Origin of the sequence: Rhizobium chutanense, from assembly GCF_002531935.1 — a bacterium.
GTDB lineage: Bacteria > Pseudomonadota > Alphaproteobacteria > Rhizobiales > Rhizobiaceae > Rhizobium > Rhizobium chutanense.
Genome location: NZ_NWSV01000031.1, coordinates 1 through 55,095, shown reverse-complemented (window position 1 = coordinate 55,095; position 55,095 = coordinate 1). Strand labels below are relative to the sequence as shown.

The window sequence follows — 55,095 nt, the reverse complement described above, 5'->3', positions numbered from 1 at the left end:
AAGGTTGGCGCTTTGCCAACGGCACTCAACTACCTTGCCGGCTGCATGAAGGACGGCAACGCCTACGTGGGAGTCGTGACGGCTTCAGGCCTGCATCCGATTCCATATGTCTCCGCCGACTTCACGGCTCAATAACCATGGGGGAAGGCAACCCACTCCTACTTGTTGGCGAAATCATAGTCGATTTCACGACCGCTAAACCTGGTGTCGAGTGCAAGCTCCGGCTTGGCGGCGTCGTCCACGCTGCTCGCGGTCTTTGGGCCTGCGACCTGCCGTATGCAGTCGCCGCGGTTTGCCCGAGCTATTTGGTTGATCAAGCCCGGGATTTCCTTACAGTTCACGGGTGCAAGGATTTCGTGTGGCTGGGGGAAATTATTGGCTCCCCGAACGTCATGGTTATCGGCGATGCAACTGAAGTCTCCGATCAGGGCTACGAAGACCTTTTACGAGATGAAAAATCCGTCAAATTCTTCGACGTGGGAACCGCGCTTTCCGCTTATAGCGAAGTCCTCATTTTCCCGGGACGCTACTCCCTCGCGGAAATAAAGCGCTTCGTTGCGACCGACGCGCGCTTCAGCTTCGATATCGCCTACGATGTTGATGACTTTTCGTTGCTCGATGCCTTCTCAGGCCATCTGAGTGCTGTCATCACCTCGACGTCGTCGCCGCTCTTTGCGCGCATCGGGTCGGAAGATATCACTCCGATGCTCGACGCCGTCAAAAGCCTCGGCGCTGAAGTCTTCCTTCTCAAGGAGAACCGTGGCGGAAGTCGTATGTTCAACTTAGGCGCGGGCAAGACTGAACTGATCCCCGCGATCTTGTCTACAACAATCAATTCTGTTGGCGTTGGTGATGTTTACTCCGCTGTGATGCTTGGCTTTCGGCACAAAGGATGGGAAGACGCTGCCTGGCGCGGTGCGAGGGCGGCCACGGCCTACTCGCAGACCACCTATCCCGATGACTTCCGGAGGGATGTGAAAAGGGAACTGAAGCTTTCGCTGGATGAGCTCCGTGACCTCGGCGGCACAAACCTGCCGTGGCATGATCGCCCGCGGTTCCATATCTATTTGGCGGCGCCGGACTTTACGTATGTGCACAAGCCCGAGGTGGATCGTGCTGTCGAGGCGCTCCGGTATCATAACTTTCGTCTGCGCCGTCCGGTCCAGGAGAATGGGGAGCTGCCGTTGGGAAGCTCAGATGCCGTTCTTCATCAGACATTCGCGGCAGATGTCGCACTACTTGAGAAGTGCGATGTGGTCTTCGCGATTCCGTTGGAACGCGATCCGGGGACGCTCGTGGAGCTGGGAATGGCATTGGCTCGAAACAAACCGGTGATTGCCTTCGACCCGCGTAGAGAGAACAATAACACGATGGTTACTGGGGGAAGCGCGAGCTACTCTGATGATCTCGATGCGAGTTTGAACGCCTTGTTTGTCACGATTTCGAAACTATGGATGGGAACACCGTGAGAAGCGTCATCTTATTGGCCTCGGGTGGGCTTGACTCCACTACCGTCGCCTATTCTCTCGAGGGGCTGGACGTTTTCCCCGTCTTCTTCGATTACGGCCAGCATTGCGTCGAGATGGAATGGAATCGGGTGAACGAGGTCCTTCCAGCGAGAATGCGCAGACCGGAGCGTTTCGATATCTCTGACATCTTCCGAGGTTCGTCCTCTCGCCTGATTAAAGAAGCCGATCTTTGGCACGATAAGGTCGCTGACGACGACCTCTACGTTCCGTATCGGACCATGCTGTTCTTTGCCGCGGCCGCAGCCCGTGCCCAAACCATGGGCGTATTGGAGGTCTATACCGGGTTCATCAACAGCAACCACGCCAAGGAAATCGACTGCACGGCTGAATTCATGAATAAGCTCGAAGGCCTCGTAGAAAAGATAGGGCCGGTTCGGTTCACCTCCCCGTTCCGCTACTCATCGAAGGCCGAAGTGGCGCAAACGGCCATTCGCCTGGGCGTTCCAATCGGCCGAACATACTCGTGCCAGGCAGCTAGCATCTTTCCGTGTGGTGCATGTCCGAATTGTGTTGAGCGCCTTCATGCGCTAGAGAGCGCCGGTCTCGCGTATCCCACGGCAAAGGTCGAATAACGATGCAATCTTCGACGGTACAAATGCTGGTCGCCGCTCGGCGTGTCGCAGACTATGCGAAAGAATTAGGAGCGGACATTGAGCGGGAGGAAATTCGGCCGGCTTATGATCACATGGGAGCGCTCCTCGCCGACTCGGTCCTGCAGGCCGGACTGAATTACAATTCAGTCGTCCGACCCCGCATTACCGCAATTCTAGCTAATTATCGCGATCAGAGTCGCATTTCGTTCCTCCTTGACCTCGTTCGTCGCGGAGAGACGATGACCTTCCTGAATTGGACACACACAGAAAAGGTCAGCCGTTTTGACGCGCTGGTGACGTTTTTGAGCGATGCTTCCATTGAGCATGTCGACGATCTCAAAGAACGCCTTTTGGACAGGGCTTTCGTGGTTTCTCTCCGAGATGTGAGGGGTATCGGCCCGAAAACCGTTGACTACATGGGATGCTTGGTTGGGATGGACTCGGTCGCCGTGGACCGGCATGTGAGAACCTTTGCCAAGAGGGTCGGCGTGATGGAAGACGACTACGATTTCCTCAAAACTGTTTTCTGCTACGCCGCCGACCTGTTGTCTGTCTCCCGCAGGGAGTTCGATGCATGGGTATGGCGTCGGGAATCGTCGCTGTCTGCGCGGCAGATGGCTTTTGCCTTCTGAGCTGACGACGGCTCCCTGACAGCTGGTCGTGGTTAATCCCACCTCCATCCTGATTTCCTATCGGTTGGGACCAACTTCGATATCGTTTCCCCCGTTGTGCAAGGTTCGAACAACCTGAAGCTGACCCTTGGTATACTTCTCAGCGATCCGGATCGCCTCGTTGCACACGCCCAACCTCACTCCTCCAACTCCACAATCGCACACCCATACCCCTCCAACTCCAGCCTCCCCGCCACCATCTTCTCCCCATCCAGCAGATCCCGCCCGGCGGGCACGCCACCCACCGTCACCGGCTGATCCATATAATTCTGCACAAACAGCAGCCGCCGCTCATCATTCATCCGCATCGTCACCTCCACGCCCTCGGGCAGCCCGCCGACCAGCGGTTCGATACCGGCGGGGGTGAGCAGGCGTTCGGTCAGCGCCTCGGTCAGATCAGGCGTGAGATAGGTGCCGAGATAGACCACCTGGCCCTTGCCCACCTTGCGGGAGGTCGCCATCGGCTGGCCTTCGGCGTAGCGGTTGGACCAGGCGGCGATCACTTCGACTTCGGGGTCGATCACGAGGTTTTCGTAGAAATGGCCGGCGGTCATTTCGCGGTTGCCGATCTTGAAGCGGCGCTGGCGGCGGTGGCTTTCGGCCGGCTTGTTCGGCGGGATGACGAGGCCGCCGGAGCGCTCCATCACGTCGAAGAGGCCGTTGGCGCCGGGGGCGGCGAGACGGCCGAAATCTTCGACGCGTACGCCCGTCAGTTTCGAAAGCGCGGTGCCCGGAGCCGTCTCGCGGATGACGTGGTTGTCTTCGTTGCGGGTGCCGGTGCGCGCGCCGATGACGACGGTGCCGCCTGCTTCAGCGAAGGCTTCGAGCCTCGCCGTCCATTCGTCATTCCACATCACCCAGTGGGGGACATAGAAGAGCTTCAGCTTGGAGAGATCGTCCTCCGGGTGGATGAAGCCGCAGGCGATGCCGCGGTCGTAGCAGTGCTGGTGCAGCAGGATCGCGTCGTCCTGCGGGCTCGGCAGGCCGATCGGATAGGTCTTGTGAGCTTCCTGATTATCGAAATCGGAGCCGGCGATGCCGACATCCATGCGCACATAGGTGCCGAGGATCTTGGGCGCCAGCGCCGTCATCTCGCCCGCGAAGCGCTTGGCCTCCTCATAACGGTGGCGGCCGATATCGTCATGGTCGATGATGCCCATCCAATAGATCTCGGCGCCGAAATGGGCGGGCCGCCAGCGGAAGAACATCAGGCCATCGGCACCATGGGCGACGGAGGAGAGCGCCATGCGGCGGAGTTCCCCCGGCTCCGGCGTCAGCGTGCAGAAGCCCGGCTGGCTGCCGAAGCCCGATTGCTGCTCGGGCACGATGTAATTGCCGGAAAAGCCGCGGCAGATATCGAGATGCAGCGCCTGCACCTTGGCGTGGTTGCCGAGCCGCATGAACTCGTCATAGAGCATGGGATAGATGTCGTAGCCGACGAAATCGAGATCCTTGCTGAACTGGCCGCGGAAATCGATATCCCTCAAGCCCCCGAGATTGTGGAAGACGAACCAGGAAGGCTTCACCTCCCGCAGGATCTCGACCTGATCGTGCTGGAAGCGCGCCGTGGAGAAGGCGAGGAAGCGGTGGTAATCCTGCAGATGGCCGGGGCTCGGGAAGGTCGGGCCGAATTCGATCGGCAGCACCACCTGGTCGAAACTGTCATAGGCCGTTGCCCAGAAATCGCCGCCCCAGGCGGCGTTGAGCCTTGATATCTCGCGGTATTTGCCGGCGAGGAAGGCCTGGAATTCGCTGAGCGTCGCCTGGGAAAAGCTCTCCGGCATGCTGGTGTTGAGCTCATTGTCGGTCTGCCATCCCACAACATGGGAGTTGCCGCGATAATGCTCGGCCATTGCCCTGGTGATGCGCTTGCTGTGCTCGCGGAACACGGGGCTTGCCGTGTCGCAGTGCTGGCGCGAGCCGTGGCTCATCGGTCGGCCCTTGCCGTCGACCCTTAAAATTTCAGGGTGCGCCGCCGTCAGCCAGCGCGGCGGTGTGGCCGTCGGCGTGCATAGGATCGTGTCAATGCCGTAGCGCCCGAGGATCGCGATGGCACGGTCGAAGAGATCGAAATTGTAGGTGCCGAGCTTCGGCTCCAGAATGTGCCAGGCGAATTCCGCCATGCGCACGACATTGAAGCCGGCTTTCGCCATGCGCTCGGCATCGCGCTCCCAATAGCTTTCGTCGACATGTTCGGGATAATGCGGCACGCCGACGAGGAAGCGGTCTGTCTTGACGGTGTTCCATACGGAGAGGGTCTTGTCGGACACGATGGGGTTTCCTGTGATTATCTGTCGAGGATGGTTTTGCGGGCGCTGAGCGTGCGGCCGCCATCGGATGAAAAGAGATAGAGTTCCCGGGCGTCGAGCTTCAGCGCGACGTTCTGCTCGGGGCCAAAGGGCGCGACGTAGCTGAGCTGCACGGTGATGTTGCCGGTGCCGCTCTCCGAGGCGATGGTTCTGAGATTGCCGGCGTCGACATAGAGGATGGTTTCGCGGCCGAGATGCTCGACCAGCCTGACCTGGCCGTGGATCGCCCCGCCCTCGCCGCCATCGGCGACCATCGATATGTTCTCCGGCCGGACGCCGAGCGTCAGGCCGGCGCCTTTCGGCAGCGCCGCCGCCTCCGCCAGTTCCACCGTCACGGGCACGAGGCCCGGCGCGGAGACGGTGACATTGCGGCCGGAGACGGCATCGACGGTGACGCCGAGGAAATTCATCCGCGGCGCGCCGAGGAAACCGGCGACGAAGAGATTGTCGGGGTTGCGGTAGAGCTCCAGCGGCGAGCCGACCTGCTCGATCACCCCCTGGTTCAGGACGACGATGCGGCTGGCCATGGTCATCGCCTCCACCTGGTCGTGGGTGACATAGACCATGGTGGCGCCGAGCTCGGCATGCAGGCTGCTGAGTTCGACGCGCATCTGGGTGCGGAGCGCCGCATCGAGGTTGGACAGCGGCTCGTCGAACAGGAAGACTTCGGGCGAGCGGGTGATCGCCCGGCCGATCGCCACGCGCTGCCGCTGGCCACCGGACAGCTGCTTCGGCCGCTTGTCGAGCTGGTCGGTGATCCTGAGGATTTTCGCGGCGCGCGCCACGGCCGCCTCGATCTCGGCCTTCGGGCGTTTGGCCATCCTGAGCCCGAAGCCCATATTCTCCGCCACCGTCATATGCGGATAGAGCGCATAGGACTGGAAGACCATGGCAATGCCGCGATCGCCCGGCTCCTGCCGGCTGACGTCGCGGCCGTTGATCAGGATCTGGCCGGAGGAAATTTGCTCCAGGCCGGCGATCGATTTCAAAAGCGTGGACTTGCCGCAGCCCGACGGCCCGACCATGACGATAAACTCGCCTTGCGCGACCGACAGGTCGATGCCGCGCAGCGCATGATAGGCGCCGTAATTCTTGTTGATCTCACGGAGTTCGAGACTGGTCATGTCCTGGCCCTCTCTTGTTGAAACGGAAGATGCTGGCTCATCCCTTCACCGCCCCCATGGTCAGGCCGGCGATGAAATGGCGCTGCATCAGGAAGAACATCACGACGGGCGGCACGGCGACGACGATGGTGCCGGCGGAAATCAGGTTCCAGGCCGAGACCCACTCGCCGCGCAGATTGGCAAGGCCTGCCGTGACCGGCTTGACGCTGTCGCTGACGGTCAGCACCACCGCCCAGAAATAATCGTTCCAGATGAAGGTGAAGATCAGGATGGCAAGGGCGGCGAGTGCCGGCCGCACCAGCGGGATCGCCACATGCACCAGCGTCTGAAAGGGAGAGGCGCCTTCGGCCCGCGCCGCCTGGAACAATTCATCCGGCAGTGCGGCGATGAAATTGCGCATGAACAGCGTGGCAAAACCGGTCTGGAAGGCGACGTGGAAGATGATCAGCGCCGCCGTCGTGTCGATCAGGTCGAGCTGCACCATCAGATCGCGAACCGGGATCATCATGATCTGGTGCGGCAGGAAATTGCCGCCGACGAAGAGTGCGAAGATCAGCATGTTGCCGCGAAAGCGGTAGCGCGACAGCACGTAGCCGGCGAGTGTCGACATGACAAGCACGCCGATGACAGAGGGAATGGTGATGATCAGGCTGTTGAGGAAGTAGCGGGCCATCGGCGTCTGGGTGAAGACATCGGTATAATTGTCGATCACGCCGATGCCGGTCGGCCAGCCCCACAGATTGCCGCCCATGACATCCTCGGTCGTGCGGAAGGAGGTGAGGATGATCGCAAACAGCGGGCAGAGCCAGAGGATGAGCACGACGACGACGGCAAGCAGATAGATGCGGCGCTGCCAGACGGCGGTTTCGGGAATGGGACGAGGATACATCAGCCTCCCCTCTCTTCGGTTCGGATGATGCGGCTGAGATACCAGACGATGAAGACGGCCATGATCACGAACAGCACCGAGGCGATCGCCGCGCCGTAGCCGAAGCGATAGGAGAAGATCGACTGCTCGAACATCTGGTAGGCGAGAACCGAGGACGAGCCGAACGGGCCGCCCGATGTCATCACCGAGACCATGTCGAAGGAGCGCAGCGCGCCGACGACGGTGACGGCAATGGCGATGAAGGTGACCTGGGTCAGCTGCGGCAGCACGATGTGCCAGAGCATGTTCCAGCCCCTCGCCCCGTCGACGCGGCCGGCGCCGATCAGCTCTTCGCTCAGATTGTTGAGGCCGGCGAGATAGAGCACCATGCAGAAGGTGACCTGCGGCCAGAGTGCGGCGATGACGATGGCGAAGGTGACGAAATGTTCGTCGGAAAGCACCGCCGGCGCCGTCGCCCCGAAGGCCCGGAAGATCAGCGCCAGCAGCCCGAACTCCGGCGTATAGACCCAGGTGAAGACGACGCCCACCGTCACCGAGGCGAGCACCAGCGGGATGAAGAACAGCGACTTTAAAAAGCGCATGCCCGCGATTTTCTGGTTGACCAAGAGCGCGATGGCGAGGCCGATCGGCGGTGCCGCCATGAACATGACGAGCCAGATCAGGTTGTTCTTTAGCGACACGTAGAATTGCGGATCGCTGTAGAGCTCGACGTAATTGCCGAGCCCGACCCACACCATCGGCCCGAAGCCGTCCCACTCGTGCAGGCTGATCCAGACGCTGCGCACCGCCGACAGCAGGATGACGACAGAGAATAGCAGGATCGCCGGCGCGATGAGCAAGGTCGGGGTCAGCCACCACCGCTGGCGGCGCCATAATGTCTGCATGTCAGGAGCCTCGTTTATTTCGGGAGCGAGCGGCGCATGCCCCTCATCCGGCTGCCGCCACCCCACCGGGGTCGAGCCGCAGGTCTCGACCCGTCCTTCGGACCCCCGCTTGCGGGGCGAAGGGACCGGGCCGCAACCTCTCTGTCCCCCGCCCAGCTATCGCAGGGCACGTCCCCTCTCCCCGTTTTTACGGGGAGAGGGTTAGGGTGAGGGGCAGCTTCAGGGTGCGTTCGCCAATGATCAGATCTTATAAATCCGCTTCCGGGTCCCCTCGAGCCGCGTCAGGATGGCCTTGCGCCGGTCGGGCTTGGCCATGAACTCCTGGAAGCCGACGAGGCCGGCCTGGGCCATGTCGGGGTCGCTGTCGCGGTCGTAATATTGCGAGGTGCCCTGCACCGTCTTCATCGTCTCGACGGCGATATTGACGAGCGGGTCCTTGCTCGCAGGCAGGTCGTTGCGCGGCGGCACGTTGCCGCCCGGCTCCAGATAGGTGGCCAGGTTTTCCGGACGGTAGAAATAGGCGAGGAATTCGCGGGCGCCCTGCTTGTTCTTGGCCTTGGCGGGAATGTGGATCGAATTGACCGAAAATTCCTCGAAATGGCCGACCTTGGCGTCGAGCACCGGGAAGGTCGCATAGGCGAGCTGCGGCAGATCCGCTTCGGTGAAGGCCGAGCGCAGGAAGGCGCCGAGGTTCATCATGCCGGCCTTCTTCTGCGCCAGAAGCGCCGCGGCCTCCTGCCAGCCGAAAGAGGTGTGGTTCGGCGTGAAGAAGCCCTTCGAGATCATCGCTTCCCACTGGTCGAAGACGGGGGTGAGCGCCGGATCGAGATAGCTCATTTCGCCGTTCATCAGCGCCATATGCTTGTCGAGCCCGTTGATGCGCAGGTTCATCTGGTCGAACCAGCCGGCCGCCGGCCACAATTCCTTGGTGCCCATCGCAACCGGAGTGATGCCGGCCGCCTTGCACTTGTCGCCATAGGCCAGGAATTCTTCCGCCGTCTTCGGCACGGTCAGCCCATACTGCTCGAACACGTCCTTGCGGTAGAACATGCCCCAGAGCGTGCCGCCGGTGGGCAGGCCGTATTGCTTGCCGTCCTCGGTGACGGCGCCTATGGTCGCGCCGAGCACGTCCTTGTATTTCTCCTTCTCGACGAGATCGGAAATATCGTCGAACAGGCCGCGCTTGACGAAGGCGCGCATGCGGTTGCCGGAGAACCAGGAGCAGACGTCGGGGGCGCCGGCGACGAGATAATTGCGGATCGCCGTCTTGTGGGCCTCGTGATCCATATTGTTGATGACGACTTTGACGCTGGCTTCCTTGCTGAAGCCAGCGGCAATCGCCCTCAGCGCGTCGAGCGCGGCGGCATTGTTTTCGTCGGAGATCATCGTGACCTCCTGCGCCTCAGCGATCGCCGGGATCGGGAAGCTGCCCACCGCTGCACTCGTGACGGCTGCTGCGGAAACCAGGCCCGCGCCCTTCAGGAAGCGTCTGCGGGTGGTCGACGGAAATTGCTTCAAAAATGCCATTGAATTCCTCCCAGTTGATCGATCGACATCTCCCGACCGCCGCCTCCTCCATGAAACGACCGACCAGGTTTTCAACGCGGCGATCACTCCCCAATTCCGGCGATAATCCGCCTGGCCGAGTTGATCCGCGGCCGAACTTATGCATAGATCTTTGCAGCCCGCAATAATTAATTTACAAAATTAAGGAATGCATCGTGAAGCTCAAAGGCGACCAGACCACGGCGAGAGCCATGAACCGACGCCTCATCCTCAACCTTCTCCGCCGCGAGGGGCCGAGGAGCCGCGCCGACATCGCCACGGTGATCGGCCTCAGCCCGGCCGCCGTCACCTTCGTCGTGTCAGACCTGCTGGAGGAAGGAATCGTCGTCGAAGGACAGTCGGTGCCGGGCCTCGCCGGCCGCCGGCCGATCCCGGTCGAGATCAATTACGAGCATGCGCTCGCCATCGGCTTCAAGTTGATGGTGGATTCGGTCGAGTGCGTGGCGACCGACCTCGCCACCAACCCGGTCGCCGCCATGCGCGTCGGCCTTGGCGGTCACGACCCGGATGATGTCGCCGACCTCCTGGCGGGCACCGTGCCCGAACTGCTGAAGCTCGCCGGCCGGCCGAAGGCGAAACTGGCCGGCATCGGCATTTCCATGCCCGGCGTCATCAATCACGAGCAGACGGCCTGCGTGCGCAGCCACCGCTTCCAATGGGACAACGTCCCCCTCGCCGCGCTGGTCGCCGGCCGCGTCCATGTGCCGGTCTGGCTGGAAGACGACACCAACGCCTATGCCATCGCCCAGCAGCTCTTCGGCCTCGGCCGCCAGCACCGCAACATGGCCGTGCTCGCCGTCGGCGTCGGCATCAGCTGCGCCCTCGTGATCGACGGCAAGCTCTATCGCGGCGCCAATGGTGCCGCCGGCAAATTCGGCCACACGCTATTCGAGGAAGGGGGTCGCCTCTGCGAATGCGGCAAACGCGGCTGCCTGATGGCCTATCACTCGGAACTGTCGATGCTGCGCCGCTGGCGTGAAGCCACCGGCCGCGGCGAGGAACTCGGCCTGCCCGAACTCTGCGAAGCCCTCGCCGCGGGCGACGCCACCGCCACCGCCCTCGTCGCCGCTTCCGGCCGCGGCATCGGCACCGCGCTTGCCAACCTCGTCAACATCACCGACCCCGAAGTCATCGTCGCCGGCGGCGAAGCCGTCTCGCTCGGCGATGCTTTCCTCATACCGCTGCGCGAGGCGCTCTCCGCCCGCACCTTCCGCACCGCCCCGCCGCTTTTGCCCGACTGGGAGGACAATTCCTGGGCAAGGGGAGCGGCGGCGCTGGTGACGCAGAAGATCTTCGACTTCGAGTCATCGGGGGGCGTGACGGATGTTGCGACGCTTGGTGTGAGAGGCTCGACGTCGGCGGCTTGAGATGCGGAATCGCCCTTGCTCGGAAAGCTGTGCCGCGTACCCCCCTCTGCCCTGCCGGGCATCTCCCCCACAAGGAGGGAGATCGGCTGGGCGCGATGGCTTCCCCAAACAACGACCGTTTAGCTGCTGCGCTACGGCAGCGAGGGAACGATGGTCCAACCTCTTGCCGATCTCCACCCTTGTGGGGGAGATGCCCGGCAGGGCAGAGGGGGGTGTCACACGGCACGACGAAACAGGTTAACCCGGCATTTCGATAGGAGGCGATAGGATCAGGAGAAACCTGTCACGTACGCCAATAGGCCTTGAATAACGGATGCGATTCGAACACGGTCGCATAATCCGGATAGCCGATGCCCAAGACCATCACGTGCAGCTCGTCCAAGGATTTGCTGAAGTCCTCGATACCGACACCAGCACAGACGATCGTGCCGAATTCTGTCGAGCGCGCGGAGAGTGCGTCACTGTCCACTTCATTATCGTCACCATCGATATTGTAGGCATGAAGGTACGGATCATAATCCGGGGTCGGGTCAAACAGTCCCCCCGCGACACCCATCGGCGGATCGACCGGTTGGAGATCACTGCGGCCGATCACCTTCCCTCGGTATACGATCTCCACCTTCATCATCGCGCTTCCGCCTCCCGGGCAAATGTCTGGGTTTCGAATGGTTTATCAGGATCGCCATCGCATCGGCAATGGAACTCGTCGATCGGATCGCCCCCTCTGGCTCCCGGCCATCTCCCACGCCTTGTTGCATTTCGTGCTCACGCGACTACCTTTAATCCGAAGCCGCCCTGCCCTCAGTGGCAAACAGCAACGACCGTGAGCAAGCCATGTGCCGAAACATAAAACCTCTGTTCAATTTCGATCCGCCGGCGACGGACGAAGAGATTCATGATGCCGCGCTGCAGTTCGTGCGCAAGCTCAGCGGGACGACCAAGCCGTCGAAACGCAACGAGGCCGCGTTCGAACAGGCGGTCGGTGCGATCGCCGCTTGTGCCCGCGAACTGCTCGATTCCCTGGAAACCTCTCAGCCGCCTCGCGATCGCGAGGAAGAAGCGGCGAAGGCGCGCGCGCGAAACGCCGTCCGGTTCGCATAAGTCTCATCAGATATCCGGGTCCGGTCCCCCGATACACTCGCTTACAAAAATACCGGTTTCCAGACACATGCCTGGTTCAATCATCGACTGAAATGGCGATGCGGCCGATGCGCCGCAATGGTCAATTCAGGAAGGATGACACGATGAAAATGATTCAGGCGATAGCGCTCGCCCTTGCTCTCGGCGCGGCCGCAACAGCGCATGCGGATCAGCCGCTGCAGCGCACCGATCTCGTCAGAAGCGATATCGACGTGCCCGGCCACGAGGCCGTTCAGGTGCGGGTCGATTTCGCCCCGGGCGTTCTCGCGCCGAAACATGCGCATCCGGGCGAAGAAATCGCCTTCGTTCTCGACGGCACGCTGGAATACCGGCTCGAAGGCCGGGAGCCGGTGACGCTGAAGGCCGGCCAGTCCCTGTTCATTCCCTCCGGCATGGTGCATTCGGCCAGGAACGTCGGCAGCGGCGAGGCCTCGGAGCTGGCGACCTATATCGTCCGCAAGGGCGAAGCGCTGGTCGTGCCTGCCCAGTGAAACCACGCCGGGATTGGGGCGGGCGCGGGAAGACCGCGTGCACCCGCCCCTTGGTTCCCGTTTAAGCCTATTGCTGCGGCTGTGCCGGCGGCGGGGTGCCGATCTTTTCCAGCACCTTCTTGGCAAGAGCCGGGTCGCTCTGCGCGGCCGTCAGGATCGAGGAATATTCCTCGACCGAGATATCGTTGGAGGCTTGCACGGTGTCGACCATCTGCTGCTTGGCTTCTTCCTGCAGCTTCTGCTTGGCAGCCTGGTCCTTGGTGGCGTCGATCTTGGCCGAATATTGCTGCCGGACCTTATCGACCTGCAGATAGGCAACGGCAAAGGCTTCCAGCTTCTGATCGCTGACGGGGGCGGCCGCACCGGTACCCCCGCCCTGCCCCTGCATCGGCGCCTGGCCCTGTGCCGGCGGCTGCTGCTGCGCCTGGGCAAGCTCGGTCGCGGATGCCGCGCTGAAGGCAAGCAGGCTGAACACCGCGGCGGTCATCGTTGCGAGGGATGTGTAACGAGTGATCATTTTCATTCCTTTTCCGGTGATTTCGGTCGATCGCTCAGCCGCTCGAAAAGGCTGGCGAGGTCGCGACGATGAAGCCGGAAAAGGGCTCGGTGCGGCGGTAACGGGGCCATTTTCTGACCATTGAGCGGCGGCTTTGTGACCCGAGCCGAACCGCTACCGCGCAAACCGGCGCGCCCCGGCCACGCAGAGAATCACGGCAACCGTCACGGCGAGCATGATCCAGGTGACCGGTTCGTGCAGCAGGGTGGCGGCGAGCGCCAGGCCGAAAAACGGCTGCAGCAGCTGCAATTGGCCGACGGCGGCGATGCCGCCTTGCGACAGGCCGCGATACCAGAAGATGAAGCCGATCAGCATCGAGAACAGCGAGACATAGGCAAGACCGATGAGTGCGGGCGTCTCGATGCCGGCAAAACTTGCCGGCCGATGCAAGAAAGCGACCGCGACCATCACCGGCAGCGACAGCACCAGCGCCCAGGAAATCACCTGCCAGCCGCCGAGCGTGCGCGACAGCCTGCCGCCTTCGGCATAGCCGAGGCCGCAGGCGACGATTGCCGCTAGCATCAGGAGGTCGCCGACCGGTGACGCCGTCAGCCCCTGCGTCAAGGCGAAACCCGCCACCAGCGCGCTGCCGAGAACGGAGAACAGCCAGAATGCCGGCTTCGGCCGTTCTCCGCCGCGGATCACCCCGAAGATCGCCGTCGACAGCGGCAGCAGACCGATGAAGACGATGGAATGGGCCGAGGTGACATGCTGCAGCGCCAGCGCCGTCAGCAGCGGGAAGCCGACAACGACGCCGAGGGCGACGACGACAAGCGAGATGAGATCGCGCCGGCCCGGCCGCTTCTCGCGGAAGGCTATCAGCAGGCCGAGCGCCAGAATGCCGGCAATCGCCGCACGCGCCACGGTCAGGAAGACCGGATCGAACTGCATCACCGCCACGCGCGTGGCCGGCAGCGATCCGCTGAAGATCAGCACGCCGATAAAACCATTGATCCATCCCGATGCCATACGGTCCATGATGCGCTGCGCTCCTTATCTTGCTGCCCCCTTATCGGCCGATATGGCTGGTGACGACAGGGACAATCTGATACGCTTTTGCAAAACTGTTATAGTGCAGGAAGCAGTACGGATGGATGAAAACACAGCGGGGCGCACCCGCATCGACATGGTCGTCGCGACGATCCGCCAGCGCATCGCCGCGCGCAGCCTGACGCCGGGCGCCAAGCTGCCTTCGGTGCGGGGACTGGCGGCGGCACTGAAGCTTTCGACATCGACCGTCGTCGACGCCTATGAGCGTCTCGTCGCCGAAGGCGCGATCCTGGCAAGGCCGGGTTCGGGATTCTACGTCGCCAATCAGGCAGCCCCCTTCGCGCTTGCCGAGGCCGGGCCGAAGCTCGATCGCGCCGTCGATCCCTTCTGGATATCGCGGCAATCGCTGGAGGCCGATGAAACCGACCTGAAGCCCGGCTGCGGCTGGCTGCCGCCCGTCTGGCTGCCCGCGGAAGGCATGCGCCGCGGGTTGAGAACGCTGGCCCGCGCCGACGGCGCCGCCCTTGCCGATTACGGCTCGCCGCTCGGCCTGCCGCCACTGCGCCAGCTGATTTCCCGGCGCATGGGCGAACGCGGCATCGAAGCCTCCCCGGATCAGATCATGCTCGCCGATTCCGGCACGCAGGCAATCGATCTGCTTTGCCGTTTCCTGCTGGAACCCGGCGACACCGTGCTGGTCGACGACCCCTGCTATTTCAATTTCCACGCTTTGCTGCGGGCCCACCGGGCAAAGATCGTCGGCGTCCCCTACACGCCCTCCGGCCCCGATATCGAGCGGTTCGCCCAGGTCGTCGCCGAGGAGCGGCCGCGGCTCTACATCACCAACTCAGCCATCCACAATCCCACCGGCGCAACGCTGTCGCCGGTGACCGCCCATCGGCTTCTGAAACTCGCCGAGCAATTCGACCTCACCATCATCGAGGACGATATCTTTGCCGATTTCGAGTATTCGCCGGCGCCTCGCCTGGCCGCCTTCGACGGGCTGGAGCGCGTCATCCATATCGGCAGCTTTTCCAAGACGCTCTCGGCTTCCGCCCGCTGCGGCTTCGTCGCCGCCAGGCCCGAATGGATCGACGGCCTGACCGACCTCAAGATCGCCACCTCCTTCGGCGGCGGCCGGCTGACGGCGGAACTGGTGCTGAACGTCCTGAGCGACGGCGGCTACCGCAAACACATGGAAACGCTGAGGCACCGGCTTTCCCGGGCGATGGGCGAGGTCTCGGCCCGGCTGAAGGGGCTGGGGATAAAACCCTGGCTGGAACCGCAGGCCGGAATGTTCCTCTGGTGCCGCCTGCCCGACGGCATCGATGCGGCCGACGTGGCCCGCGCCGCGCTGGAAAAGCGCATCGTTCTGGCCCCGGGAAACGCCTTCAGCCTGTCGCAATCGGCAACGAATTTCATGCGCTTCAATGTGTCGCAGACGCTGGAGGCGCGGGTGTTCGACGTATTGAGGGATGCGCTGAAGATCGCACGATAAAGCCTACAGCGCCCGAAAGGCCGGGCGCTGGCGCCCACCGCCATCCTCAAAACGACCGGTTGACCGCCTTGTCGTTCTCCAGCCGGGTCACGCAGCCTTCGAGCTTGGCGAGCAGCAGATCGAAGTCGAGCGGCTTGGTCAGATAGTCCGCCGCGCCGCCGCGCAGGCCGGCCAGCGTGTTTTCCCGGTCGGTCAGCGCCGTCAGCAGGATGAAGGGGATGTTGGAAAGCTCGGGATGATTGATCTGAATTTCCGCCAGCAGCTGATGCCCGTCCATAACAGGCATGGAGATATCGCTGATGACGATATCCGGCCATTTCGACAGGATCATTTCCAGCCCTTCGGCGCCGTTCGAGGCCTCGAGCGTCTTGTAGCCGGCCTCGTTCAACTCTTCGACGAGGAGGTTCCGGATCTCGACTTCATCCTCAATGCACAGGACTGTAACCATGAAATTCTTCCTTAAGCTGCAACGTGTTGATCCGGCAATAGAAGCTCTATTGGCAGTATAATGGTGAATGTTGTGCCCTTGCCGAGCTCGCTCGTCACCTCGACGCTGCCGCCATGCAGCTCGACGACCTGCTTGACGACATTCAGGCCGATGCCGGTTCCGGCAATGCCCGTCGCGCTGCGGGCGCGATAATAGGGCTGGAACAGTTTCGGCAGATCCTCCGCATCCATGCCGATGCCGCTGTCGGAGATCGCAATCTCCACGGTCGTCTCGTCGGCCCGGGCGCGGACATGGATGTCGGGCGCCTTGGGCGAATATTTGACGGCGTTCGAAATCAGGTTGGTGAAAACCTGTTCCATCGCGCTGCGGTCGAACGTCAATTGATCGGGTATGGCCTCGAGATCGAGATGGAAGACATGCGAGCGGCTGAGCTGGCGCAGCCGCTCGCAGCAGGTGACGAGCAGGGCTTTCAGATCGCCTTCGCTGCGCTTCAGGGTGATCTGCCCGGTTTCGAGCCGGCCGCTGGCGAGGATGCTCTCCATCAGATCGACCATGCGCACGACCGCGCTGCGGATCACGCCGGCCTTTTCGCGAACGTAATCGCCGCTGATATTGGCGGTCGAGCGGCAGAGCCGCTGGGCCGCGGCGTCGATGATGGCGAGCGGCGTGCGAAACTCGTGCGAGGCCATGGCGACGAACTGGCGCTGAAGCGCGTTCACCTGGCGTTCGTGCACCAAGAGCCGGTCCAGCTCCTCTCTCTGCCTCTCGATCTCGGCCGTTCGATCGGCCACCATTTCTTCCAGATGATTGCGGTGATGGGTGATCTCGGCCTGACTGTCGAGCAGGGTCAGCGACGTGCGATGCAGACCGCGTCCGAGCCAGAACACGACGGTGATCAGCAGTGCCAGGCAGCCGAGCCCAGCCGGCGCGATCTGCTGAAGCAGCATGAATCCGGGCCGGATCGGCGGCCAGACGAGATAGCCGATCGTGCCGCCGTCATGGGACGGCACGGCGACCTGCACCCGCTCATCCGCACTTTTCCAAGGCGTGAAATGCAAGCCTTCGAGCCGCGCATAATGGGCGATGTTTTCGGCAACTTTTCCATCGATGAACTTGACCGAGACGGTGATGAATTCCTGCCCCGCCTCGACCTGCATCCTGGCCGAGCTCGGCAGAATGGGACGCGCACTGATGATCGCCGGCCTGTTGCCGATCATCAGCGTGCGAACCTCGGCCAGCTGACCGAGCGGCCGGCTGCCGGGCTTTGCCGCCAGCTCGACGAGAGCGGCACGCATCTCCTCGGCAACAGCGGTCATGTCAGGGCTGTCGTCACTGCCGAGCCGCGGCGGCATGACGTCGGCGCCGTCGCGGAACGCAAACATCAGGCGATTGGTATCGTCGAAGATATAGGTCCTGTCATGCCCGAAATACCGGCTCGTCCACTGGCCGATATTGTCGAGCAGCCAGTCATGGTTCCGCTGCTTGGCATAAAGGAAGGCGTCGTCCCATTTGGCGATGCTTTCCTGTTCGCGAGGGAGTGCGGCGATCTGCTCTTCCAATCCCTGACCGACGAAGTCCGCCTGCCGGCGCAGCGAGAGGTCATCGACCTTGACGGCGGCGAGCCACGCAAATCCGCACAACAGCACAGCCGCCGCGCAGGTAAGCGTCACCAGGACGAACGTAATGTGGGATGTCAGCCTGACCTTCAATACCCGCGACCTTTTGATGGCGCCCGCCGCCGAGAAATTGACACGCAAAAGTTGACGGATTGTGAATTGCGCTTGCTCTTACTTACACGGCAGGACGGGCGTTGGGAGGATGCTCCGCTTGTCATTGCGGGCGCGGGAGGATGCACCAGCCTCCAAGAGAGCCGCATCCTGAGGCGCCCGCAAGGGCCTCGAAGGACGAGGCGGGTGCGCCGACGTTCATGAATGCAAGAAGCAGCGTTGCGGCGCGTGCTTCGAGGCTCCGCCCTTCGGGCTGCGCACCTCAGCATGAGGGACGTTGGCGGATGCCGCGCTTGCAATTGCCGGCGCTGGAGGATGCGCGCAGCCTCCAGAGAGCCTCACCCTGAGGCGCCCCGCAGGGGCCTCGAAGGGCGAGGCGGGCGCTCCCGAGCCGCTTCACGCCGGCCGGCGCACCGCGCGGATCTTGCCGCTGCCGCCGCCGCCGCCGCCGCAGAAGAAACGGTCGCCGCCGTCGGATTCCAGGCCGGAGACGCCGGTGCCTTCGGGCATGTCGAGCCGCTCCAGCACTTCCCCCGTTTCGGGGTCGATGCGCCTGACATCGCTGTCGTCGCCTTCCCAGGTGCCGTGCCAGAGCTGGCCGTCGACCCAGGTGACGCCTGTGACGACGCGGTTGGATTCGATCGTGCGCAGAATCTTGCCCGTCTCCGGGTCGATCTGATGGATCCTGCGGCCGCGGTGCTGGCCGACCCAGAGCGTGCCTTCGGCCCAGGCAAGGCCGGAATCGCCGCCATTGCCGGGCGCCGGGATGGTGGCAAGGACGCGACCGGCCTTCGGGTCGATCTTGTGAATGACATCCTCGGCGATCTGGTAGAGAAACGTGCCGTCGAAGGCCGTCCCGGCATGGGACGCGACCTCGATCGAGCGCACCACCTCACCGCTTGCGGGATCGAGCGCGTTCAGCCTGTCGCCCGAGGCGAACCAGACATGCTCACCATCGAAGGTGACGCCGTTGACGCGGTCGGCGCCGGGAAAAGGTCCGTATTCACGCAGGATGGTCGCGGCAGATTTCTTCATCTCTTCCTCCTTGTGGATTTGACCATACTAGTCGCTCGGCAGCGGCCCGGGGAGTAACAAGATCGTCGGGAAAGAGGAGAGCGGCGGGTTCATCCAGCGGCGCGCGCGCCCGCGGCCGATCGCCTGCACCCTGCCCTCGACGGCAAGGCAATCCAGCGCCCGCTGTACGGTGCGGGGGCTGGTAGCGAGCGCAATCGCCAAAGCCGAACTCGACCACGCCTCGCCATCGGCCAGAAACGCGAGCACGGCCCCATGAGCCCCTTCGACGAGCGGCGCCAGGACGGCAATCTCCGGGGCGCCGCACGGCGAAAGTGCAAAACCGCGCTTCGTTGCCGAAACCTCCGCCAGCCCCCGCAATTCAGCGCGCAGCCGGCCGATCTCGACCCGCAGTCGGGCGCGATGCGATTCATCGGCGTGTTTGCCGCGGAAGGCGCGCGCAATCAGCGTGCCCCTTGCCACATCCCCCGGCCAGGCTTCGGCAAGCGTGCGGGCAAGCGCAAACAGCACCGGCCGCGTCGCCAGCGAGACGGCCGTGCCGGCCTTCCACACCACATGACGGCAGGCATCAATGACGAGCGCGCCCGAACCGAGCAGCGCTTCCACCTCACCAAGCAGCAGCGGGCGCTCCCGCCCGGGCGACAGCAGCCGCGCCGCCGGCGTGTCGAGCACGAGGGCCGCAGTTTCGACTTCCGCCGTCAGAGCCGGGATATTGGCCTCGCGCGCTGCAAGCCTTGCCCGCTCGAGCGCAGCGCCTGCTGCTTCGGTCTGCAGCCGCCGGACGGCGATGCCAGCCGCCACCAGCTCGTGCGCAGCCTGCAGCGGCGGCGGCAGCGGCGTCGGATCAAGGGCTGCAAGCGCGCGTTCGGCCTCGTCGAGGCGGCCGATCAGCACCAGCCTGCGAATGGCGACATTGCCGGCATGGGCGGCATTGACCCTGTCGCCATGCGCTTCCAGCACTTTGCGGGCCGCTTCCAACGCCTTCGGCGGCCAGATCAGATCGCGCGAAACGAGCGCGATCTCGGCTTCGGCGACCACGCAGCGCGCCCGCGCCACTGCCTCCCGCGGACCAAAGGCGCGCGCCGCACTTTTCAAAAGCGCCTTGGCGCGGCTGAGATCGCCGAGCTGTGCCATGGCGATGCCACGCAGCGCCAGCGCCGGCGCATCCTCGCGCAGCGCCACCCGCTTCAGCGCGCCGAGTGCGTCACCCGTTGCCAGCGCCCGCGCCGCGGCTGTGATCAGCGAGTCCATTCAAATCCCGTCACACTTGTCACTCCCGCCATTCGCCTGCCCGGCCGTAGTCTTCGTTCAACGGCCGCAACCGAGCCGGATGCTACGACGAGAGACAGGCAAAGGAGAAGACCCATGACGGCACAGCTGAACGCAACACGCCAACAATGGCTGGAAGCAAGGCTCGATCTGCTCGAGGAGGAGAAGGAACTGACGCGGCAAAGCGATGCGCTGGCGGCCAAACGCCGGCAGTTGCCCCGCGTCAGGATCGACAAGGACTACCGTTTCGACACCGCAGGCGGCGATGCCTCGCTGAAGGATCTCTTCGGCGGGCGCTCGCAGCTTCTGATCTACCACTTCATGTTCGGACCGGATTACAGCGCCGGATGCCCCTCCTGCTCGTCGATCGCCGACGGCTTCAACGGCGTCTTCGTCCATCTGGAAAACCACGACGTCGCCTTCTGGGCGGTCTCGCGCGCCCCGCTCGAAAAGCTTGAGGCCTTCAAGCGGCGCATGGACTGGAGCTTTCCCTGGGCCTCCTCGGACGGCAGCGATTTCAACGCCGATTTCAGCGTCTGGTTCAGCCCCGAGCAGCAGCGCCGCGGCGAAATCGAATATAATTACCGCCGCGAGCCGGCCGCCCCCGAACCGCCCGCCCCTCAACCTCTTTCCGGCAAGACGGTGCCGGAATGGCAGGCGCGCGGCAGTGAAGAGCCCATCGTCCAGATCGCCTCCATGACCGGCACCGACGTTCACACCTACACCCGCGACCGCCCGGGCGTCAGCGCCTTCGAACTCATCGACGGCACCGTCTACCACAGCTATTCCAGCTATGCCCGCGGGCTCGACGGGCTCTGGGGCATGTACCAATGGCTCGACCGCGCCCCGAAGGGCCGCAACGAAACCGGCATCTGGTGGCGCCACCACGACCGCTACGGCAAGGAGTGACGCCGATGCTATCTTCCGCTCACACCCCGAAGCCATTCGACGACAGGGCCGCCGAATGGCTCTCGCTGGCCGCTGCCGCGGACGGATCAACTGATAAGCCGCGCAGCAGTGTCACCAGTTCCCTCGGCCGGCGTGCCGCCGACTGGCTGGCATTCGCCGCCGCCCCGACATTCGTGCTCATGGCACTGCTGACGGCGGCAACCGGCAGTGCCGACGTGACGTGCATGACGGCGCCTGATGCCTTCCCGATCGGGGGGATGGCGCCGATGTACTTGCTGATGGCCGGCTTCCATCTCGCGCCCTGGCTGCGGCTCGCGGGAAGGCGGCCGACATAAGCAAATTCACGCCTTCACCTCGATAAAATCGATCGGCCCGCCGGCAAGCTCGTCGTCGAAGACCGCGCAGGAAAGCTTGCCGCCGAAGACGCAGGCGCTGTCGATGTTGGTGCGGTTTCCTGTCGTCACCGGGTTGGACAGTGACGGTGTATGGCCGTGGATCAGGTGCTTGCCCCAATAGTCACCGGACGCACCGGGAGGGAATCGCAACCAGAGCAGATCGCGCTTGGTCTGCCGTTCCAGCGGAAACTCCGGAACGACGCCGGCATGGACAAAGATGCGATATCGATCAACATGCATAAGGGGGCGATCGGCAGCCCATTGCAAATGCTGGGACGAAACCCTGCCGTCATAGGAAATCTCGGTTTCCAGTCCGCCGTTGCCGATCCACAGATCTCTGTCGTCGCTGTCGGCATAGGCAGCGACCATCATGTCCTCATGATTGCCTTTCAGGCAGATCCACGACCACTGGCCCGAGGGGCCGGCAATGATCCGGTCGAGAACACTTTTGCTGTCGGGCCCGCGATCGACATAGTCACCAAGAAAGACGACCGCGCCGTCGGACGCATAGGCCTCGATCAGATCGATCATCCTGTTCAGCGGATCGATACAGCCGTGAATATCACCTATGGCGAATGTGTAGCGCATATCTCACATTTAGTGCCTGTCGCAGGCAAGGTGAAGTCAGGACCACCACGGCGGATCTCTCAATATTGCCGACGGAAAATCCGACTCATTTCCCGGCACTTGCGGCGATTGCCTCGCCATTGGCTTGAATTCGCCAATTGGCTGGATGCCTGGACGCACGGGAGGGATGTTCGCGCGATACGTTCACGGCTTAGCGGAGATAGCGCGTCAATGCCGGATAAGTGATACGCCGCAACCGCCCGCTTCCGATTGTCTTCCTGCCCAAAACTATGCCATGACCCATCCTCCAAGAGATGCAACGGAAAAGGCGCGGCATGAAGAAGATCGGTTTCCTCTCATTCGGGCACTGGACGCCCTCGCCGCAGTCGCAGACACGCTCGGCGGCTGATGCGCTGCTGCAGTCGATCGACCTTGCCGTCGCGGCCGAGGAGCTCGGAGCCGACGGGGCATATTTCCGCGTGCATCACTTCGCCCGCCAGCTCGCCGCCCCCTTCCCGCTGCTGTCGGCCGTCGGCGCCAGAACCAGCCGGATCGAGATCGGCACTGCAGTCATCGACATGCGCTACGAGAACCCGCTCTATATGGCCGAGGATGCCGGTGCCGCCGACCTTATCGCCGGCGGCCGGCTACAGCTCGGCATCAGCCGCGGTTCGCCCGAGCAGGTGATCGATGGCTGGCGCCATTTCGGCTATGCCCCGCCCGAGGGTCAGAGCGAGGCCGAGATGGCGCGCCATCATGCCGAAGTCTTCCTCGAAGTGCTGCGCGGCGAAGGTTTTGCCAAACCGAACCCGCGGCCGATGTTCCCGAACCCGCCCGGCCTGCTGCGTCTCGAGCCGCATTCGGAAGGTCTGCGCGAGCGGATCTGGTGGGGCGCAAGCTCCAACGCCACAGCCGTCTGGGCAGCCAAGCTCGGCATGAACCTACAGAGTTCGACGCTGAAGGACGACGAGACGGGAGAGCCGTTCCACGTCCAGCAGGCAGATCAGATCCGCGCTTACCGGCAGGCCTGGAAAGAAGCCGGCCACACGCGCCAGCCCCGCGTCTCGGTCAGCCGCAGCATCTTTGCGCTCACCGACGATCGCGATCGCGCCTATTTCGGCTATGGCGGCGACGAAGGAGACAAGATCGGTTTCATCGACGAGAAGACCCGGGCGATCTTCGGCCGCAGCTACGCCGCCGAACCCGAGACCCTGATCAAGCAGCTCGCCGAAGACGACGCGATCGCCGAGGCCGACACGCTGCTGCTCACCGTCCCCAACCAGCTGGGCGTGGAGTATAACGCCCATGTCATCGAAGCGATCCTGACCCACGTCGCCCCGGCGCTCGGCTGGCGTTGAGGTCGGCGACTGTCAGGCGTGAGCATCATCTGGCCCGCCCTGCGCCACTGTTCGGAGCCGGTGTGCGGCACGGCACGCCGGCCTCTTATGCCATGCCAGTCACAGGGCATCGACAGAGCATGGCAGCTGTCATTCCGCGCGGCCCTGCCCGTACCCTCGACGAGCATCGGCCGCCCAAGCCTTGAACCATCGCATGGCCGACCGAGTTATGGCTGTACCGAACCGCTCGAGTTGCCTTATGCCGCGCACGAACCTGAACGATATCCTGATCTTCATGGCCGTCGTCGATGCCGGAAGCTTTATCGCCGGCGGCCAGGCGATGGGCCTGTCGCGTTCGGCGGCGGGAAAGGCCGTCATCCGCCTGGAAGAGCGGCTCGGCGCGCGCCTGCTCAACCGTACGACGAGAACACTGAATCTCACCGACGAAGGGCGAGTCTTCTACGAGCGCGGCTTGCAGATCCTCGCATCGGTCGACGCTGCCGAAGCGAGCGTGGCTGGCCGGAGCGGCACGCTACGGGGCGTTCTCAGGCTGAGCGTTCCCGATGCCTTCGGACGGTTGGTCGTGCTGCCGCTGCTTGAAGAATATCTTCGGGCCTGCCCCGAGATCCAGGTGGAGATCAGCTTCACTGATCGCTTCTCCGACATCGTCGAGGAAGGCTTCGATCTGACCATCCGGATCGGTCCGACGGCGTCGGACACCCGGCTGGTCTCACGCGTGATCGCCACCTGCAGGACGCGGCTCTGCGCCTCGCCGTCCTATGTCGCCGAGCACGGCGAGATGCGTGATATCGACGATCTCGCAGCGCATGACTGCCTGATTTTCGCCAGCCGCAATCAAAGGCACGCCTGGCGTTTTCGCGGCAAGGGCAATTCCTGGATCACGGCGCAGGGACGCAACCGCCTGAGGCTCGACAGCACCGAGGCGATCCGCGACGCCGCCCTGGCGGGACTGGGCATTGCTCTCCTGCCCGACTTTCTCGTCGCCGACGATCTTGCGGCCGGCCGTCTCCGGCAGGTTCTGCCCGACCTCGAAACCGATGACACCAAGATCGTGACGCTCTATCCCGACAAACGCCCGCTGGAACCGCGCGTCCGCCGCTTCATCGACCTGATGGTCGAGGAGCTTGAACGCCGGGGCGAGGCATGCCGCCGCGACGCTAACTCTCTGTGACCGCCTTGTCGAAGCCACGAAAACTTTTGAGAGCAAGGGGAGAAACAGTTGCCGCGAGATAGGCGAGGCCGGTGAGGAACAGCGCCGCGGCAAGGCCGATCGTGCTGATCAGCGCGCCGCCGACGAGACCGCCGAAGGGGATGAGCGCAAAGCAGAGGGCCGTGTTCATCGCCGTGACGCGGCCGGTTAGCGGTTTCGGGATGCGCTCGAAGATCACCGCCGACAGGATGGGGTTGAGAAAACCGGAGGCAAAGCCGGCGATTGCGAGCGTTGCAAAGACGGAGCCGAGCGGCGCATCGACCGCCAGCACCAGAAAACGCGGAAACCCGGTCAGCAAAAAAGCCACCGTATAGACGATCAGACGCGGCATGCGCTCGCCGATGACCGCGGCAATCGCCGCCCCCGCGATCGAGGCACCGGAAAAGACGGCGAACATCGCTCCGAGCAGCTCCGGCCCGTGACCGGCGTCCCGCGTCCAGACGGGCAGCAGCACGGCATGATAGGCCTGGTCGAGCAGATTGGTGGTCGCCACCATGGCGACGATACTGACGAGCACGGCATCGCCGCGCAAAAAGCGCCAGCCCTCGCGGAGATCATCGAGGTAGGAAGAGCCTTTGTCCAGCGGAGCGGCGTCCGCGGCGGGCAGCTCAGGGGTGGGTGGCATGCCGGGTATGCCGATCGTGACGACCAACGCGGCGCCGGCGAAGGTGGCGGCGTTGACGACGAGCGCCTGGCCCGGGCCGATGAGCCCGATCAGCGCGCCGGCGCCGGCCGCGCCGACCGTCGAGGCCAGGCGTTCGATCGCGCTGGCGACGCCGGTCACCCGCTCGAGCGGCACGTGGGCCAGCGCGGCGATATCGGGAACCATCGCCTGCTTGGCGGCGTCGGAGGGGCCACGCAGCACGCCCATGGCAAAAACGACGGGCAGCAGCACCGGGACGGTCAGGAGGCCGAAGAGATCGAGAAGCGGCACCAGCCCCACCACGACAACGGAAGCGGTGTCGCAGATGATGGCGATGCGCTTGGCGCCGACACGGTCGATCAGCGGCCCGCCGAGCGCCTTGGCAAGCACATAGGGTAGCATTTCCATCATCGCCGTCAGCCCCGTCAGCACCGGACTGCCGGTAGCGCTCAGCACCAGCCAGGGAATGGCGATGGTCGAAAGCCGCGTGCCGGACAGCGAAAGCGTCTCCGCGGCGGCAAGCGCCAGGAAGGGCGTGCCCCTTCTCACGGTTCCTCCTCCCCTTCGCGATGCGGAAGGCGGCCCGGATAGGGAAAGGCGTGCAGCATGACATAGAAGGGAGCCATGTCGGGGTTCTGAGAGGTCGCCTCCCCCAGCGGCGGTGCTGCCCGCATCGCCTCCAGAATAATGTCTCGCAGCCGTATCGTCAGGGCCTCGGCCTGGTCAGCCGTCATCGGGATGATGATGTCGTCGGCGGCCGTCGCCTTGCGCCATTCGGCCGGCAGTTCGGCATATTCCTCCAGCGCCTGCTGCATCTGGCCGACCTGCAGCGAAAGCGCCGCCTGGTTGAAGGCGATATCGAGATCGAGCGCCTCCCCCGCCGCTTCGCTGGCGGGCACCGAGGTCAGCTCGTGGCTCGCGCGCCACCAGCGGTCGCGCCGCGAGGTATGCGGCGCCTCTTCGATGAACCCGTATTGGGCGAGCTGACGCAGGTGATAGCTGGTCGCGCCGCTGTTCAGGCCGAGCCGCACGGCGAGCTGGGTCGCCGTGGCCGGGCCGTCGATCCTCAGCATGCCGAGCATGCGCAGCCGAACCGGATGCGCCAGCGCCTTCAGCGCGGTCGGTTCAGGTACGACCCGGCTGACGGTGCGGGACGCGGCGGCGGACTGGGGGCCTGGTGTTTTCATGCCCCAAGCTTAATATTACAAAGATATCTTTGCAAAGACTTCTTTGCATAATGAGAACGCTTCTGACGCGCTCTGTCCGCGCTCAAGCGTCCGGCAAAGTGAACACCGCGCAAGGGTCGGCGATGCCGCGCAAGCTGTGTTCTCCGAGCGGGATCAGCATCGTCGTCGTATTCGCGGCAACAGCACCAGAGATCAGTACGCTTCGGCCGAGCGGCTTGCAGAGCCCTTCCAGCCGGCTGACGAGATTGACCGCCGGGCCGATGGCGGTGAAATCAAGCCGGTCTGCCGCGCCGATATTGCCCCAGAGGATCTCGCCGAAATGCAGAGCCGCGCCGAAGGGCAGCGGCACCAGCCCCTGCGCCCGGCGCACCTGATCGAGATGGGCCATGCCGGCGCAGCTGGCGGCGACGGCCCGGAGCGCCGCGTCGCAGGCATTGCTGTCTTCTTGCATTTGGCCGGAAGCGCCGGTGACGGGAAAGATCGCCAATACGCCGTCACCGATGAATTTCAGCACCTCGCCGCCGAAAGCGTGTACGGCGCCGGCGACGCGGTCGAACCAGGCGTCGAGCGTCGCAATCATCGCATGCGGCTCCGTCACCTCGGAAAGCGCGGTGAAATCGCGCAGATCCGCGCAGAGAAGAGCGGCGCGAATAGTCTCGCCAGTGCCGCGGGCAAGCGCTCCGGCCTGCACCCGGGCCGCACTGCGCCGGCCCAGATACGCTTCGAGCAACGCCGCCCGCGCCTCGCGCGTCGCAAGGGCTGCGAGCGGCGCCGCGGCAAAACGCGCGACGTCCCGCAGCCGGGCGGCGTCATCGGGAGCGAAAGAGCCGGCGCCGGCGGCAATACTCGCCCAGCCGAGCATCGGCGCATCCTGAGAAGGCCCGATCCTCTCCTCCCACACCGGCCCGAGCCCGGCCAGCCAGTCGCGCCCGGCATCGACGGGCGGTGCGGCGGCAAAAGCCAGCGCCTCGATGACAGCCCCGGTCTCGGCCCGCCACAGCCAAGTGCGCCGTGCAATGATCGGATGCGGCACCGCAAGCGTCAGCGCCCCGCCGGCAAGCGGCAGACCATCGGACAGCAGCCGGCGCCCGAGCTCGGCCAGAAACGGTTCGGGACCGGGCGAAGCAGCCGCCTCATCGACCAGCCAGGCAAGGGAGGAAGGCAGATCCATGCCCTAGCATCGCATCAAGCCCGGGCTGCGGGCAAGCCCGGAGCATCCGCTCGCGGATGTTCCGCAGCCCGTCAGGACACTTGCGGTGTTTGTGGGCCACTGGCAAACCACTGTAAAATCCCGCGACGTCATCCGCGGCCTTGTGACGAGGATCTGCGCCGTCCGGATTAAGCATTTGAAAATAAATGCTTTCCATTCGTGCAATTGCAGTGGTCAGCTCGGCTCAAGGCCGAGCATGACGGAGGAGACTTGGTCAACAAACTGAGGACACATCCGACATTCGGTAGGCCTCCCTCTCGGCCGGCCGGCGCATCCGCCAAAGTCTCCCCACAACCTCTGTCAACCCCACTGCCAAGCAAACCTGTGGAAAACCATTCACCGCAGTGGAAAACAATGAAAAAAACACTTTAAACTTGCGCATCTTTGATTCCATGATGCGCCAGCTTGTCATGTGCGATTGAGGGGTTGCGATGGGCACGACATTCTGGCCGAAAGACCCGCTGGACGGGAATGACATGACGCTGCTGACGACGATTCTGCGGCGGTGGTGCGCGCGCTACGGGATCGAATTTACGGCCGAGGAGAGCAAGCGCAAGGCGAAGGAACTCGTCGAATGGTTCGAGTTCGGCGTCAAGGATCCGATCGAGCTCGAAGAGCTGATCGACGGCAAATACTGGCTCGTCAGCACGATCTGATTTCGGGAAAACTGCGAACTCTCATGAGAAAGGCCGGCGAAACATGGCGCCGGCCTCATCGATTCATATCTGGCCGAGACCTCAATCGTCCCAGCGACGGTCGTCATTCCAGCGGCGGTCGCGGTCCCAACGCCGTTCATGGCGCCAGCGCGGGCCGTCCCAATCCCCATGGCGCCGCTCCCAGCCCCAGCGGGGCGGACCGCCGTAAAAGGCCACCGGCGGCGGGCGGCGCCAATTGCGCCGGCATTCGCCCCAGCGCGTCAGATGCCAGCCGCGGCCGCAGGCGTAGTCGACCTTGGTGATATTGCTCTCGACTTTGATCGTCGCGCTCGGCATCGCCTGCGCCGTACCGATCGAAAGGCTGCCAGCAAGCAAGGCAGCCGCGATAGAAAGTGCCTTCATAACGAACTCCAATTCAATCCAGCCGTGACCACCCTAGGGCTGCCAAATTGAACTGGGGATGAACTGCGCGTTCATGTTTGAGGATGAAAAACAGCGCTTCCGGCCGGCCGACGCAACGCCGCCAGGCCGCCTTTTTCCGTGGGCGGCAGGCGGTTGACGGTACGGTGGCGCCCTTGGGAAAACCGTTCATTTCCTGCCGGAAAAAACATCCGGACCCGGGTCGCGCCCGGCTGCGACCGCGGTGAGCCGCCCGAGGTAATGCGTCCAGCCTTCCTCATGGCCGGCGCATTGTTCCGCGCTCGGCAGGCCGCTATGGGTGAGCTTCAGCAGCGTTCCATCGCGCTGTTCAATCAGATCGATCTCGACCAGGCTCGAGCCCGGCGGCACCACGTCGCTGCCGTCCCAGCCGAAGCTGTAGGCAAGGCGATGGACCGGCACCACCTCGCGAAACGAGCCGCGCGCGTAACGGGCGCCGGTAACATTGACGAGATAAAGCCCGCCCGGCTGCGCCTCGACCTGCGCTTCCGTTCCCATCCAGCGCAGGATCTTTTCCGGGTCGGTCATCAGCGCAAACACGGCAGCCGGCGGTGCTGCGATATGCGCTTCGCGGTGAACGACGAAAGCTTCTGGCATCACGATCTCCCATGGGTTGCCGCCCTACCCCTCAATGAGGCGGAGCGGCAGGCTTTTTCGACATGGATGTCCTCAGCAGGAGCATGTAGGCGGAAGGACGTGATCAGCAAGGGTGGCGTGGCATGCATCTATCGTCTGCCAGAGCACTCGCCTCGCCCTTCGAGGCCCCGGCGGGGCAGCGTGCAGCATCCTGCAACGGTGCTCCTTGTATCCCTCAACCGCCAGCGCCCCGCAACGAACTGCATCTCCCCCTATTGCCAGCCCGCCGCCTTGCCCCTATTGTCGCGCCGTTCTCAGGGCGGGGTGAAAGTCCCTACCGGCGGTATGCAGTTTCGATTGCGAGCCCGCGAGCGCCTTCTTGAAGAAGGGTCAGCAGATCAGGTGAGATGCCTGAGCCGACGGTCATAGTCCGGATGAAAGAGAACGTGCGTTGCCGCTGCCCTTGGGGCTGGCGGCGGATGCTCGTGATCGCCTTGGGTGACGTGTCTGTACGCCAAAGGAGATGACTATGACACCCACCCGTTATGCCTTCGTCAAAGCCGGCTGGCACGCCGATATCGTCGACCGTGCGCTCGAAGGTTTCCAACAGCTTGTTCCCGCCGAGCAGATCGACGTGTTCGATGTTCCGGGCGCCTTCGAAATGCCGCTGCTGTCGCGCGATCTTGCCGCGAGCGGGCGTTATGCCGCCGTCATCGCCGCCGCCTTCGTCGTCGATGGCGGGATCTACCGCCACGAATTCGTCGCCCAGGCTGTGGTCGATGGCCTGATGCGCGCCGGCATGGATACCGGCGTACCGGTTCTGTCGGTCTCGCTGACACCGCATCACTATCAGGAAACCGAGCATCACACGCAGATCTACCGCGCCCATTTCGTCGAGAAGGGCCGCGAGGCCGCGCGCGCAGCTCTGATGATCGGCAAGACACGCGCCGCTCTTGCGGCGTAAAGCTTGCGCAACTGACGGCGGGATCGGCCCGCCGTCTTCTCCATACCGACAGAAGAATTGATTCGACGCCCCACCCGCGCTGTGGTCCACTCCACCCGACATGTATCGCCATTCTTAATGCGTCCAAACCTCAAGGGAGCTGAAGATGAGCAATGCAACGCAGAGTGAAATCCCCGCCGAATCCATGAGAATGCGACCGGTCGACACCAAGCTCGAAGTGGTCGTCATCCCCGTTTCCGACGTCGACCGCGCCAAACGTTTCTACGACGGCCTGGGCTGGAGGCTCGATGCCGATTTCGCCAACGACGCCGATTTCCGGGTGATCCAGTTTACTCCGCCGGGCTCCGGCTGCGCGATCATCTTCGGCAAGAACGTCACCGCCGCCGCCCCAGGCTCCGCGCAAGGGCTCTACCTGATCGTCTCCGACATCGAGGCGGCCAGGCGCGATCTTATCGCCCGCGACGTCGAGGTGAGCGAGGTCTTCCACGACGCATCGGGCGTCTATGCCGGCAAGGACGAGCCCTATCTCTTCGGCCGCCTGCGCATCGCCGGCCGCGATCCCGAACACCGCAGCTACCGTTCCTTCGCCTCGTTCAGGGATCCCGACGGCAATGGCTGGCTGTTCCAGGAGGTCACCACTCGCCTGCCCGGCCGCATCGACGCCGACGAAACGGCCTTCTCGACCTCGAACGACCTCGCCGCCGCACTGCGCCGCGCCGCTGAGGCCCACGGCGAACACGAGAAACGAAACGGCGGACAATACGACGAGAACTGGCCGGACTGGTACGCCGAATATATGGTCAGCGAACAGGCCGGGAGGCGATTGCCGTTGTAGCTGGCGGCAGGCGCCGGGAGCATCCGCCCTTCGAGCCCCTTGCGGGGCGGGGCTTCTTTTCCTTACCGGCGTGCCGTGTGGCACGCCCTCTCCTCTCTCATCCCAAGCCGCGCCCGCAGCCCACCAACTCACCGGTAGAACATATCCCTCCACTGCTTCTCGCCGATCAGGCAATCCGTCAGCGGCCCGGCTCCGGCGACCCTCTCCACCGTCGGCGGCGGGGACAGGCCGCTGATCTCCAGCACCAGCTTGCGGCGTACGGCGATGGCGAAATCCTCGATCTTGTGAACCGGCAGCACGAAGGCGCCGGGGCCGCCGATGACGCAATCGGCGTAATATTTGTCGAGCCCGCCGGGCGCATCGGAAGGGCGCAGCATGATGGCGAGGCCATTAATGATCATGCCTGACGCCACCGCCTTGTCGCGGACAGGCGTGACGGGATCGCCGGAGTTGTTCGGGCCGTCGCCGGAAACATCGATCACCTCGCGCCTGCCCTGGAAGGGACCGGTGGTGATCATACTGGCGCCCTGGTCGATGGCGGTCGAGATCGAGGTTCGCCGCTGGGTACCGATCGGCCGGGCGTCGAGCTTGTCGGCAAAGGCGATCGCATCCGCTTCGGTCTCGATCACCTGCCAGTCGATCACCGATTCCTGGACGACATAGCCTGCCCATTCGAAATAGCTGATGGCGATGCGGCCGGTGAGCCCGCTCCTCACCGCATCGATGAATTCCTTGTGCTTGAGTGCTTCGACATAACCCTCGCGCTGGATACCGATCTCCTCGACATCCATCGACCGCGAGGTGTCGACAGCAAGCACCAGCGTGACGTCGACTTCGTTGCCGCCGGCACCTGCGGCCGGTACGAGACTGGAAAGACCCATGAGCACCGCAAGTGTCGTCAGCATCCGCAAATCCCCACGCCATTCCCACGCGGGGAAACTGTAACACAGCTTGGCCGGCGGAAGGCGCCCGGCCGCGCGAGGGGCTTCAATTTTCGGTGATATCAGGGGTGGCGGCACGCCCTTTGCAGGTTGCCGTGATCGGCTGGCTTTCCCATGGTGCTCTTGAGCGTGCCTACTTCTCCTCCCTCATTCCTGTGCTCGTCACAGGAATCCAGTGCGCCCAAGTCCTTGGGCGCGGCAAACTCTTTGGAAGGACCTCTACTCACGGCGCAGACGCGCCGTGGCTGGATTCCTGTGACAAGCACAGGAATGAGAGAGGCAAGTCAGCGAATCCGCCTCGTCCTTCGAGGCTCCTGCGGGGCACCTTCAGGGTGAGGCTCTCTCGGTGGCGCCAAGCCGAACGCCCTCAATGCAAGGGCAGCCACAAGGGGGTCTTCCAAGCCTTCAGCGCTTCCAGAAAGACCTGCAATCTCGAGGGCAGGAAGCGCCGTGTGGGATAGACGGCATGGACGAAGATTTCCTCCGACGACCAGTCCGGCAGCAGGCGGATGAGTTCGCCGCTTTTGATCTGCTCGTCGCAATAGGTCGAAGGCAACAACCCGATGCCGTGCCCGCGACAGGTGAAAGCGCTCACCGCATCGAAATCCCGGCTCGATACCGACCCCGATACCTGCAGGCGAACCGATTTGCGCCCGCTCACCAGATGCCATTCCGCCTCGCCGTTGCGGCCGTTCAGCAGAACGCAACGATGGTCCTTCAGGTCTTCGGGCTTTGACGGGAGCACTCTGCCCTTCAGATAATCCGGTGTGGCGACCAGATAGCGCACGCTCTTGCCGAGCCGTTGCGCGACGATGGTCGAATCCTTGAGCTCGCCGAAGCGGATGCCGACATCGATATTCTCGGCGATCAGATCGAGGAACAGATTGGTGACGAAGAGATCGATCTGGATATCGGGATATGTCTTCAGGAAGGCAGAGACAAATTCGTAAAACACCTCCTGCCCGAAGATGACCGGTACGGAGATCTTCAGCAGACCTTCCGGTTTTCTCTGAGTTTCGCTGAGCACCTGCTCGGCATCCAGGATATGAGCGAGCGGCTCGCGGCATTGATCGTAATAGGCGCGGCCCTGCGCAGTCAGGCTGAGCTTGCGGGTCGTGCGCTGCAGCAGCGTCACGCCGAGCTGCTCCTCCAGCGACGTCACCTTCCGGCTGACCGTCGAGACCGGCATGCCAAGCGAATGGGCAGCGCGGCTGAAGCTGCCGTACTGCGCCACCTTCACGAACACGGCGATATCGTTGAGATCGGCCATGACCGATTTTTGCATAGGTGCAAAAGAGAATCCAGATATTTCCATCTAATCGAGGAATGGCGTTTTCGCCATATTCACCTTGCGAAAACAAGACAACCCGATGGAGGCGCGTTCGCAGCAGCCCCATCTCGAGCGACCCGTCCTTCACAAGCAAGGCCCGCCGCCCGAACCAATCTTTTGGAGATCAACATGAGTACGGCAAAAACAGTCATCGTCACCGGCGCCTCCCAGGGTATCGGGGCGGGCCTCGTCAACGCTTTCATCGCGCGCGGCTATAATGTCGTCGCCACCTCGCGCCAGGTCAGCGCTTCGGATGCCTTCAAGGCCTCAGACAAACTGGCCCTGGTCGATGGCGACATCGGCGATGCCGAAACCGCAGCGCGGGTGGCAAGAGCCGCAATCGACCGGTTCGGCTCGATCGATGGCCTCGTCAACAATGCCGGCATTTTCTTGGCCAAGCCGTTCGTCGATTTCACGATGGCGGACTTCAGGAAATTGTCCTCGACCAATCTCGAAGGCTTCATCCACCTGACCCAACTGGTCGTCAAGCAGATGCTCGCGCAGAAGTCGGGCGGCAGCGTCGTCAGCATCACCACGCCATTGACCGATCATCCGATCGCCGGCTTCTCCGCCTCGGTATCGATGATGACGAAGGGCGGCATCAACGCCATCTCGAAGAACCTGGCGATGGAATATGCGAACGACAAAATTCGCTTCAATATCGTGGCTCCGGGTGTGGTGGACACGCCGCTGCATAAGGACAATCCGAAGGATTTCCTGAGGACGCTGTCGCCGATCGCAGGCATATCGAATGTCGAGGAGATCGTCGACGCAGTCGTCTTTCTCACCGAAGCGCCGCGTGTAACCGGGGAGGTGCTGCACGTCGACGGCGGCGCACATCTGGGCAAATGGTAAACCATCAGAAGGCGTTGGCAGCCGGCGCAGAACGACGGCTGCAGGAACTCGGCATCACCCTTCCGCCGCCACCGACCCCTTTCGGGGCCTATGTCGAAGCGGTCCGGTCAGGCAAGCTGGTCTTCTTCAGCGGCATGCTGCCCGTCGTCGGCCACGAGCCGCGCTACATCGGCCGCGTCGGCGGTACGTTGACATCGGAGGACGGCAGGAAGGCGGCTGAAACGGCGACACTCAGCGCGCTGGCGGCCGCCAGGGACTATCTGGGCTCGCTGGACAGGGTCGTGAGAGTGGTCAAGCTCGGTGTCTACATCGCCACCGAAGGCGATTTCCGCGACCATCCGAAGGTTGCCGACGGGGCATCTGAAATGCTGCTTGCCGTCTTCGGCAAGGAAAAGCTCTCGGGCCGCGTCGTGCTCGGCGTCGCCAGCCTGCCCCTCGGCCTGCCGATCGAGCTTGAACTGGTCATTGAGGTCGAGGATTGAGTGAAGGGGCGTACTGACGCCGGCATCCTCCAACGGACGCCGGCGTCAGCAACTGATAAGCTCCAAGCGACAGCAATCCACTCTCACAGCGCCACCAACAGCAGCACATAAGCAATCACGCTCACCATCAGCCCGCGAAACGCAAAGGTGACGCAGCGGTATTTGTTGCGGGCGATGGCGGAGAGGATGTTGGCGTTTTCGAAATACTGGTCGAAGAGGTAACGCTCGTCGCGGCGAAGAGCGGCGTCGAAGAACATGTCGCGATGCTTGGGCCAGGCGCCCCAGAACAGCGAGGTGGAGGCGCCGAGGCGACGCGGCAGCACGACGAGAATCGCCGACAGAATGGAGAAGACCGAGGCTGCGGCAAGCAGGGCTGAGAACAGCATGCTGCCCGGCGCGTTGCCGGTGTAACGCGCCAGGCTGAAGACGGCCCTCACCTCGCTGGAGCTTACCAGAAAGGCGAGCATGAAAGTAAAGATATAGGCGGCTTTTTGATCGGATATCTTGATCTGATCGTAAAATATGTCGTTGATTTTCTTGATATGATCAAAATATTCGGCGCTGACGTCCCCGCTTGAGGGATTGCTCAGCATAACCTCAGTGGCACTTTCGAATTCGCTCACGTCAATACTCCACCACAAAAGTGTTTCCCTGATAGTACACTTTGGAACGAAAGCAAGAACACGTGTGCAACATGCTTGACTTTTTCCCTCTACACGGACAAAGGGGAAGCGCGGGTATGGGGTTGAGGTCATGCGGGGGCATTCCAAACACATCTTTCGCGCAGGCGTGGCGCTGGCGCTTGCACTGCCTGCTTTCGGGCGGCCTGCTATGGCCGATCCCGTGCAGCGGGCAACGCCGGTCGCCGGTTCCGTCATCGCCCGCAAGACCGGCGAAGAGGTCCGCTTCATCGACGTATCGGACTGGCGGATCGTCGACATCAACCAGGATCTTTTGACCGGCGACGTGCTGCGCACCAATGCCAACGGCCAGCTCGCCATCGTCTTTTCCGATCACACCCAGGTCCGCCTCGGCCGCAATTCCTCGCTGCAGGTCAAGAAGATGGCGGCGACCGGCGATACGGTGCTCAATCTCCAATCCGGCACCATCTGGGCACGCGCCGAGCGCGGCGGCCAGGGCCTGACGGTGGAGACGCCTGCCGCCGCCGCCGCTATTCGCGGCACGGACTGGACGATGACCGTCGACGGCGCCAAGACCTCGATGATCGTGCTCGAGGGCCGCGTGGCGCTCTCCAACCCGCAAGGCAGCGTCGAGGTCGGCGAGGGTGAAGGGGCGGTCGCCACCATCGGCCAGGCGCCGCACAAGATCATCAGCGTCAATCCTGACGACCGCGAGCAGATGCTCTTCTATCTGGACCTGCGCGACGGCTTCGACCTGATGCCGACCTCGCCCCTGCGGGCCGACCGCATGGCGACGGAGCGCCGCCGCCTGTTGGCACTGCCGCCGGAGCGCCGCACCACCGAAGACTGGCTGGAACTCGCCGAAGTGCAGAGCGCCTTCGACGGACGCCAGGCCGCGACCGCAACGCTGCAGAACATCCGCGGCCGCAAGCTGACGGCAGCCCAGCAGGCGCGCGTCGATCTGATCGACGCCACCATCGCCGGCTCCGAAAAGCGCTATGGCGATGCCGCCAAGCTCTTCCAGAAGGCGCTGCCGCATCTCGATCCGACACGCCGCAACATGGCGCAATATGGCGGCTATTTCGCCCGCTCGCTTGCCGATCCCAAGCATGCCGAGCCGCCGCCGGCCAATACCGCCGGCCCCTACGGCGCGATTATGCAGGCCTATACGACAGGCTTCCTGCAAAACCCGCGCGCCGCGCTCGAGATCATCAAGAAAGCCGAACAGCGTTATCCCGACGATCCGACCCTGCCGGCGGTCCGCGCCCAGCTGGCGCAGCTCACCGACGACCGCGAACAGATGAAGGAAGCGATCGAACGCTCGCTGGCGCTCGACCCCGACCATCCAATGGCGCTCTCCGCCCGCGCGAGCTACAAGGCGGTCTATCAGAGCGACATCAATGGCGCGCTTGCAGATCTGAACCGCGCCATCGAACTTGCCCCCGGCGCATCAGGCACGCTGAATTCGCTCGGCCTGCTGCAGAGTTCGCGCGACGCCAATGGCGAAGCGGAAAAGGCCTTCAGAAAGGCGATCGAACTCGATCCGCAGGACCCGCTGCTGCACGCGAACTTGGCAATACTCTATCTTGACCAGGGGCGGATGAAGGAGGCCAAGCGCGAGATCGATACGGCAATCGCCCTCGATCCATCCTTCGATCTCGTCCTGCTTGCCCGCGGCCGCTATTACCTGCAGACCGGCGAGCGCGACAAGGCACTGCAAGATCTGCTCGCCGCCAGCACGGCCAATCCGGCGCATTCGCAGTCGCAGTTGATGCTCGCCGCCGCCCATTACGAAAAGGGCGACCGTATCCCCTCACAGCAGGCGCTCGACAATGCCGACCGGCTCGACAAGAACGACCCGGTTATCTCGGCATTCCGCACCGCCGTCGATATCGACGATTACGACGCGGATGGCGCGATCCGCAACGCGCAGGAGTTCCTGCGCCGCTCGCGCGCCCGCGGCGGCGATTACAGCGGCCTCGGCGCCAATGCGAGCGCCGGCTCGACGCTGAACGACGCCTTCCGGCTGCAGGGGCTGGATGCCTGGGGCCGCTATTACGGCGATGCGGTTTTCGATCCCTTCCAAGGCAGCGGCTATATCGATCAGTCGATCAAGGGCAGTATCTTTCCTTTCGTCAACGCGACGAACTTCAGCGACGACAATATCATCCAGAACCGCGACAATGCGTCGAGCTATTCATCCTTCATCCAGGGCCTGCTGCTCTCTCCGCACATGCTGTCCGGCCGCTCGCGCTCGGCAACCCTATTCGACGTGCCCTTCATCGAAGGCTCGCTCGGCGGCGGCATCAACAGTGTCGACGGCCATACAAGGCGCATCGGCGAAGCCGATATCCAAGGCTATTCAAACGCGACGATCCCGATCAGCTTCTACGGCAATCTGACCTGGGAAGAGCTGGCGCTCGATCGCGACTACCGAGATTTCGGCGGCGTTCAGACAGACAACAAGCTGCTGGGCGCCAACGGTTATCTGACGGCAACGGTCACACCTGACGATCGGGTCGTAGCCTTCGTCAACCATGCCAAGAATGACGGAACGCTGAACGCTCAGACGCAGGGCACGGTGCTGACGGACCTGCTCAATCTTGCAGGCGTTCCGATCAGGACGATAGTAACATCGGAATATTTCGACCGCGATGTCGAGAACGAACTAACCAATGCCGGCATCGGCTGGAGCCACACCTTCGCCTATGAAAACATATTGAACGGTGCATTCCTCTATTCGGAGACCAGGTCGCGAACAGCAAGCTCTCTTCAAGCCGACGATGCGCCGCTTTTCCCTCTACCCGATCCAGACATCATTCCCGTCCTTGATGGGATCGAGGACATCTCATCCAAAACTTATATCGGGGCTCTCAGCCATTCCATCGGCAGCGGGCCGCTGACCTGGCGATACGGCATCGAGGGCGGCTGGACAGACACCAGTAAGACCATCTCATCCCACTCCTATGAAATCCTTCCTCTCTTCCCGGTCATCCCGGAAGTCATCAGCGATCCCAGCACCACCAACAACACCGTCAATATCGGCCGCGCCTATATCGATGTGCTGCACGAGATCACGCCCGATCTTAAGGGCGAATACGCCTTGTTCGCCACGCGGCTGGAGGGCGACGGCATTGATATCAGCCGGCTGGAGCCGCGCTTCGGCCTCGCCTGGACGCCGATTCAAAACCACTGGCTACGGGCCGCCTTCATGCGCCAGAGCTTTGATAGCGGAGTGCCGACCCTTGCCCCGATCGGCATACTCGGGCTGCAGGCCAACCAGTTCTCCGCCGATCCGCAAGGCTATACGGATACGGTCGCTCTGCAATGGGATGCCGAATGGACCGACCGCTTCTTCACTTCGGTCGAGTACCAGCATCAGGAACTGCACGATTTCTCGATCGATCTGCCGTTGATCTCGCTTCCATCGGACACCAGCCTGCCGCTCTCACGCGGCAGCATCGACCGCGCCGCCGTTACCGCCAATGTCGCGCTCGGACACGGTTTCGGTCTTTCGGCCACCTACGCCTACATGGATTCCGAAAACAAGGATCCAGGAACCTTCAACTACGGCGGCAACCTGCCCTATATACCGAAAAACTCAGGCCAGATCGCGCTGACCTGGGTCAACGAAGCCAAGGTCAAGGCGACGGTAGCTGCTAATTATGTCGGCGAGCGCGCTGGCGACGATCTCGGCACCAAGCTCGACGACTACTGGAGCCTCGACGCCCACCTGGTCTGGGAGCCGTTCGATAAGCGCGTCGAGCTGGAGGCCGCGGCCTATAACTTGCTCGACGAGGACTTCGAGATCACGCCCGGCGTGCCCGGCTGGGGCCGCGCCTTCAAGGGCACGCTCAAAGTCCGCTTCTGATGCGGGACAAACCTCGGCAGGCCAGGCAGATCACGAGCCGCCATCTCCGGCTGCTCGTGTTGTCGCTGACCACGCTGGTCGCCATCTCGCTGTTGTCGCGCCTGCCCGCCTGGACGCTGCTGGAGCTCAGAAGCTTCGATTATCTTTCGACTTTCGACGATCCGCGCCCGTCGCAGGACGGGCCTGTGATCGTAGCGATCGACGAGCCGTCGCTTGCCGATATCAACGCGCAATGGCCCTGGCCGCGCAGCCTGCATGCCGAGCTGGTGAGGCAGTTGCGCGCAGCCGGCGCCCGTGCCATCGGTCTCGATATCATCATGGCCGAGCCCTCGAATCCCGACAATGACGCGGCAATCACCGAGGCCGTCGGCGCCGACGTCGTGCTGGCCGGCGACGAAACGCTGATCGAGACGCCGCAGGCCTCGCAGCTGATCCGTGCCACACCGCTGCCGCAGTTGATCGAAGCGGGTGCGGTGACCGGCATCGCCTCGATCGATCTCAGCGGCGACGGCATCTTCCGGCGCATTCCGGGCTATGAGGACGGCTTTGCCGCGATGCTGGCGAAAACGTCGGGTGCGAGACACGCCTCCGTGCCGGCCGGTCAGCTCATCCAATCCTTAGGCCCGGCCCGCAGCTATCCCACCGTTTCCTATTACCAGGCGCTCGACCCTAAAAATCTGCTGCCGCCGGATTATTTCAAGGACCGTGTCGTGCTGGTCGGCCTCAGCCTGCAGAATGCGCCCGAGATCGACAAGCGCGGCGTCGATGCCTTTGCGACACCCTATACCGTTCACACCGGCAAGCTCGTTTCCGGCGTCGAGATCCAGGCGACAATCTACGACAATATCCGCCTCGGCCTGTCGATCGCCGAAGCCCGCCTGCCGACGGTCGCCGCCTGCATCCTGATCTCGGTGCTGCTGGCCGCCACGACGGTCTGGCGCTCGACCGGATGGCTGACGATCGTCACCAGTGCGGCCGCTCTGCTGGCTTTTGCGGCCGTCAGCTTTTCCGGCATCCGGCTTGCCCATGTCTTCGTCTCCCCGCTCGGGCCAACGGTCGCCTATATCTCCGTCGTCTTCGGCCAGGCCGCCTTCGATTTTGCCGAGGAGCGCCGCAACAAGCGCCAGATCACCCGCGCGTTCGCCCAGTATATCTCGCCGGATCTCGTCCGGCGCCTGTCGAACGACCCCTCCCAGCTGAAGCTCGGCGGCGAGCGGCGCACGCTCTCGGTGATGTTTTCGGACGTGCGCGGCTTCACCACCATCGCCGAAACGCTGAAGGACGATCCGGAGCAGCTGACTGGCCTGATCAACCGGCTGCTGACGCCGCTTTCCGACGTGGTGATGGATCACGGCGGCACGATCGACAAATATATGGGCGACTGCATCATGGCCTTCTGGAACGCGCCGCTCGACGATCCCGACCATGCGCTCCACGCCGTGCGCGCGTCGCTCGCGATGCAGGCGGCGATTTCGAGGCTGAATACGCAGCTGGAACGGGAGGCGGCCGCCCTTGGCCGCAAGCCGCACGTCCTGAAGATGGGCGTCGGCATCAACACCGGCGAATGCATCGTCGGCAACATGGGCTCGAACCGCCGCTTCGACTATTCCTGCCTCGGCGACAGCGTCAACCTCGCCTCCCGCCTCGAGGGCGCCTCGAAGAATTACGGCGTGGCGCTGCTGCTCGGCGAGGAGACGGCCAGGCTGGTCACTAAGACCTACACCGTCGTCGAACTCGACCGCATCATCGTCAAAGGCCGCACCGTCCCCTCGCCCATCTTCACCGTCGTGCACAAGGCCGATGCCGAAGCACTCGCCGCCCACCAGGCCTTCATCGACGCCAAATATGCCGGCGCGCTGGCGCCGTCCGATCCGGTCTTCGATACTCTGGCTGCCGATATTCCCGAGCTCGCCGGTTATTACGCGATCATGCGGGATGCGCTGACAGAAGGGGGGGAATGACGGGTCTGCGGGACGGGTAACGCCACCGGTGGCATCTCGCGACCCCAAGCGGTCAATATCGGGGGATCTCAATCGCCTGCAATCTGCTGCTTCTCGATGTCGAATCCATAGGCCCGCTGAACGAGCGCAACGCGAATCTCATATCGGGAATACCAGTCTTGGCGTCCTCGACGTTGTGCCTCGAGGTGATCGACGACAGACTTCCAACTGCGGATGCTTGCTTCGTCCTTCCAATAAGAGATCAATATCCCGAAGCCGTCTGCTCCACGAGCGCTTTCGAAACCAAGATAGCCCGGCTGTCGACTTGCGAGTTCGGTCATTGCGTAACCCATCTCACCATAACCATCGTCTATCTCGGTTCGCTGAGACGTAAAGCTCACCATGTAATATGGAGGTTCCGGTAGAGAAGAAATGCGCATCGAGCATCTCGCTTGTAACCGATAGACAGGCGGTTCGACCACACTCTCAGAGATTGCAGGTGGATTCAAGCGCGACCAAAAACAACCATTCCAAAGCTTTCGGTCGAGCAGTAGCTATCTAGTCGGACGTTTATCGATCGTATGGAGATTGGTCGGCGCGCCGTGCAGCATTACCTCGCGTTCGAAACGGAAGCCGCATTTCTCAAGAATCCGCTTTGAAGCGGCATTGGCCGAGCGGACCAACCCCATCACACGGTCCGCATGCAGGTCGTCAAAGGCAAACGCCAGGGTTTCTTTGACCAGTTCCGTGGCATATCCCCGCCCCCAGCTTTCGGGCTGCAGATGATAGGAAAGATTGAGGCCATCGAAATCTCTGGAAATGGTCACGCCGCCGAAACCGATCAACGCATCCTCCGTCTCGGCCGCCCAGCGCCCGAAGCCGTGCTCTTTCCAATGCTTGATATCGCGCGCAAGCCGCGCCGCACTTTCTTCCGGCGAGTCCGGCCGGGGCACGGGCCGATGCGCGACCAATTCCGGCCGTGAAAAAAGTTCGGTCAGGAAATGAATATCCGCCGGCTCAGGAATTCTGAGCCTCAACCTCGTCGTCTGCCTCATTGCCGGCGACGCAGCGCCATTGAATTCTCTTTCGCGCATCTCTCATCCAGTTCCGAAAACCGATTCGTACCTATCAGGATGTCACATCTCGACGGGCATCTGCTTATCGGTATCCAACACCCTAGCGATCCGCCGCCCGCAGCCTCGCAATTTCAGGCGCAACGACTGCAATGAACAGCCCGGGATCGCCGAGCGCCCTCGCCGAAAGCATCGCCCCATGGACCGAGGCCATCAGCATTTGCGCCTGCTCTTCCGGCCGCTTGTCCAGCCGGAACAGGCCCTGCTCGACTCCGGCCTGCAGCACCGAGGTCAACCATGCGGCCAGCCCCTGGAAATGGGTGCGGACGCTTGAGGCGACCTCGTCGGGCAGCATCTGCATTTCGCTGGCGAGCATCGCGCAGACGCAGAAAGGCTGCGAGGCGTCGCGAATGCATGTGTTCCAATAGTTGATGTAGAGATGCAGCTGATCGGCGGGACTTGCAGCCTGCTCGCGCAGCGACTGCAGACCCGCCTCCGCCTGCTTGACGTAACGATCCACCAGCACCGAGACCAGCTCGGCTTTTGTCGGAAAATGATGGTGGATGCTGGCCTTCCGGATGCCGATCGCAGCCGAGATATCGGCATAGCTGAAGCCGTTATAGCCGCCCGCCACGATGAGCGACTGGGCGATGTCGAGAATTTTGTCGGACGTCGAAGCCGTTGATTTCATAGCGTCGCCTACCTTCTGGTAGGCAGATTGTCAAGTCTTTCGCTGCCCCACCGGCATCACAAGAAGGTGTGCGATCGCGGCGTTGACTCTCATTTTCAATCTACCTACTAGTAGGCAGGCAATACAAAGGAACCTGCCGATGCAAACTCAATCTTCCCTCCAGTCCAACTGGCTGAGATCCTATTATTTCACCCGCGCCGCCTTCTCGGTGATCTGGATTGCCGCCGCCATTCTCCTTGCCGGACAGCCAAGCGCCGTGGCTTTTCTGCTGGTGGTCTATCCCCTGTGGGATGCGCTGGCCAATCTGGTCGACGCCAGGGTCAATGGCGGCCTTCAGGCCAATCCGTCTCAGACGTTGAATGTCGCCGTCAGCACCGTCACGGCGCTCGCCGTCGCCATCGCGCTCGGCCACAGTACCTACGCGGTCCTTGCCGTGTTCGGGGCCTGGGCGATCCTGTCGGGCCTGTTGCAGCTCTATACCGGCGTAAGGCGCTGGCGCACCTATGGCGCCCAATGGGTCATGATCCTGAGCGGCGCGCAATCGGCTCTTGCCGGCGGCTTCATGATCAGCCAGTCCTTTGCCGCCGCTGCACCGACGATCCTCGATATCGTGCCCTATGCCGGCTTCGGCGCCTTCTACTTTCTGCTGTCCTCGATCTGGCTCGTCCTCGCAGCCCGTCGCAAGGCACATGCATAGGCGCTGCCGATCGGCGCGGCGGCGATCTGAACTATTGCCGCCGCAGCTCATTCCCACGCTCCCGGCGGAGATTTGCGGGAGACGACCACCTTCTTTCGCGCTATGAAGAGTAGTCAGAATTCCCGCCCATAGACCCCGAGGTCACTCCCATGGCTTTGAACGTTCTCTTCATTGGCGGCACCGGCCAAATCTCCCAGCCATGCGTCGAACGCGCCGTTGCCGAGGGCCACCATGTCAGCGTCTTCAATCGCGGCTTGAGAAGTGCGGCCTTGCCCGCCGGGGTGACATCGATCGTCGGGGAGCTCGGATCGGACACCTACGCCGATCTCGCCAAAGCCAATTATGATGTCGTCTGCCAGTTCATCGCCTTCACCAGGGATGAGGTGGCGCGCGATATCGAAGTCTTCTCGGGCAATTGCGGCCAGTACATCTTCATCTCCTCGGCCTCGGTCTATGAAAAACCGCCGCGTCATTACGTGATCACCGAAGAGACGCCGGCGATCAATCCCTACTGGCCCTACAGCCAGGCCAAGATTGCCTGCGAGGAGCTGCTCCAGAAATCCGGCAATCTCGCCTGGACGATCGTCCGCCCCAGCCATACCGTTCGCACCGGCCTGCCGATCATGATGGGCGACAGCGACATCATGGCGAGGCGCATGCTGGACGGCGAGCCCATCATCGTGGCCGGCGACGGCCACACGCCCTGGACGCTCACCCGCTCAATCGATTTCGCCGTGCCTTTCGTCGGGCTATTCGGCAAGGAGGCGGCGCTGAAAGAGATTTTCCACATCACCTCCGACCGCGCCCACATCTGGAACGACATCCAGAAGACCATCGCAAGATTGCTGGGCGTCGAGGCAAGGATCGTCCACGTGCCGACGGACACGCTGATCAGATACAATCCGGAGTGGATCGGCCCCCTCCTCGGCGACAAGGCCTGGACGGCCATCTTCGACAATTCGAAGGTCAAGCGCGTCGCTGGCGACTTCACCTGCGCCGAGAGCCTCGATGAAATCCTGGCCGACTCGATCATGCACCTCAAGCAGCGCCTGGCGAAGAGCCGGCCGCCGAGGGGTGAACTGGATGCCCTGATCGACAGGATTTGCGCGGAGCAAGGTGCGCTTGGTTAGTTTGGTTGGTTCGAAGGACTTGGCGCCCGCGATTGGTACAAAATTGCCGTGATGCTTCGACCGCCATCGGCGCGCCACGCAGACGTGGTTACATCTCTTAACTGCCGGCACACCCGCCTTGCCTTCGAGGCTCCCTCGGAACACCACGGTAAGGCTCTCTTACTCCAGCCGCCGCGCCTCCAACGGAGCGTCCTGCCTGAAACCGTCGAAGCAACGCCCGCCATGCAGGGCAAGCTCCCGGTCGGCCAAGGCGAGGAATCGGGCGCCGTCACCCTGCACCGCCAACCGGAACGCCACGTCGAATTCCGCCGCCAATCGCGCATCGAGCTTCTTCATCAGGCGCGGCGCCCATTTGCCGCGGCCGGCCCAGACGCCACGTCCGAGCAGGATCAGGTCGGCGAGCTTCTGGTAGAGAGCCGCGGCGATGGCGGCGATCTCTCCGGGCGGGCGGGCGCCGCGCAGGTCATCGGCCAGATCGGTGACCTGATAGCGCAGCATGTCATAGTTCGGGCCATCGAGAGGCTTCGGTCCTACCGCCAGCACTTCCGCCGCTTTCGCCTGGATGAGGCGGGCGCGCTCGATGTCAGGCCCGACGATGCTGCCCGTCGCAACCATGTTGACCATGATGGCATAGCCGCTGTCTGCATCTGCATGGAGATAATGCGCCAGCGTCTGCGGATCGTGGACGAAGGCCTCGACCGGAAAGCCGTCTTCGGTGAAGGATTCCCGCCAGGCTCTGTCGAGCGAGGGGAAGACGACGACGAGATCGATATCCGAAAAGGCGGTCCCCTCGCCGCGCATGATGGAACCGGAGACGTAGGTGAAAGCGGCCCCGGCATAACGGCTGGCGAGACAAAGGCGGGCGGCGGCGAGCGCCCGTTCGGCAAGAATCTGTTTCTGGAGTTCGTCCACGATCTCATCCTCGAATGCGGAAGACGAGCGGCAACAAAAAACCCGCTCGTTTCCGGCGGGTTGGTGTCTTCTGCTATGAACGGAATTCAGTTCACGCGTCCGCCACCCACCGCCGAACGGTGGTCGTAGACGTCGTGGAAACTGCAAAAATCCTGCTCATGAAGGTAAGTTATCGCCCGTCGGCAACAGCGTCAATCCGCCAAGCACGCTTCCCCGCCGCACTGTTTTCCGTCTAAGATGAGCCCAAAGACTCGCAAAAGGAAGGCCCGCCATGCCCCATCCCGTCACCGTCATTCCGCGTCCCGCACCGGTTCTGCTGCCGGTGGACGGCAGCGACGAGCGATTTCCGGTGCGCCGCGTCTATTGCGTCGGGCGCAATTATGCCGACCATGCGATCGAGATGGGCCATGATCCCAGCCGGGAGCCGCCCTTCTTCTTCCAGAAGAATGCCGACAACCTGCTGCCGGCTGGCAATGCTTTTCCCTATCCGCCGCTCTCGAACGACGTGCATTACGAGGTCGAATGCGTTCTGGCGCTGAAATCCGGCGGCGCTGACATTCAGGCCGCAGACGCGCTCGACTGCATTTACGGCTATGCCGTCGGCATCGATTTCACCCGTCGTGACCTGCAGGGCGAGGCAAAGAAGCTCGGCCGCCCCTGGGAGGTCGGCAAGGCCTTCGAACATTCCGCCCCTGTCTCGCCGATCGTTCCGGCAAGCCGCATCGGCCACCCCTCGCAGGCAAGGATCTGGCTGGAACAAAACGGCCGCCGAGTCCAGGACGGCGATCTCAACCAGATGATCTGGAAGGTGCCGGAGATCATCGCCGAACTGTCGAAGCTCTTCACCCTCGCACCGGGTGATGTCATCATGACCGGCACGCCGGCCGGCGTCGGTGCGGTCGCCAGGGGTGATCGCATCAGTTGCGGCATCGACGGCATCGCCACCCTATCGGTCGAGGTCGTCTGAGGAGAGAGCCATGCCCGTCTACGCGCTCGGCAGATCGGCGCCGAAACTGCCCGCTGCCGGACTTTATTGGATTGCACCGGATGCCCATGTCATCGGTCAGATCGAACTCGGCAAGAGTGTCGGCATCTGGTTCGGCGCCGTGCTGCGCGGCGACAACGAAAAGATCACGATCGGTGAAGGCACCAACGTCCAGGAAGGTGTGATGGCCCATACCGACATGGGCTTCCCGCTGACGACAGGCAAAGGCTGCACCATCGGCCACCACGCCATCCTTCACGGCTGCACCCTGGGCGACAACGTGCTGATCGGCATGGGCGCCACCATCCTGAACGGCGCGAAGATCGGCAACAACTGCCTGGTTGGAGCCAATGCGCTGGTGACCGAAGGCAAGGAATTCCCCGATAATTCCCTGATCGTCGGAGCGCCTGCCCGCGTCGTGCGCGTGCTCGACGCGGCGGCCATCGAGGCCATTCGCCGCTCGGCCGAAAACTACGTCGCCAACTGGCAGCGCTTCGCTCGCGACCTCAAACAGATCGGATGACGTAGGCAACTCGAGACGGCGGCCAGCCCGACGCGCTCAAGCCGCACGCCACCGCAATAGCAGCCCAGGGCTGCTTTCGTCGAAAAACCGCCCTACTCCGCAGCTTCCAGAAATTGGCTGTTTCGCGAGGAAGCGGCAAGCGCCTGGACCCTGGCTTCGGCCTTGGCGATCAGCTGATAGAATTCGTCCTGCGCTTCGACATCCAGTTGGATGACGGCGTTGACGTCGTCAGGCGTATCGCAAACGCAGGCGACCGCCGAAATAGGACAGATGCCGCCGGGATAACGCTTGCCGGTGCCGGTATAGGCTCGGCGGCTCCAACGCTCGGAATAGACCGTCTCTTCCCGCTCGAGATGCAGGATCGTTCCCTTGCAAGCGGTCACGATAGCCGCCTTGCCGTAAGCGAACCAATGATAGTTCAGCTTCCGGAGAATATATTTGCCGGTGATATCCTCGCCAGCCAGTTCGGCAGGGTTTTCTATCATTCTGATCATGACGGCTTCCTCAACGTTTAAGCAATATCCGTCATGTCGTCGCGCGCGGCAAGCCGAAAAACGCAGCTTTTGGAGACACTTAGTCACAAAGTGTTTCCGATTCTTACACCAAATACTCCCCGAACGGTTCGCCGCCGACACAATTCTTCGTCGAATTTACCGCTACCTGCTACCAATTTCGCGGCTGGATGAGGTGGCGACGTCAGCATCCTGGCGCCGCGTCGGGTTCCAGGTCAGGAGAACTCTCCGGCGCGGGGACCGGCAAGTGTCACGCGCCAACCCGTTCGCGATTGGAAATCCTGGGTGGCCAGAAACGTATAGCCGGTGGCGCGCCATGGCTTCACGGCACCGGTCAGATTGTCGAGGACATAATCGCCGGCGCCCGTCCGGGCAACGAGAACCACATGGTTTTGATCATGCGGTCCGATGACCACGGAAAGCGCCAACCTGTTCGATGGATAACCGGCCTCGATCAGGTCCTTCATCTTCTGGAGAGCGTAGTCCTCGCAGTCGCCACGGCCGCCAACCGGCAGAGACCAGACATCCCCGTTTCCGGAAGACGAGCGATCTTCTGCCGAAACGATACGTCCGTTTACGGCACGATTGACCTTTTGAAGCAGCCCAATGGCCGCCTGTTCGTCCAATTGTTGCGCCGCCATCCTGCCGCACAGCCACTTGTACCTGGCGCACGCCCCGGCGAATCCCACCGGTGCGCCGATGCTTCGGGTCACAGGCAGCGACGATCCGGCAACCGCCTGAAAATGCGGAATAATTACCAAAAGGACAGCAAGAGAAAGGAGACGCTTCATGGCCGATTCGCCCTGTTCATAGCGGAAGGATAGCACAGTCAGTATAAAAATTTATTAAAATTTTATACTTGAGAATTTAACTGTATTAAATGATTGAAACAGGTTAACCATTCTTTATTCTTCGCATTAATTCATTATTAGTATAAATGATCTCCCCATTAACGCTCGGTTAACCTTGGGAGACGATTGAAATGATCAGCAGAGCAGCGAAATTCAGCGTCGCTGTTGCTTCCCTTCTGGCAAGCAGCAGTCTGGCAACGGCGGCCCCGGCAGTCGTCAATTGCAACACCGCAGTTCGCGGCACACTCGAATACAGGCTGTGCATGCCGACCAGGGCAATTCAGGCCGATAACAAATTCAGTCCCAACGATAGCGATCACGGCAGCCAAAATGCTGGCGGCGGCAAGAAAACTTCCAGCACCGGCTCGGTCGCCAGCAATGGGAATGATGGCGATAACGGTGATGGCAATACCGATAGCGGCGGCAACGGCGACGGTGTTGATCAAGGCGACGACACCGGCGGAAACGATCAAGACCCCGGCGGCGATGGCCACCACGGAAAAGACCACCACCACGGCAAGGATGGCAAGGGCCACCATGGAGAGGACGATCACCACGGCAAGGACCGCGATGATCATGGCGGCGGCAAGGGCGAAAAAGACCGCGACCACGGCAAGGATGGCAAGGGCCACCACGGAAAAGACGATCACCACGGCAAGGACCGCGATGATCATGGCGGCGGCAAAGGCGAAAAAGACCGCGACCACGGTAAGGATGGCAAGGGCAAGGGCGACGAAGACGGCCCCGGCAAGAACGACAATGACGGTCCCGGCAAGAGCGACAATGGCGGTTCCGGCAAGGGCGATAATGGCGGCTCAGGCAAGAGCGACAACGGCGGTTCCGGCAAGGACGATGATGGCGGCTCAGGCAAGAACGACAATGGCGGTTCCGGCAAGAACGACAATGACGGTTCCGGCAAGAACGACAATGACGGTTCCGGCAAGAGCGATAACGGCGGCTCGGGCAAGAGCGACAATGGCGGTTCCGGCAAGAGCGACAATGGCGGTTCCGGCAAGAGCGATAACGGCGGCTCGGGCAAGAGCGATAACGGCGGCTCGGGCAAGAGCGACAACGGCGGCTCAGGCAAGAGCGACAACGGCGGTTCTGGCAAGAGCGACAATGGCGGCTCGGGCAAGAGCGACAATGGCGGTTCCGGCAAGAGCGACAATGGCGGTTCCGGCAAGAGCGACAATGGCGGCTCCGGCAAGAGCGAAAATGGCGGCTCCGGCAAGAGCGACAATGGCGGCTCCGGCAAGAGCGACAATGGCGGCTCCGGCAAGAGCGACAACGGCGGCTCGGGCAAGAGCGACAATGGCGGCTCCGGCAAGAGCGACAATGGCGGCCAGAGCAAGAGCGACAATGGCGGCCAGAACAAAGGCTGACCTAACGCTGGCCGGGGTTAAACTCGACCGGCGAAAGTACGCAAAAGATGAGGCCGGTTTTCCGGCCTCATCCTTTGTCACGTTGGGTATCCGTCGGCTCCATCACTTTCACGAGATAACGGGAAGACCCTTTGCAGACGGAGCCATTCATCGCGCGGACGCGCGATGGTTCGTTTCCTGCGACAAGTGCAGTAATGAGAGAGGTGAAGCGACCTGATCCGGCCCGCGCGCCTTACGCCGCACAGGCCTCGCACAGACCGCGGATCTCGATCGTCGTCTTCTCGGGCTTGAACTTCTGCCCGCGCACCCAGCCCATCAGCCGGTGGTCGACCTCATGATCGTGGAACTCCATCACCTGACCGCAGCTTTCGCAGATGGCGAAGGCGACGATGCCATGGCTGTGGCAATCGTCGCCCGGATGGGCGCAGGCGACGAAGGAATTGATGCTTTCCAGCCGGTGCACGACGCCATATTCGAGCAGCTTCTCGAGCGCTCGGTAGACCTGCAGCGGCGCGCGAAACCCGTGATCGCGCAGCTTGTCGAGGATGGTGTAGGCGCTGAGCGGCCCTTCGGCCTTTTCGAGCACGTCGAAGACCAACGACTGGTTCTTGGTAAGTTGCGGTGTCGTCATGAGCCTTTTCCTTGCATGACCGCGCGACGGCGCCGGGGAAGCAGGCTGAGGATGAAGAGGATCAGCGCCGCGACCACGATCGAGGGACCGGAGGGCGTGTCGTAAGTGAGTGAGCCGAACAGCCCGCCGACCACGGCCGCCGCCCCGATCAGCGAGGCGAGCACCGCCATGATCTCCGGCGTCGACGAAAAACGGCGTGCCGCCGCTGCAGGGATGATCAGCAGTGAGGTGATCAGCATGATGCCGACGATCTTCATGGCAATCGCGATGACGACGGCCATCAAAAGCATGAAGAACAGCCGCGCCCGCTCAGGTCTGAGCCCCTCGGCCTCGGCAAGCTCGGCATTGACGGTGGCCGCGAGCAGCGGCCGCCACAGCCAGGCCATTGCGGCGAGCACGAAGAGCCCTCCGCCCCAGATCAGCACGATGTCGGTCGTCGAAACGGCAAGGATATCGCCAAACAGGAAGGCGATGAGATCGATCCGCACCCAGCTCATGAAGGCGACCATGACGAGGCCGATCGCCAGCGTGGCGTGCGAGAGGATGCCGAGCAGCGCGTCGGCCGACAGCGCCTGGCGCTTCTGCAGGAAAAGCAGCAGCACCGATACGAGAGCGGCGACGGCGAAGACGGCCAGCGTCAGGTTGAGCTCCAGGAGCAGCGACAGTGCGACGCCCAGCAGCGCAGAATGGGCGATCGTATCGCCGAAATAGGCCATGCGCCGCCAGATGATGAAGCAGCCGAGCGGCCCCGTCGTCAGCGCCAGCCCGACGCCGGCAAGGATGGCGCGCACAAAGAAATCGTCAAGCATGGCGATCTCCCGCTGCATTCTCATGGGCCTGCGGATGGGCGTGGTCATGTCCGGCATGCCCGTGGCTATGTCCGGCGTGATCGTGATCATGCTGATGACTGTGGTCATGCGCGTGCGCATGGCCGCCGTCGTGGGCGTGATGTCCGTCAGCGGCGTGGCAATGATCGGTAACCGTGCCGTCGGCATGCTGCACACGCCCGTCCGGCAGATGCGTATGATCGTGATGATGGCTGTAGACGGCCAGCGTCTGCGCCGCCCGGCTGCCGAACAGGCGCACATATTCCGGGCTGCGGCTGACGGATTCCGGCGTGCCGCGGCAGCAGACATGGCCGTTCAGGCAGATGACGGTGTCGGTCTCGGCCATGACGACATGGAGATCGTGCGAGATCAGCAGGATGCCGCAGCCGCTGGCGTTGCGGATCGACTTGATGAGATCGTAAAGCGCGATCTCGCCGGAGAAATCGACCCCCTGCACCGGCTCGTCGAGCACCAGCAAATCGGGTTTGCGGGCAATGGCGCGGGCCATCAGCGCCCGTTGGAATTCGCCCCCGGAGAGGTGCTGCACCTCGGCATCCAGCATATGGTCGATGCCGGCGGCTTCGAGCGCAGCACGCATGTCGCGCTCCGGCAGCGGGCCGGTCAGTGTCATCAACCGGCGCACCGAAAGCGGCAGCGTCCAGTCGATCGCAAGCTTCTGCGGGACATAGCCGACCTTCAGGCCGGACTTGCGCTCCACCCTGCCCTCATCCGGCTTCAGCACGCCGATCGCCGCCTTGGCGCTCGTCGACTTGCCGGAGCCGTTCGGCCCGATCAGCGTGACGATCTCGCCGCGCGAGACGGAAAATTCGACACCGCGCACCAGCCAGCGGCCGCCGCGCAGGACGCCGACATTCTCGAGCGAAACCAGCCGTTCACCCTTCGTATTTGCGGGAGAGAGCATCAAATTTTCCGAAAGTCCTGTTGCGTCCTGCTATCGCACACGTTATAGCATAACGCAATTGATGTAATAACATAACAATTGTAATTCAAGCGGAGCATGTCATGAAACGCGCCCTGGGGCCGGCCCTGAAAACCCTGGCCCGCAGAATTCCGGCGGCCCTTGCACCCGCTTTGGCAATCCCCGCCTTGGCAATCCCCGCCCTCCTCTTTGCCGGCAGCATGCGAGCCGCCGATGCACCCCTCGTCGTCACCTCGATCAAGCCCGTTCATTCGCTGGTCTCAGCGATCATGCAGGGTGTCGGCGAACCGCAGCTGATCGTCGACGGCGCCGCCTCGCCGCACACCTACAATCTCAAGCCCTCCAACGCCCGCGCGCTGCAGGACGCCAAGGTAATCTTCTGGGTCGGCCCCGGTCTCGAAGCCTTCCTCGAAAAGCCATTGCAGGCGCTGGGCGCGGATGCCAGCGTCGTCGAGCTCGACAATGCCCCGGGCCTGATCAAGCTGCCTTTCCGCGAGGGCGGCGCTTTCGAGCCGCATGACGACGGTGATGCCGCGGAGCACGAAAGTGCCTCCGACGGTCACGATCATGCCACTGATGAGCATGACCACGGCGCCTTCGACACGCATCTCTGGCTCGACCCGATGAATGCCAAGGCCATGGCCATGATGATCACCACGACGCTGGTCGCAGCCGATCCTGCCAATGCGCTGACCTATCAGGCCAATGCCAAGGCACTGGACGACAAGCTGACCGCGCTCGACAAGGAGCTCGCCGCCACCGTCGCTCCGGTCAAGGCCAAGCCCTTCATCGTCTTCCACGACGCCTACCAGTATTTCGAGCATCGCTACGGCATCCGCGTCGCCGGCTCGATCACCGTCAGCCCGGAAACCATTCCCGGCGCCGAGCGCGTTTCGGAAATCCACCGCAAGGTCGGCGAGCTCGGCGCCACATGCGTCTTCGCCGAACCGCAATTCGAGCCGCGCCTGATCGATGTCGTCATCGAAGGCACCCGGGCCAAATCCGGTGTGCTCGATCCCGAGGCCGCGACGCTCAAGGCAGGCCCCGATCTCTACTTCACCCTCATGCGCGGCATTGCCGACAGCATGAAGGCTTGTCTCTCCAGCGCATGAAACCATGTGCCGCGCCGCGCGTCCTGCCGGACACGTGACGCTCTGGAGAGAGCCGAGGCGGAAAGAGGCGGATGACCCCGTTCCGCCTTTTTTCGGCCCAACGATTGTAATGATATAACATTTACATCCATTCGATGAGGTTTCCATGGACGACAGACTTCCGGTCACGGTGCTTTCAGGCTTTCTCGGCGCCGGCAAGACGACGCTGCTCAACCACGTGCTCGCCAATCGCGAGGGCCTGCGCGTCGCCGTTATCGTCAACGACATGAGCGAGGTGAATATCGACGCCAGCCTGGTGCGCGACGGCGGCGCCAATCTCTCACGCACCGAGGAGCAACTGGTCGAGATGACCAATGGCTGCATCTGCTGCACGCTGCGCGACGACCTTTTGAAGGAGGTGCGCAATCTCGCCATCCAGGGCCGGTTCGACTATCTGCTGATCGAATCCACCGGCATCGCCGAGCCCCTGCCCGTCGCCACGACCTTCGAATTCCGCGACGAGAACGGCCAGAGCCTCGCCGATGTCGCAAGGCTCGATACGATGGTGACGGTCGTCGATGCCGCCCATCTGCTCGCCGATTATGCCTCGGCCGATTTCCTCGCCGACCGCGGCGAGACGGCAGGCGACGGCGACAACAGAACCATCGTCGACCTGCTGGTCGAGCAGATCGAATTCGCCGATGTCGTCGTGCTGAACAAGGTCGGCACGGCGAGCGAGGCGGAACGCGACGCCGCACGCAAGATCATAACCGGCCTCAACCCGGATGCGAGACTGATCGAAGCGGATTTCGGCAAGGTGGCGCTCGCCGACGTGCTCGGCACCGGCCGCTTCGATATCGATAAAGCCGAGACCCATCCGCTCTGGTACAAGGAATTGCACGGCTTCCGCGATCATGTGCCGGAGACCGAGGAATACGGCATCCGCTCCTTCGTCTATCGTGAAAAGCGGCCCTTCCATCCGGCAAAATTGCAGGCCTTTCTCGACAGGACCTGGCCGGGCGTGGTGCGCGCCAAGGGCTTCTTCTGGCTGGCGACGCGCCCGCATCACGTCGGCGAGATCAGCCAGGCGGGCGCGATCGTGCGCACCGGCAAGATGGGTCTTTGGTGGGCTTCCGTGCCGCGCGAACAATGGCCCGAGGAAGCAGGCTTCATGCGCGCCATCGGCCCCTATCTCGACCCCGTCTGGGGCGACCGCCGCCAGGAAATCGTCTTCATCGGTGCCGACCCGATGGACGAAGCCTGGATCAGGCAGGAACTCGACGCCTGTCTCATCAGGACGGATGTCTTTGCCCCGGAGCGCTGGCGCGATCTGCCCGACCCCTTCGCCAGCTGGAGCCGCCAGGCGGCATGAAGGCGACGGCAATCAAACCCTACCGCTGTTCCTGCCAGGAATGCGATCCCCTGCCGCCGATCGAGGGGCTGCATCCGCTGACCTATGAGCCGGACACCGAGGCTGAAACCTCCAAGCCAAAGGGACTTCTTAACATCATCGTTGAGCGGGTGATGCCTTTACGCCGGCTGGGTTAGGCGATCATAGCCGACACGGCGAGTTTGGCGCAAACGCCGCCCCACCCTCCCTCATTCCCTTCCTCGGGGCTTGGCCCGAGGAGGAGGTGTCCTCCGTAGGCCAGGTCGAGTTTGGCGCGAACGCCAACCTCACTCTCCGTCATCCCAGGCCTTGATGTAAAGCCCGGATACATACCTGACAGATGTTCGGAGACATGCCTGACAGTTCCGG

At 62.8% G+C, this 55,095-nt stretch carries 57 protein-coding genes and 1 riboswitch (1 of these 58 only partly in view); of the genes, 27 read left to right on the top strand and 30 right to left on the bottom strand.

Translation table 11 applies throughout. The annotated features are described in order from the left end of the window. The 4 genes in view from CO666_RS29100 to CO666_RS29085 are tightly spaced (at most 2 nt apart) and all read left to right on the top strand, a layout consistent with a single transcriptional unit that may run on beyond the window. Window positions 1-135: the 3' portion of a hypothetical protein gene (locus CO666_RS29100; RefSeq protein WP_097615476.1), read on the top strand. It extends 228 nt beyond the left edge of the window; the window shows 135 of its 363 coding nt (coding positions 229-363); the start codon falls outside the window, past its left edge; its stop codon occupies window positions 133-135. Between the two features lie 2 nt (window positions 136-137). After that, a complete protein-coding gene (locus CO666_RS29095) occupies window positions 138-1,469 on the top strand; it encodes a nucleoside 2-deoxyribosyltransferase (RefSeq protein WP_097615475.1) in 1,332 nt (443 codons plus the stop codon). Next, a complete protein-coding gene (locus CO666_RS29090; protein WP_097615490.1) occupies window positions 1,466-2,101 on the top strand; it encodes a 7-cyano-7-deazaguanine synthase in 636 nt (211 codons plus the stop codon). The genes CO666_RS29095 and CO666_RS29090 overlap by 4 nt, the downstream gene beginning before the upstream one ends. 2 nt (window positions 2,102-2,103) lie before the next feature. After that, a complete protein-coding gene (locus CO666_RS29085; protein WP_097615474.1) occupies window positions 2,104-2,754 on the top strand; it encodes an HhH-GDP family DNA glycosylase in 651 nt (216 codons plus the stop codon). Window positions 2,755-2,930: 176 nt separating this feature from the next. Here the strand turns inward: CO666_RS29085 and CO666_RS29080 are convergent, their stop codons facing one another. The 5 genes from CO666_RS29080 to CO666_RS29055 form a co-directional block, all read right to left on the bottom strand. Then, complete coding sequence (locus CO666_RS29080; protein WP_097615473.1) at window positions 2,931-5,063, bottom strand: beta-galactosidase; 2,133 nt, start codon at window positions 5,061-5,063, stop codon at window positions 2,931-2,933. A gap of 17 nt (window positions 5,064-5,080) precedes the next feature. Beyond that, window positions 5,081-6,226 (bottom strand): ABC transporter ATP-binding protein, encoded by a 1,146-nt coding sequence (locus CO666_RS29075; RefSeq protein WP_097615472.1) that lies wholly within the window; start codon window positions 6,224-6,226, stop codon window positions 5,081-5,083. Between the two features lie 37 nt (window positions 6,227-6,263). Continuing rightward, complete coding sequence (locus tag CO666_RS29070; protein WP_097615471.1) at window positions 6,264-7,115, bottom strand: carbohydrate ABC transporter permease; 852 nt, start codon at window positions 7,113-7,115, stop codon at window positions 6,264-6,266. Continuing rightward, window positions 7,115-7,999, bottom strand: coding sequence for a carbohydrate ABC transporter permease (locus CO666_RS29065; RefSeq protein WP_097615470.1), 885 nt, complete (start codon window positions 7,997-7,999; stop codon window positions 7,115-7,117). The genes CO666_RS29070 and CO666_RS29065 overlap by 1 nt, the downstream gene beginning before the upstream one ends. A 240-nt stretch (window positions 8,000-8,239) precedes the next feature. Next, on the bottom strand, window positions 8,240-9,526 hold the full coding sequence (locus CO666_RS29055) for an ABC transporter substrate-binding protein (protein ID WP_097615469.1): 1,287 nt from the start codon (window positions 9,524-9,526) through the stop codon (window positions 8,240-8,242). 194 nt (window positions 9,527-9,720) lie between these two features. Here CO666_RS29055 and CO666_RS29050 point away from each other — a divergent pair, with 194 nt between their 5' ends. Continuing rightward, the gene (locus CO666_RS29050) at window positions 9,721-10,932 is read left to right on the top strand and encodes an ROK family protein (RefSeq protein WP_097615468.1); all 1,212 of its coding nucleotides are present in this window, start codon (window positions 9,721-9,723) and stop codon (window positions 10,930-10,932) included. A gap of 283 nt (window positions 10,933-11,215) precedes the next feature. Here the strand turns inward: CO666_RS29050 and CO666_RS29040 are convergent, their stop codons facing one another. Next, window positions 11,216-11,557 carry a hypothetical protein gene (locus tag CO666_RS29040; protein WP_097615489.1) on the bottom strand — a complete coding sequence of 114 codons (342 nt, stop codon included), beginning with the start codon at window positions 11,555-11,557 and terminating at the stop codon, window positions 11,216-11,218. Between the two features lie 209 nt (window positions 11,558-11,766). On the opposite strand from CO666_RS29040, the gene CO666_RS29035 reads away from it, so the two are divergent. After that, window positions 11,767-12,033, top strand: a complete 267-nt coding sequence (locus CO666_RS29035) for a DUF2277 domain-containing protein (protein WP_097615467.1) — start codon at window positions 11,767-11,769, stop codon at window positions 12,031-12,033. A 143-nt stretch (window positions 12,034-12,176) separates the two neighbouring features. Beyond that, window positions 12,177-12,563, top strand: coding sequence for a cupin domain-containing protein (locus tag CO666_RS29030; RefSeq protein ID WP_097615488.1), 387 nt, complete (start codon window positions 12,177-12,179; stop codon window positions 12,561-12,563). Between the two features lie 67 nt (window positions 12,564-12,630). Here CO666_RS29030 and CO666_RS29025 read toward each other — a convergent pair whose 3' ends face one another. Together CO666_RS29025 and CO666_RS29020 are read right to left on the bottom strand one after the other, a co-directional pair. Then, window positions 12,631-13,080, bottom strand: a complete 450-nt coding sequence (locus CO666_RS29025) for a DUF4168 domain-containing protein (RefSeq protein WP_097615487.1) — start codon at window positions 13,078-13,080, stop codon at window positions 12,631-12,633. A 153-nt stretch (window positions 13,081-13,233) separates the two neighbouring features. Continuing rightward, the gene (locus tag CO666_RS29020; protein ID WP_097615466.1) at window positions 13,234-14,097 is read right to left on the bottom strand and encodes a DMT family transporter; all 864 of its coding nucleotides are present in this window, start codon (window positions 14,095-14,097) and stop codon (window positions 13,234-13,236) included. Between the two features lie 91 nt (window positions 14,098-14,188). Between CO666_RS29020 and CO666_RS29015 the strand changes: the two genes are divergently transcribed. After that, window positions 14,189-15,607: an aminotransferase-like domain-containing protein gene (locus CO666_RS29015; protein WP_097615486.1), complete on the top strand. Its 1,419-nt coding sequence runs from the start codon at window positions 14,189-14,191 to the stop codon at window positions 15,605-15,607. Between the two features lie 46 nt (window positions 15,608-15,653). On the opposite strand, the gene CO666_RS29010 is transcribed toward CO666_RS29015, so the two are convergent. From CO666_RS29010 to CO666_RS28995, 4 genes are all read right to left on the bottom strand, one after another. Next, window positions 15,654-16,055 (bottom strand): response regulator, encoded by a 402-nt coding sequence (locus tag CO666_RS29010; RefSeq protein ID WP_097615465.1) that lies wholly within the window; start codon window positions 16,053-16,055, stop codon window positions 15,654-15,656. Between the two features lie 11 nt (window positions 16,056-16,066). After that, a complete protein-coding gene (locus CO666_RS29005) occupies window positions 16,067-17,812 on the bottom strand; it encodes a sensor histidine kinase (protein ID WP_179869781.1) in 1,746 nt (581 codons plus the stop codon). A gap of 366 nt (window positions 17,813-18,178) precedes the next feature. After that, window positions 18,179-18,817, bottom strand: coding sequence for an outer membrane protein assembly factor BamB family protein (locus tag CO666_RS29000; RefSeq protein ID WP_097615464.1), 639 nt, complete (start codon window positions 18,815-18,817; stop codon window positions 18,179-18,181). Window positions 18,818-18,844: 27 nt separating this feature from the next. Beyond that, the gene (locus CO666_RS28995; protein ID WP_097615463.1) at window positions 18,845-20,065 is read right to left on the bottom strand and encodes a helix-turn-helix domain-containing protein; all 1,221 of its coding nucleotides are present in this window, start codon (window positions 20,063-20,065) and stop codon (window positions 18,845-18,847) included. A gap of 114 nt (window positions 20,066-20,179) precedes the next feature. Here CO666_RS28995 and CO666_RS28990 point away from each other — a divergent pair, with 114 nt between their 5' ends. After that, window positions 20,180-20,992: a DUF899 domain-containing protein gene (locus CO666_RS28990; protein ID WP_097615462.1), complete on the top strand. Its 813-nt coding sequence runs from the start codon at window positions 20,180-20,182 to the stop codon at window positions 20,990-20,992. A 5-nt stretch (window positions 20,993-20,997) separates the two neighbouring features. Beyond that, a complete protein-coding gene (locus CO666_RS28985) occupies window positions 20,998-21,327 on the top strand; it encodes a hypothetical protein (RefSeq protein WP_097615461.1) in 330 nt (109 codons plus the stop codon). Between the two features lie 6 nt (window positions 21,328-21,333). Here CO666_RS28985 and CO666_RS28980 read toward each other — a convergent pair whose 3' ends face one another. Next, a complete protein-coding gene (locus CO666_RS28980) occupies window positions 21,334-21,975 on the bottom strand; it encodes a metallophosphoesterase family protein (RefSeq protein WP_097615460.1) in 642 nt (213 codons plus the stop codon). Between the two features lie 314 nt (window positions 21,976-22,289). Here CO666_RS28980 and CO666_RS28975 point away from each other — a divergent pair, with 314 nt between their 5' ends. Together CO666_RS28975 and CO666_RS28970 are read left to right on the top strand one after the other, a co-directional pair. Then, the gene (locus tag CO666_RS28975) at window positions 22,290-23,312 is read left to right on the top strand and encodes an LLM class flavin-dependent oxidoreductase (protein ID WP_097615459.1); all 1,023 of its coding nucleotides are present in this window, start codon (window positions 22,290-22,292) and stop codon (window positions 23,310-23,312) included. Between the two features lie 238 nt (window positions 23,313-23,550). Next, window positions 23,551-24,483 (top strand): LysR family transcriptional regulator, encoded by a 933-nt coding sequence (locus CO666_RS28970; RefSeq protein WP_097615458.1) that lies wholly within the window; start codon window positions 23,551-23,553, stop codon window positions 24,481-24,483. Here the strand turns inward: CO666_RS28970 and CO666_RS28965 are convergent. The 3 genes from CO666_RS28965 to CO666_RS28955 all read right to left on the bottom strand — a co-directional run bounded on the left by CO666_RS28965 (window position 24,470) and on the right by CO666_RS28955 (window position 27,523). Continuing rightward, a complete protein-coding gene (locus tag CO666_RS28965) occupies window positions 24,470-25,714 on the bottom strand; it encodes an MFS transporter (RefSeq protein WP_097615457.1) in 1,245 nt (414 codons plus the stop codon). The genes CO666_RS28970 and CO666_RS28965 overlap by 14 nt on opposite strands. Further along, window positions 25,711-26,352 carry an ArsR/SmtB family transcription factor gene (locus tag CO666_RS28960; protein WP_097615456.1) on the bottom strand — a complete coding sequence of 214 codons (642 nt, stop codon included), beginning with the start codon at window positions 26,350-26,352 and terminating at the stop codon, window positions 25,711-25,713. The genes CO666_RS28965 and CO666_RS28960 overlap by 4 nt, the downstream gene beginning before the upstream one ends. 82 nt (window positions 26,353-26,434) lie before the next feature. Next, window positions 26,435-27,523 (bottom strand): adenylate/guanylate cyclase domain-containing protein, encoded by a 1,089-nt coding sequence (locus tag CO666_RS28955; RefSeq protein WP_097615455.1) that lies wholly within the window; start codon window positions 27,521-27,523, stop codon window positions 26,435-26,437. Between the two features lie 470 nt (window positions 27,524-27,993). Between CO666_RS28955 and CO666_RS28950 the strand changes: the two genes are divergently transcribed. After that, window positions 27,994-28,218, top strand: coding sequence for a hypothetical protein (locus CO666_RS28950; RefSeq protein WP_097615454.1), 225 nt, complete (start codon window positions 27,994-27,996; stop codon window positions 28,216-28,218). A gap of 81 nt (window positions 28,219-28,299) precedes the next feature. Here the strand turns inward: CO666_RS28950 and CO666_RS28945 are convergent, their stop codons facing one another. Beyond that, window positions 28,300-28,620 (bottom strand): GCG_CRPN prefix-to-repeats domain-containing protein, encoded by a 321-nt coding sequence (locus CO666_RS28945; RefSeq protein WP_097615453.1) that lies wholly within the window; start codon window positions 28,618-28,620, stop codon window positions 28,300-28,302. A gap of 186 nt (window positions 28,621-28,806) precedes the next feature. Next, window positions 28,807-29,253 carry an SRPBCC family protein gene (locus CO666_RS28940; RefSeq protein ID WP_097615452.1) on the bottom strand — a complete coding sequence of 149 codons (447 nt, stop codon included), beginning with the start codon at window positions 29,251-29,253 and terminating at the stop codon, window positions 28,807-28,809. 285 nt (window positions 29,254-29,538) lie between these two features. Beyond that, a riboswitch (FMN riboswitch) is annotated at window positions 29,539-29,682 on the top strand. Window positions 29,683-29,761: 79 nt separating this feature from the next. On the opposite strand from CO666_RS28940, the gene CO666_RS28935 reads away from it, so the two are divergent. Continuing rightward, window positions 29,762-30,196 (top strand): 6,7-dimethyl-8-ribityllumazine synthase, encoded by a 435-nt coding sequence (locus CO666_RS28935; protein WP_064694549.1) that lies wholly within the window; start codon window positions 29,762-29,764, stop codon window positions 30,194-30,196. Between the two features lie 145 nt (window positions 30,197-30,341). After that, the gene (locus tag CO666_RS28930; protein ID WP_097615451.1) at window positions 30,342-31,031 is read left to right on the top strand and encodes a VOC family protein; all 690 of its coding nucleotides are present in this window, start codon (window positions 30,342-30,344) and stop codon (window positions 31,029-31,031) included. Between the two features lie 128 nt (window positions 31,032-31,159). Here the strand turns inward: CO666_RS28930 and CO666_RS28925 are convergent, their stop codons facing one another. Both CO666_RS28925 and CO666_RS28915 read right to left on the bottom strand, forming a co-directional pair. Further along, window positions 31,160-31,936: a DUF1194 domain-containing protein gene (locus tag CO666_RS28925; protein WP_097615450.1), complete on the bottom strand. Its 777-nt coding sequence runs from the start codon at window positions 31,934-31,936 to the stop codon at window positions 31,160-31,162. A 403-nt stretch (window positions 31,937-32,339) separates the two neighbouring features. Next, entirely contained in the window at window positions 32,340-33,242 is a 903-nt protein-coding gene (locus tag CO666_RS28915; protein ID WP_097615484.1) for a LysR family transcriptional regulator, read from the bottom strand. 189 nt (window positions 33,243-33,431) lie between these two features. Between CO666_RS28915 and CO666_RS28910 the strand changes: the two genes are divergently transcribed. Both CO666_RS28910 and CO666_RS28905 read left to right on the top strand, forming a co-directional pair. Next, complete coding sequence (locus tag CO666_RS28910; protein WP_097615448.1) at window positions 33,432-34,157, top strand: SDR family NAD(P)-dependent oxidoreductase; 726 nt, start codon at window positions 33,432-33,434, stop codon at window positions 34,155-34,157. After that, window positions 34,151-34,639: a RidA family protein gene (locus tag CO666_RS28905; RefSeq protein ID WP_097615447.1), complete on the top strand. Its 489-nt coding sequence runs from the start codon at window positions 34,151-34,153 to the stop codon at window positions 34,637-34,639. Before CO666_RS28910 ends, CO666_RS28905 begins: the two co-directional genes overlap by 7 nt. Before the next feature lie 83 nt (window positions 34,640-34,722). On the opposite strand, the gene CO666_RS28900 is transcribed toward CO666_RS28905, so the two are convergent. Beyond that, a complete protein-coding gene (locus CO666_RS28900) occupies window positions 34,723-35,262 on the bottom strand; it encodes a Pycsar system effector family protein (protein ID WP_097615446.1) in 540 nt (179 codons plus the stop codon). Between the two features lie 130 nt (window positions 35,263-35,392). On the opposite strand from CO666_RS28900, the gene CO666_RS28895 reads away from it, so the two are divergent. Together CO666_RS28895 and CO666_RS28890 are read left to right on the top strand one after the other, a co-directional pair. Next, window positions 35,393-39,151 carry a FecR domain-containing protein gene (locus CO666_RS28895; RefSeq protein ID WP_097615445.1) on the top strand — a complete coding sequence of 1,253 codons (3,759 nt, stop codon included), beginning with the start codon at window positions 35,393-35,395 and terminating at the stop codon, window positions 39,149-39,151. Beyond that, window positions 39,151-41,112 (top strand): CHASE2 domain-containing protein, encoded by a 1,962-nt coding sequence (locus CO666_RS28890; protein WP_097615444.1) that lies wholly within the window; start codon window positions 39,151-39,153, stop codon window positions 41,110-41,112. The genes CO666_RS28895 and CO666_RS28890 overlap by 1 nt, the downstream gene beginning before the upstream one ends. Before the next feature lie 68 nt (window positions 41,113-41,180). Here the strand turns inward: CO666_RS28890 and CO666_RS28885 are convergent, their stop codons facing one another. The 3 genes from CO666_RS28885 to CO666_RS28875 all read right to left on the bottom strand — a co-directional run bounded on the left by CO666_RS28885 (window position 41,181) and on the right by CO666_RS28875 (window position 42,855). Next, entirely contained in the window at window positions 41,181-41,531 is a 351-nt protein-coding gene (locus CO666_RS28885) for an antibiotic biosynthesis monooxygenase family protein (protein WP_097615443.1), read from the bottom strand. Window positions 41,532-41,645: 114 nt separating this feature from the next. Next, the gene (locus tag CO666_RS28880) at window positions 41,646-42,185 is read right to left on the bottom strand and encodes a GNAT family N-acetyltransferase (protein WP_097615442.1); all 540 of its coding nucleotides are present in this window, start codon (window positions 42,183-42,185) and stop codon (window positions 41,646-41,648) included. Window positions 42,186-42,267: 82 nt separating this feature from the next. Continuing rightward, a complete protein-coding gene (locus tag CO666_RS28875) occupies window positions 42,268-42,855 on the bottom strand; it encodes a TetR/AcrR family transcriptional regulator (RefSeq protein ID WP_097615441.1) in 588 nt (195 codons plus the stop codon). 139 nt (window positions 42,856-42,994) lie between these two features. Here CO666_RS28875 and CO666_RS28870 point away from each other — a divergent pair, with 139 nt between their 5' ends. Together CO666_RS28870 and CO666_RS28865 are read left to right on the top strand one after the other, a co-directional pair. After that, a complete protein-coding gene (locus tag CO666_RS28870) occupies window positions 42,995-43,552 on the top strand; it encodes a DUF308 domain-containing protein (RefSeq protein ID WP_097615440.1) in 558 nt (185 codons plus the stop codon). A gap of 149 nt (window positions 43,553-43,701) precedes the next feature. Further along, window positions 43,702-44,682 (top strand): SDR family oxidoreductase, encoded by a 981-nt coding sequence (locus CO666_RS28865; RefSeq protein WP_097615439.1) that lies wholly within the window; start codon window positions 43,702-43,704, stop codon window positions 44,680-44,682. Window positions 44,683-44,841: 159 nt separating this feature from the next. Here the strand turns inward: CO666_RS28865 and CO666_RS28860 are convergent, their stop codons facing one another. Continuing rightward, window positions 44,842-45,594, bottom strand: a complete 753-nt coding sequence (locus tag CO666_RS28860) for a nucleotidyltransferase domain-containing protein (protein WP_097615438.1) — start codon at window positions 45,592-45,594, stop codon at window positions 44,842-44,844. A gap of 271 nt (window positions 45,595-45,865) precedes the next feature. Between CO666_RS28860 and CO666_RS28855 the strand changes: the two genes are divergently transcribed. Both CO666_RS28855 and CO666_RS28850 read left to right on the top strand, forming a co-directional pair. Next, entirely contained in the window at window positions 45,866-46,561 is a 696-nt protein-coding gene (locus tag CO666_RS28855) for a fumarylacetoacetate hydrolase family protein (protein WP_097615437.1), read from the top strand. 10 nt (window positions 46,562-46,571) lie between these two features. Then, window positions 46,572-47,102: a gamma carbonic anhydrase family protein gene (locus CO666_RS28850; protein WP_097615436.1), complete on the top strand. Its 531-nt coding sequence runs from the start codon at window positions 46,572-46,574 to the stop codon at window positions 47,100-47,102. 92 nt (window positions 47,103-47,194) lie between these two features. Here CO666_RS28850 and CO666_RS28845 read toward each other — a convergent pair whose 3' ends face one another. Both CO666_RS28845 and CO666_RS28840 read right to left on the bottom strand, forming a co-directional pair. Beyond that, complete coding sequence (locus CO666_RS28845) at window positions 47,195-47,596, bottom strand: hypothetical protein (protein WP_010069264.1); 402 nt, start codon at window positions 47,594-47,596, stop codon at window positions 47,195-47,197. Between the two features lie 233 nt (window positions 47,597-47,829). Continuing rightward, window positions 47,830-48,405: a transglutaminase-like cysteine peptidase gene (locus tag CO666_RS28840; protein ID WP_097615435.1), complete on the bottom strand. Its 576-nt coding sequence runs from the start codon at window positions 48,403-48,405 to the stop codon at window positions 47,830-47,832. 191 nt (window positions 48,406-48,596) lie between these two features. On the opposite strand from CO666_RS28840, the gene CO666_RS34685 reads away from it, so the two are divergent. Further along, window positions 48,597-49,847 (top strand): hypothetical protein, encoded by a 1,251-nt coding sequence (locus CO666_RS34685; protein WP_245436883.1) that lies wholly within the window; start codon window positions 48,597-48,599, stop codon window positions 49,845-49,847. Between the two features lie 232 nt (window positions 49,848-50,079). On the opposite strand, the gene CO666_RS28830 is transcribed toward CO666_RS34685, so the two are convergent. From CO666_RS28830 to CO666_RS28820, 3 genes are read right to left on the bottom strand one after another with little or no spacing between them, the layout of a single operon-like run. Then, on the bottom strand, window positions 50,080-50,478 hold the full coding sequence (locus CO666_RS28830; protein WP_003564680.1) for a Fur family transcriptional regulator: 399 nt from the start codon (window positions 50,476-50,478) through the stop codon (window positions 50,080-50,082). After that, a complete protein-coding gene (gene znuB, locus CO666_RS28825) occupies window positions 50,475-51,287 on the bottom strand; it encodes a zinc ABC transporter permease subunit ZnuB (RefSeq protein WP_097615434.1) in 813 nt (270 codons plus the stop codon). The genes CO666_RS28830 and znuB overlap by 4 nt, the downstream gene beginning before the upstream one ends. Beyond that, a complete protein-coding gene (locus CO666_RS28820; protein WP_097615433.1) occupies window positions 51,280-52,227 on the bottom strand; it encodes an ATP-binding cassette domain-containing protein in 948 nt (315 codons plus the stop codon). The genes znuB and CO666_RS28820 overlap by 8 nt, the downstream gene beginning before the upstream one ends. 101 nt (window positions 52,228-52,328) lie before the next feature. Between CO666_RS28820 and CO666_RS28815 the strand changes: the two genes are divergently transcribed. From CO666_RS28815 to CO666_RS28805, 3 genes are all read left to right on the top strand, one after another. After that, window positions 52,329-53,357, top strand: a complete 1,029-nt coding sequence (locus CO666_RS28815; RefSeq protein ID WP_097615432.1) for a zinc ABC transporter substrate-binding protein — start codon at window positions 52,329-52,331, stop codon at window positions 53,355-53,357. A 145-nt stretch (window positions 53,358-53,502) separates the two neighbouring features. Beyond that, on the top strand, window positions 53,503-54,708 hold the full coding sequence (gene zigA / locus CO666_RS28810; protein ID WP_097615431.1) for a zinc metallochaperone GTPase ZigA: 1,206 nt from the start codon (window positions 53,503-53,505) through the stop codon (window positions 54,706-54,708). After that, window positions 54,705-54,884: a hypothetical protein gene (locus CO666_RS28805; RefSeq protein WP_097615430.1), complete on the top strand. Its 180-nt coding sequence runs from the start codon at window positions 54,705-54,707 to the stop codon at window positions 54,882-54,884. The genes zigA and CO666_RS28805 overlap by 4 nt, the downstream gene beginning before the upstream one ends. Window positions 54,885-55,095 lie beyond the last annotated feature (211 nt).

What these genes read in the sequence shown, in the direction of transcription:
- CO666_RS29095 (WP_097615475.1), top strand. Translation starts at nt 138, where the DNA reads ATGGGGGAAGGCAACCCACTCCTACTTGTTGGCGAAATCATAGTCGAT.
- CO666_RS29085 (WP_097615474.1), top strand. Translation starts at nt 2,104, where the DNA reads ATGCAATCTTCGACGGTACAAATGCTGGTCGCCGCTCGGCGTGTCGCA.
- CO666_RS29075 (WP_097615472.1), bottom strand. Translation starts at nt 6,226, where the DNA reads ATGACCAGTCTCGAACTCCGTGAGATCAACAAGAATTACGGCGCCTAT.
- CO666_RS29070 (WP_097615471.1), bottom strand. Translation starts at nt 7,115, where the DNA reads ATGTATCCTCGTCCCATTCCCGAAACCGCCGTCTGGCAGCGCCGCATC.
- CO666_RS29065 (WP_097615470.1), bottom strand. Translation starts at nt 7,999, where the DNA reads ATGCAGACATTATGGCGCCGCCAGCGGTGGTGGCTGACCCCGACCTTG.
- CO666_RS29055 (WP_097615469.1), bottom strand. Translation starts at nt 9,526, where the DNA reads ATGGCATTTTTGAAGCAATTTCCGTCGACCACCCGCAGACGCTTCCTG.
- CO666_RS29040 (WP_097615489.1), bottom strand. Translation starts at nt 11,557, where the DNA reads ATGAAGGTGGAGATCGTATACCGAGGGAAGGTGATCGGCCGCAGTGAT.
- CO666_RS29035 (WP_097615467.1), top strand. Translation starts at nt 11,767, where the DNA reads ATGTGCCGAAACATAAAACCTCTGTTCAATTTCGATCCGCCGGCGACG.
- CO666_RS29030 (WP_097615488.1), top strand. Translation starts at nt 12,177, where the DNA reads ATGAAAATGATTCAGGCGATAGCGCTCGCCCTTGCTCTCGGCGCGGCC.
- CO666_RS29025 (WP_097615487.1), bottom strand. Translation starts at nt 13,080, where the DNA reads ATGATCACTCGTTACACATCCCTCGCAACGATGACCGCCGCGGTGTTC.
- CO666_RS29020 (WP_097615466.1), bottom strand. Translation starts at nt 14,097, where the DNA reads ATGGACCGTATGGCATCGGGATGGATCAATGGTTTTATCGGCGTGCTG.
- CO666_RS29010 (WP_097615465.1), bottom strand. Translation starts at nt 16,055, where the DNA reads ATGGTTACAGTCCTGTGCATTGAGGATGAAGTCGAGATCCGGAACCTC.
- CO666_RS29000 (WP_097615464.1), bottom strand. Translation starts at nt 18,817, where the DNA reads ATGAAGAAATCTGCCGCGACCATCCTGCGTGAATACGGACCTTTTCCC.
- CO666_RS28995 (WP_097615463.1), bottom strand. Translation starts at nt 20,065, where the DNA reads ATGGACTCGCTGATCACAGCCGCGGCGCGGGCGCTGGCAACGGGTGAC.
- CO666_RS28990 (WP_097615462.1), top strand. Translation starts at nt 20,180, where the DNA reads ATGACGGCACAGCTGAACGCAACACGCCAACAATGGCTGGAAGCAAGG.
- CO666_RS28985 (WP_097615461.1), top strand. Translation starts at nt 20,998, where the DNA reads ATGCTATCTTCCGCTCACACCCCGAAGCCATTCGACGACAGGGCCGCC.
- CO666_RS28980 (WP_097615460.1), bottom strand. Translation starts at nt 21,975, where the DNA reads ATGCGCTACACATTCGCCATAGGTGATATTCACGGCTGTATCGATCCG.
- CO666_RS28975 (WP_097615459.1), top strand. Translation starts at nt 22,290, where the DNA reads ATGAAGAAGATCGGTTTCCTCTCATTCGGGCACTGGACGCCCTCGCCG.
- CO666_RS28970 (WP_097615458.1), top strand. Translation starts at nt 23,551, where the DNA reads ATGCCGCGCACGAACCTGAACGATATCCTGATCTTCATGGCCGTCGTC.
- CO666_RS28960 (WP_097615456.1), bottom strand. Translation starts at nt 26,352, where the DNA reads ATGAAAACACCAGGCCCCCAGTCCGCCGCCGCGTCCCGCACCGTCAGC.
- CO666_RS28955 (WP_097615455.1), bottom strand. Translation starts at nt 27,523, where the DNA reads ATGGATCTGCCTTCCTCCCTTGCCTGGCTGGTCGATGAGGCGGCTGCT.
- CO666_RS28950 (WP_097615454.1), top strand. Translation starts at nt 27,994, where the DNA reads ATGGGCACGACATTCTGGCCGAAAGACCCGCTGGACGGGAATGACATG.
- CO666_RS28945 (WP_097615453.1), bottom strand. Translation starts at nt 28,620, where the DNA reads ATGAAGGCACTTTCTATCGCGGCTGCCTTGCTTGCTGGCAGCCTTTCG.
- CO666_RS28940 (WP_097615452.1), bottom strand. Translation starts at nt 29,253, where the DNA reads ATGCCAGAAGCTTTCGTCGTTCACCGCGAAGCGCATATCGCAGCACCG.
- CO666_RS28935 (WP_064694549.1), top strand. Translation starts at nt 29,762, where the DNA reads ATGACACCCACCCGTTATGCCTTCGTCAAAGCCGGCTGGCACGCCGAT.
- CO666_RS28930 (WP_097615451.1), top strand. Translation starts at nt 30,342, where the DNA reads ATGAGCAATGCAACGCAGAGTGAAATCCCCGCCGAATCCATGAGAATG.
- CO666_RS28925 (WP_097615450.1), bottom strand. Translation starts at nt 31,936, where the DNA reads ATGCTGACGACACTTGCGGTGCTCATGGGTCTTTCCAGTCTCGTACCG.
- CO666_RS28915 (WP_097615484.1), bottom strand. Translation starts at nt 33,242, where the DNA reads ATGGCCGATCTCAACGATATCGCCGTGTTCGTGAAGGTGGCGCAGTAC.
- CO666_RS28910 (WP_097615448.1), top strand. Translation starts at nt 33,432, where the DNA reads ATGAGTACGGCAAAAACAGTCATCGTCACCGGCGCCTCCCAGGGTATC.
- CO666_RS28905 (WP_097615447.1), top strand. Translation starts at nt 34,151, where the DNA reads ATGGTAAACCATCAGAAGGCGTTGGCAGCCGGCGCAGAACGACGGCTG.
- CO666_RS28895 (WP_097615445.1), top strand. Translation starts at nt 35,393, where the DNA reads ATGCGGGGGCATTCCAAACACATCTTTCGCGCAGGCGTGGCGCTGGCG.
- CO666_RS28890 (WP_097615444.1), top strand. Translation starts at nt 39,151, where the DNA reads ATGCGGGACAAACCTCGGCAGGCCAGGCAGATCACGAGCCGCCATCTC.
- CO666_RS28885 (WP_097615443.1), bottom strand. Translation starts at nt 41,531, where the DNA reads ATGCGCATTTCTTCTCTACCGGAACCTCCATATTACATGGTGAGCTTT.
- CO666_RS28880 (WP_097615442.1), bottom strand. Translation starts at nt 42,185, where the DNA reads ATGCGCGAAAGAGAATTCAATGGCGCTGCGTCGCCGGCAATGAGGCAG.
- CO666_RS28875 (WP_097615441.1), bottom strand. Translation starts at nt 42,855, where the DNA reads ATGAAATCAACGGCTTCGACGTCCGACAAAATTCTCGACATCGCCCAG.
- CO666_RS28870 (WP_097615440.1), top strand. Translation starts at nt 42,995, where the DNA reads ATGCAAACTCAATCTTCCCTCCAGTCCAACTGGCTGAGATCCTATTAT.
- CO666_RS28865 (WP_097615439.1), top strand. Translation starts at nt 43,702, where the DNA reads ATGGCTTTGAACGTTCTCTTCATTGGCGGCACCGGCCAAATCTCCCAG.
- CO666_RS28855 (WP_097615437.1), top strand. Translation starts at nt 45,866, where the DNA reads ATGCCCCATCCCGTCACCGTCATTCCGCGTCCCGCACCGGTTCTGCTG.
- CO666_RS28850 (WP_097615436.1), top strand. Translation starts at nt 46,572, where the DNA reads ATGCCCGTCTACGCGCTCGGCAGATCGGCGCCGAAACTGCCCGCTGCC.
- CO666_RS28845 (WP_010069264.1), bottom strand. Translation starts at nt 47,596, where the DNA reads ATGATCAGAATGATAGAAAACCCTGCCGAACTGGCTGGCGAGGATATC.
- CO666_RS28840 (WP_097615435.1), bottom strand. Translation starts at nt 48,405, where the DNA reads ATGAAGCGTCTCCTTTCTCTTGCTGTCCTTTTGGTAATTATTCCGCAT.
- CO666_RS34685 (WP_245436883.1), top strand. Translation starts at nt 48,597, where the DNA reads ATGATCAGCAGAGCAGCGAAATTCAGCGTCGCTGTTGCTTCCCTTCTG.
- CO666_RS28830 (WP_003564680.1), bottom strand. Translation starts at nt 50,478, where the DNA reads ATGACGACACCGCAACTTACCAAGAACCAGTCGTTGGTCTTCGACGTG.
- znuB (WP_097615434.1), bottom strand. Translation starts at nt 51,287, where the DNA reads ATGCTTGACGATTTCTTTGTGCGCGCCATCCTTGCCGGCGTCGGGCTG.
- CO666_RS28820 (WP_097615433.1), bottom strand. Translation starts at nt 52,227, where the DNA reads ATGCTCTCTCCCGCAAATACGAAGGGTGAACGGCTGGTTTCGCTCGAG.
- CO666_RS28815 (WP_097615432.1), top strand. Translation starts at nt 52,329, where the DNA reads ATGAAACGCGCCCTGGGGCCGGCCCTGAAAACCCTGGCCCGCAGAATT.
- zigA (WP_097615431.1), top strand. Translation starts at nt 53,503, where the DNA reads ATGGACGACAGACTTCCGGTCACGGTGCTTTCAGGCTTTCTCGGCGCC.
- CO666_RS28805 (WP_097615430.1), top strand. Translation starts at nt 54,705, where the DNA reads ATGAAGGCGACGGCAATCAAACCCTACCGCTGTTCCTGCCAGGAATGC.